The sequence below is a fragment of the Pseudomonas sp. FP1762 genome (assembly GCF_030687105.1).
In the GTDB taxonomy this organism is placed as follows: Bacteria; Pseudomonadota; Gammaproteobacteria; order Pseudomonadales; family Pseudomonadaceae; genus Aquipseudomonas; species Aquipseudomonas siliginis.
The window spans coordinates 1,831,720-1,888,544 of sequence record NZ_CP117458.1 but is presented as its reverse complement, the minus strand read 5'-3'; the positions used below and the strand labels follow the sequence as shown (position 1 = coordinate 1,888,544).

Here is a 56,825-nt window from a genome sequence, read left to right as displayed (position 1 = left end):
CTGCATCGCCTATCACCAGCATAGTCAGAGTTGATTTCACTGCCCGGCCACGACTGCGGATAATCCGCGCATTCGCTGCAAAACTTCCCCGGCAAGCCGCCGCGAAGTAGACAGCTCAACTGATCTGAACTGCCTTGGCAGCCCCGTCCCGACAGGACTTTATTGCATACCCGTCTTCCCTTTTAGCCACCCTCTCCGGTGGCTTTTTTTTGCCCTGGATTCTTGTTTCAGGGTTTTGCCACTGCGATGTGCAGAAGCCAGAAACGACAACGGCCGCCCAGAAGGTCAGCCGTTGTCCGACAAACAATGCGCAATATCAATTCAACCGGTAACGATTGCGCACCTCCTGCTTCACGCCCCAACCCTCGATAATGCCGCCCAGCGGTTCGACCACGGCAGAAAAGCCTTGCTCGAAATCGCCGATGTCGTCATAGGTTGCGTACATCACTTTGCTCAATTCCAGCGACCAGGCGCCGTCGTCGCGCGCACTGACCTGGGCATTGATGGATTCACCGCGAAATTTGCCTGCTGCCCTGCGCGCCCGCTCCTCGTCCGGGAAAATCGCGTAGAACTCGATGGGATGGAACCGGGAAAAATCGAAACCGCCTTCTTTCATGCGGCGCAGAACGTTGCTGCTGATGTCTTCTTGATAGGCTGTGCTCATGAATCGTCCCCCTCGATTGATGGATAGACTTTCCGTATTCCCGCCCCGGGCCTTTTGGCCTAAGTACTACGGCAACGTGGTTGCGCGCGGGAAACAAGCATGTAGCTGACAAGACCAGACCTTAGCGATCCATTCGCTGATCTCGCTTGCAGAGTAGCCCCAAGAGAGCGCCGCTGCCAAGGCCTGGTTTACGAGATGACAGGAAGTGTTCAGACAGGGGTGATGCTGAGGATTTCGATGCCGTTCTGGGTCTTGAGGTTTTTCACCCCGGCATCGGCGGTGCGCCCTTCCAGATCGTTGAGATCCAGCTGGGCGGCGACCGGAAGAAGCCGCTCTTTGACGAGCCGTGCGGCTTCATCATCGGACGGGCATTCCTCACGTTCGAAGACTTCATCGACAATTTCACCGTGATCATCCACGAAAGTGACTTTCCACTTTTGCATCAGTGCCTCCTCGATCAACCCGTAAATGGGCTTACCTCTATCTCGACTTTTTCCCGCGAGAGTTGGTTCAAAAGGATTACAGCCGACAACGGTGAAAATAACCATCCAATCGGTAAGGCGGACTTCTATGGTGAGGGGATTTATCCCCTCACCACAAAAGCTCCCTTGCAGAGCGACTTCAGCATGATCAGTCGTTGCTCGGCTTGTTGACCGCCTGCAGCACGTATTGCGGCAAGGCGAACGCGCCGATGTGGATTTCCGGGTTGTAGTAACGGGTGACGATGCCGCTGCCGATGAAGCGCTGTTGCAGGGTTTCACGGCTGAGCTTGCGGTAGGCCGGGTTGGTCGAGCCCCAGGCGAAGGTCATCGAACCGCCGATGTAGGTCGGCACGGCGGCCTGATAGAAATGCCAGTCCGGGAACAGGCTGCGCAGGCGACCGGCGGTGGTTTTGACTTCGTCGATTTGCATGAACGGCGTGCCGTTCTGAGTCACCAGGATGCCGCCTTCGTTCAGGCAGCGGTGGCACGCCTGGTAGAAATTCTCCGAGAACAGCACTTCGCCCGGGCCGATCGGGTCGGTGGAGTCGGAGATGATCACGTCGAATTTTTCAGTGGTGGTGGCGACGAAACGCATGCCGTCGTCGATCACCAGGTTCAGGCGCGGATCGTCGTAGGCTCCGGCGGAATGGTTCGGCAGGAATTCCTTGCACATGTCGACCACGGTGCCGTCGATTTCAACCATGGTGATGTGCTCGACGCCGGCGTGCTTGGTCACTTCGCGCAACATTCCGCCGTCACCGCCACCGATGATCAGCACGCGCTTGGCAGTGCCGTGGGCAAGGATCGGCACGTGGGTGAGCATTTCGTGGTAGATGAATTCGTCGGCTTCGGTAGTCTGGATCACGCCGTCCAGCGCCATGACGCGGCCCATGCGCGGGTTCTGGAAGATCACCAGATGCTGGTGTTCGGTGCGCACTTCGTGCAGCAGTTTTTCCATGCGAAAACGCTGGCCGTAGCCTTCGTAGAGGGTTTCCAGGTACTCGCTGGTCTTGGTAACGGTCATGGTCAAGTGCTCCGATAAATGCGCGGGCGCCATCGTGGGGACGATTGCCCGGGAAAGGCGCGCATTCTACGTTGCCGAAGATGACAGGTCGAACCTCAGCTTGTTTTTACCACCGCAAACCAATGTGGGAGCGAGCCTGCTCGCGAAAGCGGAGCGTCGGTTGCCGTTGATGGCGACTGACACAACGTCTTCGCGAACAGGCTCGCTCCCACAGGGATGACAGTGTGATCGAAAATCAGCTCAGATCCGGACGTTGCCCCGCGGTCCGGCAATCGCCCAGATGATCAGGCCCAGCACCGGCAGGAGGATGATCAGCAACACCCAGACGATTTTCATTCCGGTGGAGGCGCCGCTTTTCAGCACGTTGATGATGGCCCAGATGTCGAGGGCAAGGATGATCAGGCCAATCAGACCGTTGAACGTGGAACCCATGGTGTCGCTCCAGAATAGTGGCATGCACTTTTAGGATAGACGGTCGAGCGCAGGGTTCCCTTTTATTGCGTTCAGACGTGAACGGCGACCTTCAAGGCTTCCAGCGCTGGCGCGGCGGCGATGCCGGCCTCGGCGCACAACTCCAGCACGCGGGGCACGTCGTTGCCGTAGACCAGGACCATTTGCAATTCATCGTCGAGCAACTGGCTGAAGTTCATCAACGTGTAACCGCCGTTTTCCTTGTTCAGGCTGCTCATTTGCACCTGGATGCGGTTGAGTGCGGTCAGTGCTTCGGTCTTAGCCAGTTGTTTGGGCTTAAGGTTGAAATCCACGCCGGGGCCAAACGAAGCAACGATTTGTGCGAACAGATCGACATAGGTATCGGCCTGGAACAGCACAGTTTCCGGCAGACTGCCGACCACCACCCACTCGCCCAACGGGATCGGGAAGGTGTCGTCGTAGTTGATATCCTGGTTGGCGGCCAGAAAGGCACCGGCATCGGCGTAGGCCTGAGCGGCTTCGTCAGCCACTTTCAGGATCTCGTCCTCGCCCATGCAGCCGGAGCTGATTTTGCTGATGAGTTCGACGAGTGCGGCTTTCATGAGGGCGGATCCTGTGGCGGAGGTGAATTTTCAGGGCGCGAAGGATAGCGCATTCTACCCTTCGCCACAGTCCGTGGACTTTACGCCAGCAACTTTTCCAGCTGCGCGGTGGTATCGACCGCGCCCATGGTCCGCGCCGCATCCAGCGCGGTCACGCCGTTGGCGTCCTTGGCTTTCGGGTCAGCACCCTGGCCGATCAGGTAGTCGACGATTTCAACGCGGTTGAACATTGCCGCCATCATCAAAGCGGTGCGGCCGTCGAAGGAAGAACCCTCAATCTCGGCGCCCGCCTCGACCAGCGCCTTGACCACCGCCAGATCGCCCTTGAACGCAGCGCCGGCAATCGGGCTCTGGCTGTTGCCATTGCGCATTTCCGGATCGGCTTTGTGTTTAAGCAGAACCTTCACCGCATCAACATGGCCGTAGTAGCTGGCGAGCATCAACAGGGTGTCGCCCTTGCTGTTTTTCAGGTTCACCGGCAGCCCGGCGGTGACCAGGCGATCAAGCATCTCGGCATCACCGTCGCGCGCCTTGTTGAAAACCTGCTCGGTGAATTCGGCAGCTTCTTCAGGGGTCATCTGGCGGCTTTGGTCAGACATGTGGGACTCCATTTCGGTCTATCGGAAAGCCGACAGTTTCCCGAGCGCGACGGTGGCTGTCACTCGGTTTTTTCCGAGCGCCCCGATAGCCACACTCAATATCGATGTTTGCCCTGTTGAATTTCAGCGAGGATTTGCTCACTGACATGCACGTAAGTTTCGCTGCCGGGCAACCAGGCGAAGATCGGGTCATCGCCGGTAAGCCCGGGGTCAAAGCCTTCGGTTTTCAGGCGAGTCTTCTGGTATTTGAAGGTCCCGGTGGTTTCCATTTTCACTTTCACCCGCAAGAACAACGGCACGGCATAAGCCGGCATACGTTGCCGGACGAAACTCAGCAATTCAGCGAAATCCAGCGTCGCCAACGATTCGGCGGGAGTGATTGCGGCCATCCCCGCACGCCCGTTGGTGTTGGGGATTTCCACACCGTAGGCCACGGCTTCAGCGATCAATGGATGTTGCAGCAACAGGTTTTCGACTTCGGTGGTCGACACGTTTTCACCCTTCCAGCGATAGGTATCGCCGAGGCGATCAACAAATTGCGCATGGCCGAAACCGATATTGCGCAGCAGGTCGCCGGTGTTGAAAAAGCGATCGCCCTTGTTGAACACATCGTGGAGGACGACGCGGGCGGTTTTCTGCGGGTCGGTGTAACCGTCCAGCGGTGCCTTGTCGTCGATCCGCGCCAGCAGCAGGCCCTGCTCGCCCTTGCCGACCTTGCGCATGAAACCATCATCGCCGCGCAACGGCTCGCCACTGTCATGGTCGTAAGCGACCAGTTCCCAGGCCATCAGCGAAAACCCGACGGTGTTGTCGAAATTGAGGATGTTGGTGAAACCGATGTTGCCGTCGCTGGCCGCGTACAGCTCACAGATATGCTCCACCGCAAAACGTGATTTGAACTCGGCCCAAGCACCAGGACGCAGGCCATTGCCGATCATCTTGCGCACATCGTGACGGCTGTCATCGACGCTGACCGGTTGCTCGACCAGGTAGCGGCACAATTCGCCAACATAGCCGATGGTGGTCGCGCGATAGCGGCGCACATCATTCCAGAACTGGCTGGCGCTGAATTTGCGGCGGATGGCGAAACCCGAGGCGCCGTTGATCGCCGATCCCCAACACACGCACAGACCTGTGGCGTGATACAGCGGCAAGGTGCAGTAAACGACATCATCCGGGCGCATATCGAGGGCGATCATGCCGAAGCTCGCCGAACTGCGCATCCACCGTCCGTGCTTGAAAACCCCGGCCTTGGGCAGACCGGTGGTGCCGGAGGTGTAGATGTAGAAACACGGATCGTCGAAGAATACTTGCGCGCTGCTCGGCGGGTTATCGCTGCTGGCGTCAGCACTGGCGCTGATCAGATTGACGTAATCCTCGGGCGCGATGCCCGGGTGGCTGTATGTGTCCTGATCAGCGACAAACCAGGTGCGGGGCGCTGCGATCGCTACCTGATCACGCACGCCGGCATAGGCAGCGGTCAGTTCTTCGCCGACCACGATGGCCACAGGCGCAACCAGATTGATACTGTGAACAAGCGTGTCGCGCATCAATGAGGTGTTGAGCAGCGCACTGACCGCGCCGAGCTTGGCCAGCGCCAGGATTGTCACCAGTAATTCCGCACGGTTCTCGATGAACACCGCGACCACATCGCCTTTGCCGATACCTTGCTCGCTCAGATAATGCGCAATGCGATTGGCCCACTGGTTGACCTGTGTGTAGGTCAACGCCACGTCGCCCTGCAATAACGCCACACCATCGGGATTGCGCAGCGTCGCCTGCTCGAACGTCCAGCCCAGGCCACACGTTTGGGTCGGATCCGTAACGTTGGCCACTTTCATGCCTTTGACCACCCGGGGGATGGCCTTGGCGATCAGCGGCAGTTTGCGGAGCATCATGCCCCAGGTAATCGTGTCGCTTGGTGCGTGACGCATGAAAGCTCCCCGTTCGATCTTGACGTGCAGACCGCTGTTCTTGTTATCGGGTAATGACTGCGACCGACGCGTTTACATCGTGGGTCGAGAAAGAAAGTACGTCAGTGCTCGCGGGGCTGTACACGCGGTTTTTGCAATGATTTGTATCCCGCCGCGCCTACGGGGAAGAGCGGATTCTGGTACGGACGTTTGGTTCCGTTGTACGGAGAAAAATCACGCAAAATGCAGGATGCACGATGGCCATTCATGCAGATTGCACGACGCCTGCAAAATGCAATGTCTTCAACTTGTTGATTTCAAAGGGATTTTATTCGAAGCAATGCTGGCACAAACGCTGCAACTACCTCCGCATGCTTGCCATTCAAGTACATACGGAGCTGATGACATGAGCCTGATTCAAGAAAAATTTACATCGCTGTTCTCCAACTACGAAGTCAGCACTGCCCCGCGTCCTGACGGTGGCATCCTGCTCACACTGCGTAGCAGCGACGGCAAAGTCTTCAAACGCGCCCTCTCGTATCAGCAACTGCATGCCGGTGACCAACTGTCGTGGGCGATCAGCGCGATCCGCCGCGACCTGGCCGAACAAGCCAGCGAGCTGCCGCAAATTGCGATGCTGCAGAGCCAGCAGCGTTTTGCTCTGCCGACCTATCACTCGCTGTAATTGGCTTTAAACAAAAACAGGCCGTGGAGCATGCGCTTCACGGCCTGTTTTTATGTGCGCATGATTTTTGTAGGAGCTGCGGCACGCTGCGATCTTTTGATCTTGATTTCATGCGTAAATCGAAAGATTGCAGCCTCGTTTCACTCGACAGCTCCTACAGGGATGTGTGCAATGGTCAGAACGCTTCCGGTTCGATCCCGGTAAAGCTGTCCACCGTCACGTGTCCTGCCAACTCACCGCCTTCACGCGCCAGGCCACAGGTTTTCATGCCGGCTGACTGGGCAGCGTCGAGCTCTTCGACGATATCCGAGAGGAACAGGATTTCATCGGCTTCAACACCCACCGCCTGTTGAATGTTGCGGTAGGACTGCGCCTCACGCTTCGGCCCTGATGTGGTGTCGAAATAGCCGCTGAACAGCGGTGTCAGATCCCCCGCCTCCGAGCAACCGAAAATCAGTTTCTGCGCCTGGATCGAGCCGGATGAGTAAACAAACAGTTGATAACCGGCCGCATGCCAACGTTGCAGCGCTTCAACAGCATCCGGATAAACATGCCCTTTCAGCTGCCCGGCCTGATAGCCCTGCGCCCAGACCATGCCTTGCAACGCCTTGAGCGGCGTGGCTTTGCGGTCTTCAGCGATCCAGCTCAAGAGGATTTCAACAACCCGCTCGACATCGGCCTGCGGCTCGTTGCTGTCTCGGCGCACGGCGTCGAGCTGTTCGGCGACATCAGCACGCGAAGCGTTCTGGCGCACAAAGTCGGGCAAATGTTCGGCGGCGTAGGGAAACAGCACGTCGAAGACGAAACTCACCGCGCTGGTGGTGCCTTCGATGTCGGTGAGGATGGCTTTGATCGACACGGTTTCAGTCCTCCAGACGCGGGAAACGACCGGCGATGTCTTCGCCGGTGAAATTGGCAACCCAGCCTTCCGGGTTGTTGAACAGACGAATCGCTACGAAATGCGGATGCTCGCCCATGTCGAACCAGTGCTTGGTGCCGGCGGGAACCGAGATCAGATCATTTTTCTCGCAAAGCACGGCATAGACGTAATCGTCGATATGCAGGGTAAACAAGCCACGACCGGCGACGAAAAATCGCACTTCGTCTTCGCCATGGCGGTGCTCTTCGAGGAACTTGGCGCGCAGCTCGGCTTTTTGCGGATGATCACTGTTGAGGCTGATCACATCGACCGTAATGTAACCGCGCTCGGTCATCAGTTTGTCGATCTGCTCTTTATAAGCGCTGATGACCTCTTCCTGACTGGCGCCGGGCTGAATCTTCGCGGCGGCCTGCCAGCGGTCGAAACGCACGCCCTGCTCGGCCAGCGTCGAGGCGATGTCTTCGAAATGGGTCAGCACCTTGTTGGGAATCTCAGGGCTGGAAACGTGATAAACGGACAGGCTGCTCATGGGCAATTCCTCGGTAGCGGCGGCGCCGTCCGGCTCTTGAAGACCGGTCGGGCGCCGCATGGCATCAGGCAAACGGGCTGTTTCAGATGAACTCAGCCTTGGCGGTTCATGACGCTGCGGGTTTTCAACTCGCATTCAAACAGGAATTCAAAAGCCTCGATCTGCCGCAGCGCGTCGCTCATCTGCGCGCCCCAGGTATAGAGACCATGGCCGCGGATCAGATAACCGACGCAATCGGGATGGGCGTCGAGCCAAGGCTGCACCTTGGCGGCGAGGCGCGCAATGTCCTGATCGTTGTCGAAAATCGGCACACGCACCCGTGATTCGTGGGTGGAAATGCCGCTGAAGGCTTTCTGCAATTCGTAGTCTTCAAATTCGATGAAATCTTCCGGGGTCAGGCGCGACAGCACCGTGGCATTCACCGAATGGGTGTGCAGCACCGCGCCGATTTCCGCGCGCCAACTGTAGAGCTGGGTGTGCAGCAAGGTTTCGGCGGAGGGTTTCTTGCCCGGCTCCAGGCTATTGCCGGACAGATCGGTAGCGAGCACGTCATCCACACCCAACTGGCCCTTGTGCTTGCCCGATACGGTCAACAGCGCTTCGCTCGGCGACAGGCGTGTCGAATAGTTGCTGCTGGTAGCTGGCGACCAGCCACGGCCATATAGAAAACGCCCGGCGTCAACGATCTGCTGGGCGAGCTGTTCACGACTAAGGCTCATGGCCTGTCCTCTTGCATACATGTGGCAATGATAACGGCAGCGGCAAGCGCTGCGAGACTGGCAATACTAAAGGTCAATGTTGCGCCGAGGGCATTCCAGCTGTAGCCGGAATACAGCGCGCCGAGCGCCCCGCCGGTGCCGGCCAGTGCCGCATACAGCGCCTGGCCCTGGCCTTGCTGGCGGGCGCCGAAACTACGTTGCACGAAAGCGATGGCAGCCGCATGAAAGCTGCCGAATGTCGCTGCATGCAACACCTGGGCGAACAACAACACCCAGAGAAACTCCGCAAACGAACCGAGCAGCACCCAACGCAACGCCGCCAGAAGGAAGCTCGCCAGCAGCACCCGGCGCAGGGAAAAGCGCGCCAGAATGCGGCTCATGGCCATGAACATCAGCACTTCCGCCACCACGCCCACGGCCCAGAGCATACCGATGACGCCACGGCTGTAACCGAGGCGTTCAAGGTGCAAAGTCAGAAAGGTGTAATACGGCCCGTGGCTGACCTGCATCAGCGCGACGCAAGCATAAAACGCCAGCACGCCGGGATGACGCAATTGCTTGAGGAAGCCCTCACCCGTCGGCCGATTGCCTTGCGCCGGCTGTGCATTCGGCACCCACAGGCTGCTGAGAACGATACCGGCCATGATCAGCACCAACGCCGCTGGGTAGATGTCCAGACTCAGCCATTCGAACAGCCGTCCCAGCACCACCACAGTGATGATGAAGCCGATCGAGCCCCACAGGCGAATCTGGCTGTAACGCGAGGTCTGCCCCTGCAGATGCGCGAGGGTGATGACTTCGAACTGCGGCAGCACCGCGTGCCAGAAGAACGCATGCAGGGCCATGACCATCGCCAGCCAGGCGTAGGTCTGGCTGACGAAAATCAGCGAAAAGGTCAGCAACGTGCACACCGCACCGAAGCGCACGATGGCCAGACGCCTGCCGGTGTAATCGCCGAGCCAGCCCCAGATGTTCGGCGCTACACAGCGCATCAGCATCGGAATCGCCACCAGCTCGCCGATGCGTGCGGCGCTGAAGCCGAGGTGATCGAAGTACAGCGCCAGAAACGGCGCTGTCGATCCGAGCAAGGCGAAATAGAACAGATAGAAACTGGACAACCGCCAGTAAGGAAGCGCCGCCACGCCGGTTATGCCGCGACGGCTTTGAGCGCGGCCATCAGAGCTGGCCCAGCACCGGCGTGCTCACGCGCACATCGGCGTTCTGCCCACGGTGGCGCAGCAGGTGATCCATCAGCACGATGGCCATCATCGCTTCGGCGATCGGCGTCGCGCGGATGCCGACACAAGGATCGTGACGCCCCTTGGTGATCACATCGACCGGGTTGCCATTCACGTCGATCGAATGCCCCGGGGTGGTGATGCTCGAGGTCGGTTTCAATGCCAGATGCGCAACGATTGGCTGGCCGGACGAGATGCCACCGAGGATGCCGCCGGCGTTGTTGCTGAGGAAACCCTCCGGCGTCAGTTCATCGCGGTGTTCGGTACCACGCTGGGCGACACAGGTGAACCCGGCGCCGATCTCCACGCCTTTGACCGCGTTGATGCTCATCAGCGCGTGGGCCAGTTCGGCGTCGAGGCGGTCGAAAATCGGTTCGCCAAGGCCCGGCATCACGCCTTCGGCGACCACGGTGATCTTCGCTCCGACCGAGTCCTGATCGCGGCGCAACTGGTCCATGTACGCTTCCAGCTCCGGGACCTTGTCCGGGTCAGGACTGAAAAAGGCGTTTTCTTCGACCGAATCCCAGGTCTTGAACGGAATTTCGATCGGGCCGAGCTGGCTCATGTAACCGCGAATGACGATGCCCTGACTGGCCAGATACTTCTTGGCGATCGCACCGGCCGCCACGCGCATGGCGGTTTCCCGCGCGGAACTGCGGCCACCGCCGCGATAATCGCGTTCGCCGTATTTATGGTGATAGGTGTAGTCGGCGTGAGCCGGGCGGAACAGGTCCTTGATCGCCGAGTAGTCCTTGGACTTCTGGTCGGTATTGCGAATCAGCAGGCCGATCGAGCAACCGGTGGTGCGACCCTCGAACACGCCGGAGAGGATTTCGACTTCATCGGCTTCCTGGCGCTGGGTGGTGTGGCGGCTGGTGCCAGGCTTGCGGCGATCGAGGTCGCGCTGCAGATCTTCCAGGGAAATCTCCAGGCCCGGCGGGCAGCCGTCGACAATGGCGACCAACGCCGGACCATGGCTTTCGCCAGCGGTGGTGACAGTGAACAACTTGCCGTAGGTATTGCCGGACATGCAGGACGCTCCGTGAAATCAAACCCGAATTCTTGATGCGCGCCAGTATACGCAGGCTAACCGAGTAGTTCATCCTCGAACCTTAGTGGTGCTGGCGAGTCCAACCGGCACCTTGACCAATGATGGCGTGATGATGCTGCGAGTTCTGATCTTGAGTCTTACCCTCTTTACCGGCTTTGCCCAAGCGACAGTCCTACAGCGCCCGGTCACTCTGGACACCGGCAGCGGCGAACTTTTCGGTTCGCTGTTACTGCCCAAGTCCGACAGCCCGGTGCCGATTGTTCTGATGATTTCTGGCTCGGGTCCTACAGATCGCGACGGAAATAACCCCGACGGCGGACGCAATGACAGCCTCAAGCGCTTGGCCTGGGTGCTGGCCAAACACAACATCGCCAGCGTGCGCTACGACAAGCGTGGCGTTGCGGCAAGCCTGGCGGCCGCTCCCGATGAACGTGATTTGTCTGTAGAAGGCTATGCGGCGGACGCCGTGGCGTGGGGGCAGAAGCTCAAGGCCGATCCGCGTTTCGGCAAACTGATTCTGCTCGGCCACAGCGAAGGCGCGCTGATTGCCAGCCTCGCCGCGCCGAAGCTGGACGCAGCGGCGGTGATCTCGCTGTCCGGCAGCGCGCGCCCGGTCGATCAGGTAATCCGCGAACAGTTGGCGCGCAGCCTGCCGCCGCCACTGATGCTGCGCAGCAACGAACTGCTCGACAGCCTCAAGGCCGGCCATACCGATGACAACGTGCCGCAGCCGTTGCAGGTGATCTTTCGCCCGAGCGTGCAGCCGTACCTGATTTCGCTGTTCCGTCAGGACCCGGCGCAGGCCTTTGCCCAGTTGAAAATGCCGGCGCTGATTGTCCAGGGCAGCAACGACATTCAGGTCGGCACCGAGGACGCGAAGCTGCTCAAGGCGGCGAAACCGGAAGCGCAACTGACGGTGATCGACGGTATGAATCACGTGCTGCGCATCGTCCACAACGACATGAAGCGGCAATTGGCCTCCTACAAGGACCCGAATTTGCCCCTGGCCGCCGAACTGGGCGCCGCCGTCATCGAATTTATTGACGGAATTCGTGCAAGTTAACTGCGTTTTACCCTCCAGCCTCACAGAAAACGGCCGATAAGCCTTTGTCGCCAGCGCAACGTCTGGCGGCAAGCAGGGCTTGGACAGGATCTCGCCGTTATGACTGAAACCCAGACTTCACCCGACACCAGCGCTGAAAAAGACGCATCGCCAGCGGTCGAACTGCCGTGGGCGGACGTTCAGGCCGAGCACCACAAGATGCTCCGCCTGGCGCCGCTGCAGACCGACCGCAATACCGGCGGCCGGCCGTTGCGCTTTGTCGAATTCGGTTACGCCGAGCGCAACAGCAAAGAGCGCAGCCTGATGCGCATGGCGATCAAGCTGCCCAACCAGCGCGTGCGCAAAGAGCAGAATCATCTTGATGTGTGGGTAGACCACGCGAGCAAACGGGTGAGCTTCGGTCCCGATAGCGGCTTGCAGATTGAACCGCTGAATCGCGGTATCGGCCGCTTCATGGCTGCGCAAGGCATCAATTGGGCGAAAAAGCGCTGGCCCGGCTACACCGTCGACGGCATGGACCTGAACAACAAGGACGCGCTCAACGAAGACACTCGCTTGCGTCGCGACCATTTCCTGCGCGTGCACGGTTTCGATGTGGCTTACGCCGACGCCCAGCATTTGAAAGGCAGCATCAAGGCCGTGCAGGTCGGTGATCTGCTCGGTGACTGGAACAGCGAAAAGCTGCAGATCGTCGAAATTCTTGAAGCCGCGCAGATGCTGCAGCAGGCCGAACAGAACCTGGCCGAGCAGGAAGTGAAACTGAAGAAGCAGGAAGAAAAAGTCAGCAAGTTCAAGCGTGAAGACGCCGGGCTGCGTTTCACCATTACGTGTCTGGTGGCATTTGCGGTGTTTCAGGCGGGGTTGTTGATCTGGATTGCTACGCACCGCTGAGGGCTTGAGCGCGTACTGATCGTTCCCATGCTCTGCGTGGGAATGCAGCCCGGGACGCTCCGCATCCCAAAAGCGGACGCAGAGCGTCCATTGATGCATTCCCACGCGGAGCGTGGGAACGATCTGTCACAACCTTAGACGCGGGACGCGAACAGGGCCTGATGCGCGCGGCACTGCTCCGCTGTCAGCATGAACACACCATGCCCACCACGCTGGAACTCCAGCCAGGCGAAATCGACTTCCGGGTACAACGCCTCGACGTGCACTTGGCTGTTGCCCACCTCGACAATCAGCAAACCCTTCTCGGTCAGGTGATCCGCCGCTTCGGCGAGCATGCGCCGGACCAGATTCAGACCATCATCACCGCAGGCCAGACCGAGTTCCGGCTCGTGCTGATATTCGTCCGGCATGTCGGCGAAATCTTCCGCATCGACGTAGGGCGGGTTCGACACGATCAGGTCGAAACGCTGACCCGGCAAGCCATCGAAGCCATCACCCTGCACGGTATAGACGCGCTCATCGACGCCATGGCGCTCGATGTTCTGGTTGGCCACTTCCAGCGCTTCGAACGACAGGTCCGCGAGCACTACCTCGGCATTCTGAAACTCGTAAGCACAGGCAATGCCGATGCAGCCGGAACCCGTGCACAGGTCGAGAATCCGCGCCGGTTCGTTGCCGATCCATGGCGCAAAGCGGTTTTCGATCAGTTCACCAATCGGCGAACGCGGGATCAACACGCGCTGGTCGACGATGAACGACATGCCGCAGAACCACGCCTCGCCGAGCAGATAGGCGGTCGGAACGCGATCTTCGATGCGGCGCTTGAGCAGGCGCTGCAGATTGACCAGTTCGTCGTCTTCCAGCGCGCAATCAAGATAGCTGTCGGCGATTTCCCAAGGCAGGTGCAAAGCGCCCAGCACCAGCTGACGCGCCTCGTCCCAGGCGTTGTCGGTGCCATGACCGAAAAACAGATCCTCCCCATGGAAGCGGCTGACGGCCCAACGGATGTGGTCGCGCAGGGTACGAAGTCGGGAAGTGATCACGGCGTAGAACTCCAGAAAAAACGACTGGCGATTCTAGCAGCCAAAACGCGCGACGACGACGCAGGAAAAACCGCGTGGCAACGGTAGGAGATTTCTTTTTTTTGCATCAGGCATTGAACGGAACGTGTAACTTGACAAGGCTGCAGGCCAAGAACGACGGCGCCTACGATGGTAGCGATTCACAGAACCGCTCAGCCAGAGGACAATGTCGCAAAAGCCCCACCCCGAGGAGCCCCAGAATGTCCGTTCCAAAAACGATGTTTCAACTCAGCGGCCGCGGTTACGCAGCGGCCACCCTGAGCCATGCCACCGTGGTCATCATCGATGCCCAGAAGGAATACCTCAGTGGCCCGCTGGCCCTGAGCGGCATGGACGCGGCCGTCGCGAACATCAAACAAGTGGTTGCCGCAGCCCGTGCCGCCGGTCGGCCGATCGTGCACGTGCGTCATCTCGGCACCGTGGGTGGCCTGTTCGACCCGCAGGGCGAACGTGGCGAGTTCATCCCTGGTCTGGAACCACAGGGTGATGAAACCATTATCGGCAAACTGCTGCCGAGCGCGTTCCATGGCACCGAACTGCTCGAGCGCCTGCAGAACCTCGGCTCGCTGGACCTGATCGTTTGCGGTTTCATGAGTCACTCCAGCGTCAGCACCACCGTGCGCGCGGCGAAGAATCTCGGTTTCCGCTGCACCCTGGTCGAAGACGCCTGCGCGACACGCGATCTGCCGTTCAAGAGCGGCGTACTCAGCGCCGAACGCGTGCAGGAAGCGGAAATGGCGATCATGGCCGACAACTTCGCCACGCTGGCCAAGACTCAGGACCTGATCTGATCCTGCCCTCGCGAGCGGTGCGTTGGCGCCGCTCATCCGCTATATCCGCTGATTTGCCGCAAATGCCATAGCCTCAGGAACAACCCGGTCAACTCCCGGTCGAAGGGCCGATACCATTGAGGAAGGTCGGAATGAAGTTATCCGATGGATTTGACGCACGCCGTTTGCGGCCCAAAGGCCAAAGCAACTGGCGTTTTCGATTTGGCGCGGCGATCTCGGCCATTCTGGCGACGTTCGGCGTGCTGCTGGCGATGGCTGGGGCAGCCAGCCTGCTCGGCCGTCCGCCGGCGCTGGGTGACCTGAACGCGTCACCGCTGGGCTCGGCAATCATGCTCGCCATCGGCTTGCTGTTTCTGTATTTCGGCGTTGCCCTGTGGCGCCGCTGCCGCCGTCGCGCACGGCAATCGCGGGAACTGAACATGGCCCCGCATCTGATGAAAAAACACGACTGACCCAACGGCCTGGCTTTTTGCCGGGCCGTTTTCTGTCGACTTGGGTAAACTGGCCGCCCTTCGCGGAGGCTGACATGCAAGACGACGATTTTTCTCTGTTCAAAAGTGCGATCCAGGGCGTCAAGCCGATCAAGCACGACCGCGCCGACACCGGCAAACCCAAGGCTGACCGCGCGCAGATCGCCAAGCTGCGTCAGTCCGCCACCGTGCGCAGCGACACCACTATCATTGATGGCTTGTCCGACCAGTTCGTGATCGACGTCGGCCCGGAAGACGAACTGATGTGGTCCCGCGACGGCGTGCAGGAAAGCCAGATGCGCAAGCTCAAGGTCGGGCAGATCCCGTTCGAAGGCAGCCTCGACCTGCACGGCATGAGTGTCGAGAAGGCCCGCGAAACCCTTTGGGCGTTTCTCGCTGAGGCGACCAAATTCGAAATCCGCTGCGTGCGCGTGACTCACGGCAAGGCCGTGCGCCTCGATGGCAAGCGGCCAATGATCAAAAGCCATGTCAACACCTGGCTGCGCCAGCACGCCCAAGTCCTCGGCTTTTGCTCCTGCCAGGCCCGTCACGGCGGCGCCGGCGCGGTTTATGTGATGCTGAAACGGACGATGATGGAAGGCCGCGACGAATAAAGCCATCACACCGAACTTGCAGGGTTGTGTCCGCCACCGTACCCTTGCCCTTTGCGAAAATCCCCACAGGTAGTTTCATGTCCCTGGAACAGAATTACACCGCGATTCTCGGCCAACTGGGCGAGGACGTGTCCCGCGAGGGCCTGCTCGACACGCCAAAGCGTGCCGCCAAAGCCATGCAGTACCTCTGCCGCGGTTATGCACAGACGCTCGAAGAGGTCACCAACGGTGCCCTGTTCAGCTCCGACAACAGCGAAATGGTGCTGGTCAAGGACATCGAGCTGTATTCGTTGTGCGAACACCACTTGCTGCCGTTCATCGGCAAGGCGCATGTCGCCTATATCCCGAGCGGCAAAGTGCTGGGCCTGTCGAAGGTCGCGCGGATCGTCGATATGTACGCCCGTCGTCTGCAGATTCAGGAAAACCTCAGCCGCCAGATCGCCGATGCGGTGCAGCAAGTCACCGGCGCACTGGGCGTGGCCGTGGTGATCGAAGCCAAGCACATGTGCATGATGATGCGCGGCGTCGAAAAGCAGAATTCGTCGATGATCACTTCGGTGATGCTCGGTGAATTCCGTGAAAACGCGGCAACCCGTAGCGAATTCCTCAGCCTCATCAAGTAATTCGCAACAGAAAAGAACCGGCGTTGATCGCCGGTTTTTTTTCGCCCGTGAAAAATCGGGTAAGCTGCGCGCCTTTCTTCATTTGCACCGTGAGGCTTTCAACGTGTTCGTCAAAGCGCTTCGTGTCGGCCTCGGCCAACTGGTTATCTTCATCGATTTCATCACCCGCCCGGGCAAGACCAAACGCCCCGCTGCCGCTCAGGCACAAGTCGACGCTGCCGCGAAAGATCTGACCCTGTATCAATTTCACGCCTGCCCTTTCTGCGTGAAAACCCGCCGCGCCCTGCATCGCCTGAATGTGCCGGTGGCGCTGAAAGACGCGAAGAACAACGAGCAGGATCGCCAGACTCTGCTGGAACAGGGTGGCCGAATCAAAGTGCCTTGCCTGCGTATCGAAGAGAACGGACAAACCACCTGGATGTATGAATCCAAGGTGATTATTGATTATCTGGATAAGCGGTTTGCGGCGGTCTGACATTGATGTGCTGTGGCTGATGGCGCCATCGCTGGCAAGCCAGCTCCCACATTGATCTCAGGTTGTAGACAAGAATTGTGGGAGCTGGCTTGCCAGCGATGAGGCCCGTCAAATCATCACAAAACTCAGACAATGATAAACCGGCCCTCCAGCCGGTTTATTGCTTATCAGGCCGCCCTCTCCATCTGCGCCCGCCGCACCACCGCCGCCAATCTCTTCAACCCTTCATCCAGCCTCGCCGGATCGATGTGGCTGAAATTCAGGCGCAAATGCCCATGATGCTTGTCCGGCTCGGGAAAGAACGGCTCACCGGGCATGAACGCCACATCATTGGCCAACGCCTCATTGAGCAAAGTGCGCGTATCCAGCGGTTGCTTCAGCGTCAGCCAGAAGAACAGTCCGCCTTGCGGCATGTCCCAGTCAGCCAGATCGGCAAAATGGCTTTCCAGCCCCAATTGAAACGCATCTCGCCGCAGCCGATAGAAATCCCGCAACTCACTTAAATGCTGTTGATACTTTTCCGAGCCGATCCATTGCAGCGCCTGCCACTGACCGATGCGATTGGTGTGCAGATCCGCCGATTGCTTGAGCTTGAGCAGGTGCGGGAACAGATCCGCACTGGCGATCAAGTAGCCAACACGTAAACCCGGGAGCAAGGTTTTCGATACGGTACCGGTGTAGATCCAGCTGGCTTTTTTCAGGCGCGCCGCAATCGGCTTCGCGCTGCCACCATCGAAAGTCAGTTCGCGGTATGGCTCGTCTTCGATCAGGGTGACGCCAAATTCATCGAGCAATGCCGCGACCGCTGCGCGCTTGGCCTCGCTGTAGCGCACGGCGGAAGGATTCTGGAACGTCGGGATCAGGTAGATAAACGCCGGGCGATGCTGTTCTAAACGATTACGCAATTGCGCGAGGTTGGGGCCGTCCGCTTCCTGCGGCACGGTCAGGCAGTCGGCGCCAAACAGCTGGAAGATTTGCAGCGCGGCCAGATAAGTCGGCGCCTCCAGCAAAATCTCCGTGCCCTTGTCGATATACAGTTTTGCCGCCAGATCCAGAGTTTGCTGGGAACCACTGACCACCAGCACCTGACTCGCATCGCACTCGAGGCCCAGCGCCCTCGCCTGTGCCGCCAGCGCCTCGCGCAAGGCCGGCTCGCCTTCGCTCATGCCGTACTGCCCCAGCGACAGCGGCATCTCGTCCCACTCCACCTTCGGCAACATCGCCTCAGCGGGCAAGCCGCCGGCGAACGACATGACCTCCGGACGCTGGGCGGCGGCGAGGATTTCTCGGATCAAAGAACTTTTAAGGCGCGAGACACGTTCGGAAAAAGCCATGGAGGTCACCGTAGCAAGGCATGCAGGAAATGAGTCAAACTTGTTGACTGAAATTACGACAGCTTGAGCGAGTACGTCAACATGCTTGACCTTAAGAACCCCTCCACTCAGCAACAGGCCATGGAAGCGTTTTTCTTCGGCTATCAGGCGTTCACTGCCAAGGCGGATGAAATGCTCGAGCGCCGCGGCCTCTCGCGAGTGCATCAACGCATCGTGTTTTTCATCGCGCGCTATCCGAACCTCAGCGTGAAAGAGTTGCTGGCCCTGCTGGGCGTGAGCAAACAGGCGCTAAACATGCCTCTGCGCCAGTTGCAGGAAATGCACCTGGTCGACAGCGTCGCTTCGCAGACGGACAAGCGTAAGCGCCTGCTTGAGTTGACGGCGGAAGGCGCGAAGTTCGAGCAAGCGCTGCGCCGTGAGCAGGTGAAATTGCTCGAGCGGGTGTTTGCCGAGGCTGGGGAAGCGGCGGTGAATGGGTGGTTGGCGGTGAATCTGGCGCTTGGGGGAAGTCAGACGCATCTCGAGTGATAGGACCGCCCTCTTCGCGAGCAGGCTCGCTCCCACATTGGAACGCATTCTCCTCTGGGAGCGAGCCTGCTCGCGAAGCCATCCTGATAGCCATATATCCCTATCGGCAAAAAAATCGCCGACAAAACAAAAAACAATATTTGCTTTATTTGTACACAAAAGCATAATCCACTGCGTGCGAGTTCCTGACTATACGGTCAACAAATTCGCGTATGCCTCAAAGGGCCGCTGCCACCCCTCATGGGTCCGGCCCTGGAAATAACAATAAAACTCTTGAGGAGTACTCGCTGTGGAAAGCCGCAAATCCGAAGCACCGCCGCTCGAGCTCACGCCGCCATTACGCAATGGCCTGCTGGAGCGTCTGTTCAAACTCAGCTTGCATGGCACCACGGTGAAGACCGAGCTGATTGCCGGTCTGACAACCTTCATCACCATGGCTTACATCATCTTCGTCAACCCGAACATCATGGCCGATGCCGGCATCGATCACGGTGCGGCCTTCGTCGCCACCTGCATCGCCGCCGCGCTCGGTTGCCTGTTGATGGGGCTCTATGCCAATTGGCCGGTGGGTCTTGCACCGGGCATGGGCCTCAACGCCTTCTTCACCTACACCGTGGTCGGCACCATGGGCTACAACTGGGAAACCGCCCTCGGCGCGGTGTTCGTCTCGGGCGTGCTGTTCATGTTCCTGACCTTTTCGCGGATCCGCGAGTGGCTGCTCAACAGTATCCCGGTCAGCCTGCGGTTCGCGATGGGCGCCGGTGTCGGTCTGTTTCTGGGCCTGATCGGTCTGAAGACGGCCGGTATCGTCGTCGACAGCCCGGCGACGCTGATCAAGCTGGGTTCGCTGCGTGAACCTGGCCCGCTGCTCGCCGCGATCTGCTTCCTGATGATCGCGATCCTCAGTTACCACCGCGTGTTCGGTGCGATCCTGATCAGCATCATCACCGTCACCCTCGCCGGCTGGGGCCTGGGTCTGGTGCACTACGAGGGCATCATGTCCGCGCCGCCGAGCCTGGCACCGACCTGGATGGCAATGAATGTCGCCGGCGTGTTCAACGTCAGCATGATCAGCGTGGTGCTCGCCTTCCTCTTCGTGCACATGTTCGACACCGCCGGTACGCTGATGGGCGTGGCCCAGCGCGCCAACCTTGTCGCCGCTGACGGTCGCATCGAGAATCTTTCCCGAGCCATGAAGGCTGACAGCGCATCCAGCGTATTCGGCGCCGTGGTGGGGGTTCCACCCGTGACAAGTTACGTGGAAAGTGCCGCCGGCGTAGCCGCTGGTGGTCGGACTGGTCTTACCGCCGTCACCGTGGGTGTGCTATTTATAGCGGCCATGTTTTTCGCACCGCTGGCTGGCATGATTCCCGCTTATGCCACGGCAGGTGCACTGATCTACGTGGCGATGTTGATGATGGGCGGTATGGCCCACATCGAATGGGACGAAGCGACCGACGCCATTCCGGCGATCGTCACGGCGATCATGATGCCGCTGACCTTTTCGGTCGCCGACGGTATCGCCCTGGGCTTCATCACTTACGTCGCGTTGAAGGCCGGCACCGGCAAGTACAAGGAAATTTCCGTCAGCCTGTGGGTGCTCTGCGCGATCTTCATCGCCAAGTTCATCTTCCTGTAAACGCTGCGCGGTTCAGGCTTCAAACCAGCCTCACCCTCACCGGTGGGGCTTTTGCACATCTCGATAACAACAAAGGAGCAATACGATGAGTCTGGAAACCTGGCTGCTGTTCAGTGGCGCTGCGCTGGTGGTGATCCTGATCCCGGGACCGCTGTCATTGCTGATGATCAGCAACAGTCTGAATTACGGTTTGCGCCGGTCGTACCCCGCGTTCCTGGGTGGCGTGATCGCCTCGATCTGCCTGCTCAGCGCGTCGGCACTTGGCCTCGGCGCATTGCTAATGGCTTCGGAGCAGTTGTTCAGCGCACTGAAAATAGTCGGTGCGCTGTACCTGTTCTACCTCGCCTGGCAGAGCTGGCAGCAGTCGCGGCAGCCATCGACGGGCGCCGAAGTACCTGAGGCTGCACCGGTGCCGCGCTTTCGCACATTGTTCGGACGCGCCTTTGTACTGGGTGCGAGCAATCCGAAGGACATCCTGTTTTTCGCCGCGTTTCTGCCGCAGTTCCTCCGCGCTGAGCAACCTTTTCTGCCGCAATTGCTGATCATGATCGCGACCTGGGTAGTGCTCGATCTGTGCTGCAAGCTGGCCTATGGCCTGGGCGCCCATGGCGCCGCACGTTATCTGCGCAGCGGCAAGGGCCAGAGTTGGTTCAATCGGGTCAGTGCCGGACTATTTGGTGGTGCTGGCGCCGCGTCGTTGCTTGGCAGCCACTGAAAAGCGCCACTATTGATCATCCTGCCGGAACGGACTCGGGCGGGATGATGTGTTGTTTTGAATCAATTCAACTCGAACAACATTCAATCTTTGATATGCAATAGATAGCAACAACCCCCCGATATACAGCTCTGGAAAAGCCAACGTAATATTCTTCGCCTTAACGACAATTGCCGGAACAAGGAAGTTCTAATGGCCACACTGATAAGCGAAGCAACAGCACAAACCGACCCTTCAATACATGCGGACCTGCAACCTGTTTCCGATACCGTAATAATCATGGATCTGGGCTATGAAGCCAACGAATACAAGCCCTCAACCATTGAACAGAGCCGAACTAACGAAAAATCGAGTCAGTTGCAAATGGTGGACGAAGTGTTCGGCCCCTTGGAAATTGGCGAGATTTCAATTACCCGTACCGCACTCGACGGATTAGGCGCGACCATTGACGGTCAGCCGTTGAATGGCGAGAACAGTTTCTTTCGCCGCCCCAAGCGCTCTTTTATCAATAGCCTGCAGTTCGACGCCAATAAAGTTGAACACTACCTGAAAACTTCAACGGGCAGCGATAGCTACTTGTTGCCCACGCTCCTGTTTGAAATGGCCAGCCAGCGCCCGCTCACCGCTCCCCGGCTCTTGAGGGAAAGTGCTGCAGATACTGTATCCGGCAATTACCGCGACAAACTTGTCAAACTTCTGAGTGCCGCACAGTCGCTTGATCTGCAACACGTGCACGTGCCCAAACATCATCCCCGCTGGGCCGCATTGACCAAAAGTTACGCGACGCTGGGCTCCAGCGTGGGCATCCAGGGCTTCGGCATCTTCATGGGAATTCGCGGCGTTGTCGATGCGATCAAAGCCGAAAACACTGCTGAAATAGCGATAAACAGCGCAGGCATTATATCGGAGCTGGGCTCCATCGCGGCCGATGTCGCGGTGAGCAAGATAGCCACGCAGATGCTCACAGCCGGGCAAAGTGCTTATCGGGACTTCGCCAAAACCCGCTTTGCACTCAGATTGGGTCGATCGGGAGGGTTGGTCGGCGGCATGCTGACGCTGCCCTTCGACATCTTTACCGCCGTGAGGTCGATGAACGCCGCTCAGAATGCCACCGGCAAAGAAGCGATGGATCATTACGTCAGCGCTGGCCTGAGCATTACCAGTGCAGCCATGACTGTCATCCTCGGGTCCGCCGCGATGGCCGGGTTCTCGTTTGCCGGCCCTGTCGGACTTGCAGCCGGCGCGATCCTCGCCATTGGCTCACAGGTCTACGGCGCAGTACGTATCGTTGACGATATAGATGACTACATTGAATTGACTGTCGATGAACGGTGGCGGAGCGGTTGGTTTTCGTTCTGCATGATGGAGGTCGATCAAAGCGTTCAAAACCGCTATATCAAGGCAAAGACGCTGTTGCAGCACTCTCTGCAACTGAAAAAGTCCGCCAGAACGCTGCTCGACGGCCCCTTGAAAGAGACCACCGAAGCCATCGTCAACGGCAAGTTCGATGTGCGCCTGAAACCAACCCGGGTCTGGAAACGAAACTGGTGGACCAAACAGGATGCGTGGGAATCGGTCAATGTCCCTGAAGTGGTAGGCACCGATGACATCATTGATGCACGCGCAGGGGTTACAAAAGATACACCCGGCGCGGAGTTGGGGGTCGCCGCAGAGGGCAAGAACGTTCTCTGGTTCATCAGCGAGGGCAACGACTCGATCAAAGGGGTAGAAAAAAAACCCAACACCTTCCATTACAAGTCAGGAAAAAAACAACTTTCGGGCGGCGAAGAAAATGACCAGTTCCTGTTTGAGAACGCAGCGGACTTCCTTGAAAGGGGTCGCCATGTCGCAGATCATTCGACGCTGAGCGGCGGCGCAGGAAATGACACACTGTTACTCGGCGGCAGCTACTCCTCCCGTAATACCAACAGAACTGGCTATGACGTAGATCTGCTGTCTGGAACATTGCAGATCATCACGAGCGATGTCGATGCCGACAATAACCGGATATCTATCCTGCACAGTTTGCTGGACAGCATCGAAAACGTTGAGACAGTCCATCGCGCGGCAAGCGTGGTAACGGGCTCCGCGCAAAACAACATCATCAAATCCCGGGGCAGCGACAGCATTGAAGCTGGCGCTGGGGACGACCAGATATTTCTCTCTCACGAAAGAGCAAAAGCGTCGGGAGGCGCCGGCACCGATCAATATTACATTGCGCATGTGGCTGGCCGTTTTTCCATTGTCGATGATGGTGAACAGACCAGCTACATCGTCATGAACTGGCGCAAGGAGTTGATTGAATCCTTTGATATCGAGGGTAACGACCTGGTCATCCGCTCAGGTTTCGAAACGTCTGACCACCTCAAAAACGTGTTGACCATTCATGACGTTTATACGAACACCGAACACACTAGAAAGTTGAGCAACAAAAACCTGGTTTTCGTAACCAGCGATGATTTCCATTTCAGACTTGATCTGCCAGACACAATCCCGGACGGCCACACCGTAGAAATAACCGAAATTTTCCTCAAACGAGGAAAACCGGTAAACCCGATCATTATTTATGCAGCGGAATGCTGGATCCGCCACCGCAAACCCGCTGCCTATTACGTCCCGAGAACCGGCAAGACAACCACTTTTTACGCAGTTTTACGTTCTGATGTCATTACCCGGATATATCTGGATTTCCGCAGCGATGAGCTGACAAAAGCGGAGGCGCATTTTTTCTCGGACAAACCCAAGTCATATCACCTGACTGTTGGTTGCCATCTCGTCTATCACTTCGGCGCGAAAAGCATCAAGCTCAATTATTACTCCGCTGCGCGTAACGAAGACGATCACGACAATATTACGAAGATCCTGCGCACCATGGCTGTTCGTCCGTTCAGCCGTTACGTATTGATTTTCAAGGACGGTGTCGTTGCAGATGCCGAGCTTACAGCGCAAACCGAAATCGCACCTGCCTTTACGGATTTCACGGTATCGCGGGATTGGGTGACCCAGATGAAACTGCCGCTCGAGGTTCGCTCTCAGCGTTACTTTCACAATCTGGCTGAAAAAGCAGCTGAACCGATGGGCCGTACAAGAGTTTGCGCAACGCCGATTCGACTGGCCGTGCAAACCGACATGGACAACTACGAAGGAGAAGGTTCGAGTTATCTCATCCACGTACTCCCGGACATGACCATCAAACTCTCGACTCCCGGCGCACTTGCCGATGCCAAAGTTCGCCTGCCCTATTCATCCACTTGGGAACTTGATGCAACGCAGCTCGGCAAGGTCGAAATAAGGCTGGAAGAAAACCGACTCTCCATCGGCACAACCACTTTTTATCTGCCGGTCTATGGAAGCGAAGATCTGATAGATCAAATCCGCGTTATTACCACCGGTGGAGTTGTGCACACGGTCGATCTGGTCTTTGATCGCATTTATCTGGATGGGCTTGATGCACGTTTTTTCGAAGAGCCCGACGCCTCAAAAGCGCTCCCGCCATATCTTGCCGCATTGGCCAACGACGAAGTCAAAGTCTGGAACGTTATCTGCGTCAACGACGAAACCGCGCGCGTGGGCTACAACCTGGCCGCCCATGGCTGGGTATTGCGTGCCGACAAATCCCGCATCGAAAAGTCTGCTTTAAGAGTAGTGAATCGCTGCAGTCACCAGACCAACATTTTCCGCCCTGTTTCGCTGATGAAAGTGCCTCCCGCGTAATTCGCGGTAACCCGTCAACAAACACCCTTTTTTTATCAGCGTACTGTCTACGCGGCACCCGCACGCGTCTGCGCGCTCTTTTTCCGAGTATTTCCCATGGCCAAATCACCCAAAAAAATCCCGACCATAAAATCGCCCGATTCGCCCGATGCCACACATCCCGGATCACCGCCCCTCGTCAAAAATGTGGGTCTGGACATGCCTGACGCCCTGCTCCTGGGCATCGATTCGCCGGCGATCAGCCAAGCGCCAGCCACCTCTGCCGCAGCCAACGCAGTGCCCACGGTCAGCCTTCATGCGTTGCCAGATGCAGCGCATGATTTCAGCGCCACTCGGAACGCAATCGCCTGGCCGCAAGAGCGTTTCCACGAATTGGTGCCGGTGACGCAGAACGATGGCTTGTTCACTGGACCGGATCAGCGCACCTACGCTCAAATCGCCAATGAAGGCCAGTTTGTCGTCGAGCAGGACGGGCAAGGCAACTACCATGTGCCACTGACCTTCGCGCCCGGCGTGCCCGGCCTGCCTCTGACGCGAACCGAGGGTCAGGCGATCTGGCAAATCCAGCGGCCCGAGAGGCCCTCCAACCGGCCTGCGTCCGCCACGCCACACTTGCCCTCATACATCTCGCCGGCCGACGCCATGACGTTGACCAAGCCGGAAATGGCGACAGAAGGCCTTCGTTACAACAGACTCAGGCAGACCTTCGTAACCACGGTAGACGGCACCGTCATGGTGCGCAAAAACCAGGACGGTGAATATCAACAAGCGTTTGCCTCAACGACCAATGCACCCGACGTTTTCTTCGAGCAAATCCCCGGCACCGTGTTCTGGCGGCGGAAAACGCCCGGGACGAAGCCATCAGGTACCAAGCCCGAAGCCAGCCAGTCCGACAACGCAGTCCCCGGCCCGAGCAAGCGTCCACGACTTGCCGAGGCCACAGAAACGCTAACCGCGCCGAAAGCCACGACTCCGCCTGAGGAGCTGACCCCATATTTCTGGCTGCCCTGGGGGCACCTGAACAAACCTGTGCACATCGAATCGGTACAGCTTGGCTGGCTGCATTATCCAATCGTCCCTGTCGGCTCGAACACGACACCCAAAGTGTATTTCGTATGTCATCCCGAGTTTGTCCCGACAGATTTCAATACTTTCGAAAGCATGCTGATAAACATGCCCGAGCGACAGCCGGTAGCGACTTTTCGCATCGGCAGTGATCCGGGTGAGGTCCATCCGGGCAAACGCTTTTTTGAAGAGCCGATATCAACGTCCGTCGCTCGCGCATTCCCCGATTTCTCTGAAGCAACAGCAAGGGCCGTCGCCCGCAGGTTGTTCGAACTCGCCGATCACTCCGAGACGATTACCGGCACCGGATTGATCAATGTCCAGGCCGTTCTGCATCAGTGGAAACAACTGCCGTTTTCCACAGCTCCAGATTTTGCCGACCCGCTGAACATGCTCGCCGTTGCGCCGGACATCGACCTGGGAAGCAAACGGCTTATTCCGATGCCTTCCCAGACCGACAGCGAATTGCAACGCCTGAGCTTCGATCCGCAGCATTTTCCCTCTGCCTGGAATCATTACAAGACCTATCCCTCGGATCTGAATCTGCGGCGATTGCTCGGCGCGTTGCTGGTCGGCTGTGGTTACGAGCTGTTTCCACTGACTTATGAGCACAGAATGCCGACGCTGGTCTTCAAACGAGCCGGTCACGATCAGATCTTCTTTTTGAAACTGGGTGCGATCAGTCAGGCCGGCCTGACTCATGTGCCTGGCAACGAACTGGCGGAACCGGGCTTGCCCGCCAGAATCGGTCAGGACGCCTTCAAGGCACTGACCGATGCAGCCGCGCAGAACAAAGTGGTATGGCTGATCGGGGGCGTATTGAAGGTCGCGTCCACGCCAGATTCGGTATTCATTATCCGCGAGCGCTGAGCCGCTACCCGCCTGCACCGGCAGATGAGCTGTAAACAGGCATAAAAAAAGCCCGCAGTGTGAGCGGGCGAAAGACCAAAGAAGCTATATGCGCAGTCGCTTCCCGGTGGGGGCAGCTGCTTGGGGGTCAGCTGCCCCGATACGTGGAATAGCTGTAAGGCGAAATCAGCAGGGGCACGTGATAGTGCTCCTGCTCGGCGGAGATGCCGAAACGCAGCACCACCACGTCCAGGAAGGCCGGCTCGGGCAGTTGCACGCCCCGGGCGCGGTAGTAATCGCCGGCATGGAACTGCACCTGATAAACCCCGGTGCGGTAATCATCGCCCTGCAGCAGCGGCGCATCGACCCGGCCATCACTGTTGGTTGTCGCACTGGCGACCAATTCCAGGTGCGACCCTTCAACGCGGTACAGCTCGACCTTGATCGAGCTGCCCGGGCAACCGTGTGCAGCGTCCAAAACGTGTGTTGTCAAACGTCCCATTGATTCTGCGCGCCTGGCCGCAACAAGCGGTCAGACCTCGCGCCTCCCGAAGTCAGTTGAAAAGGAGACCGCACCGTTTCGGAGCACGAAACGCTGCGGCGAGCGACTGATTAAGACACTTTTCAAAAAAATTGTACACAATAAAAACGACATTTTTCGCCTCACCCCCGCCATCCGGGCCTTTATCGCCAATCTGTTGCCAAAGCGCCTGATCATTGAACCTTCTATTCATTAGCTGACTGGTCAGGCAGGTTTCTTGCAGGCCGGAACCATTAACAGCAAAAGATGACAGCCGGTGAAAAATGCGAAAATTCAGGCTTACAAAATGTAAATAAAGTTGTATACAATCAGCCCATCGCTGTGACGCCAGCCTGCCAGGCCGCCACACCAATCTGTCAACGTACAAGAAGGAAGACTGCAGTGAGCGCTGACTACCCACGCGACCTGATCGGTTACGGCAGTAACCCTCCTCACCCACACTGGCCGGGTAATGCCCGGATCGCCCTGTCCTTCGTGCTCAATTACGAAGAAGGTGGCGAGCGCAATGTTCTGCACGGCGACAAGGAATCCGAAGCCTTCTTGTCTGAAATGGTCGCCGCTCAGCCGCTGCAAGGCGCGCGCAACATGAGCATGGAATCGCTTTACGAGTATGGCAGCCGTGCCGGCGTCTGGCGCATTTTGAAGCTGTTCAAGGAATTCGATATTCCGCTGACCATCTTCGCCGTGGCCATGGCCGCCCAGCGTCACCCGGACGTGATCCGTGCGATGGTCGAGGCCGGCCACGAAATCTGTAGCCACGGCTACCGCTGGATCGACTACCAGTACATGGACGAAGCGCAGGAACGCGAGCACATGCTCGAAGCGATCCGCATCCTCACCGAACTGACCGGCGAACGTCCGCTGGGCTGGTACACCGGCCGTACCGGGCCGAATACCCGTCGGCTGGTCATGGAAGAAGGCGGTTTCCTCTACGACTGCGACACCTACGACGACGACCTGCCCTACTGGGAACCGAACAACCCGACCGGCAAGCCGCATCTGGTGATCCCCTACACCCTCGACACCAACGACATGCGCTTCACGCAAGTGCAGGGTTTCAACAAGGGTGACGATTTCTTCGAATACCTCAAAGACGCGTTCGACGTGCTCTACGCCGAAGGCGCTGAAGCACCGAAGATGCTCTCGATCGGTCTGCACTGCCGCCTGATCGGCCGTCCTGGTCGCCTCGCTTCGCTCAAACGCTTTATCGAATACGCCAAAAGTCATGAACAGGTGTGGTTCAGCCGTCGCGTCGACATCGCGCGTCACTGGCAAGAAACCCACCCGTACCAAGGGACTGCAAAATGAGCCGCTTTCAAACCCTGCAACCGTCGACCCTGAGCCGCGACGCTTTCGTCAAAGCCTTCGCCGACATCTACGAACATTCGCCATGGGTGGCCGAAAAGGCCTACGACCTCGGTGCGGACGCTTCGATCGACGAGATCGAAACCCTGCACCAGCGCATGAGCGATATCCTGTTGAGCGCCGATCATGCCAGCCAGCTGGCCCTGATCAACGCTCACCCGGACCTGGCCGGCAAAGCTGCCGTCCAGGGCCAACTGACCGAAGCCAGCACCAATGAACAGGCTGGCGCCGGTATTCACCAATGCACGGCCGAAGAGTTCCAGCGCTTCACCGAGCTGAACGACGCCTACAAAGCCAAGTTCAAGTTTCCCTTCATCATGGCGGTAAAAGGCAGCAACCGGCATCAGATCCTCGCGGCGTTCGAAACGCGCATCAACAATTCGGTGGAAGCCGAGTTCAAATGCGCGCTGGCGGAGATCAACAAGATTGCCCTGTTCCGTTTACTGACTCTTTAGCAAGCCTGGCCCGAGCGTGAATGAACGCGCAAACGCCCAGGGCCCTGCGAGCATCCCCAGCCAACTTATCAAAGGCAGACAAGAAGAATGAAAGCTTACGCCGTACCTTTCGAAAAATACGTCAACCTGGCCGACGCCCGTCTGGGCACCAAAATCATCTCGGTCACCGATGACTGGTTCGCAGACGCCAATCGTCTGTTCCAACCGACCCCGGCCGTATGGAAGGAGGGCGTGTTCGATGACAACGGCAAGTGGATGGACGGCTGGGAGTCGCGCCGCAAGCGCTTCGAAGGTTACGACAGCGCGGTGATCCGTCTGGGCGTACCGGGCTCGATCAAAGGCGTGGACATCGACACTTCATTCTTCACCGGCAACTACCCGCCATCGGCCTCGCTGGAAGCGTGCTTCCTGGCCTCGGGCGAGCCGGATGAAAACACCCAGTGGACCGAAGTGCTGTCGGCCGTCGAGTTGCAGGGCAACAGCCACCACTACCATGAAATCAGCAACGACAAAGCGTTCAGCCACCTGCGCTTCAACATCTACCCGGACGGCGGTGTTGCCCGTCTGCGCGTGTACGGCATTCCGTTCCGCGACTGGTCCGCTGTGGGCGACAACGAGCAGGTCGATCTGGCCGCAGCCCTTAACGGTGGCCGCGCCCTCGCCTGCTCCGACGAACACTTCGGCCGCATGAGCAACATCCTCAACCCGGGCCGTGGCATCAACATGGGCGACGGCTGGGAAACCGCACGTCGTCGCACGCCGGGCAATGACTGGGTGATCGTCGCGCTGGGTCATCCGGGCGAGATCGAAAAAATCGTCGTCGACACCCTGCACTTCAAAGGCAACTACCCGGACACCTGCTCGATCCAGGGCGCGTTCGTCAAGGGCGGCACCGACAGCCAGATCGAAACCCAGTCGCTGTTCTGGCGCGAACTGCTACCAAGCCAGAAGCTGGAAATGCACGCCGAACACACCTTCGTCGAGCAGATCAAGGCACTCGGCCCGATCACCCACATCCGCCTGAACGTGTTCCCGGATGGTGGCGTGAGTCGCCTGCGTGTATTGGGCAAGGTCGCTAAATAACACTGCAATGATCGTTCCCACGCTCTGCGTGGGAATGCATCACTGGACGCTCTGCGTCCGCTTTGGATGTGACGCGGAGCGTCACGGGCTGCATTCCCACGCAGAGCGTGGGAACGATCACTCAACGAAAAGAAGAACAGCATGCGCACACTGACGATTGAACCGCTGACCAAAGAAGCCTTCGCCCCTTTCGGTGACGTGATCGAAACCGACGGCAGCGATCACTTCATGATCAACAACGGTTCGACCATGCGCTTCCACAAACTGGCGACGGTCGAAACCGCTACGCCTGAGGACAACGCGATCATCAGCATTTTCCGCGCCGACGCGCAGGACATGCCGCTGACCGTTTGCATGCTGGAACGCCATCCGCTGGGCAGCCAGGCTTTCATACCGCTGCTCGGCAACCCCTTTCTGATCGTGGTCGCGCCAGTTGGCGATGAACCTGTATCAGGCTTGGTCCGCGCCTTCGTCACCAACGGCAGGCAGGGCATCAATTACCATCGCGGCGTTTGGCACCACCCGGTGCTGACGATCGAAAAGCGGGATGACTTCCTGGTGGTTGATCGCAGTGGCACAGGCAATAACTGCGATGAGCATTTTTTCAAAGAGGATGAGCGGTTGATCCTCGCCCCCCACCAATAAGAGAAGGTCTGATCACTCGACAACAAGAGTGACAGGCGAGAGGTAAAGACTGTGGAAGCACATCTGTTGGAATGGCTGAACCTGAGCGTGCGCTGGGTTCACATGATCACTGGCGTGGCCTGGATCGGCGCGTCGTTCTACTTCGTCTGGCTGGAGAACAACCTCAACCGCGTCAACCCGAAAACCGGTCTGGCCGGTGATCTGTGGGCGATCCACGGCGGCGGCATCTACCACCTGGAAAAATACAAACTGGCCCCACCGTCCATGCCGGACAACCTGCACTGGTTCAAGTGGGAAGCCTACTTCACCTGGATGTCGGGGATCGCGCTGCTGTGCGTGGTGTTCTACTCCAATCCGGTGCTCTACCTCGTGGCACCGGGCAGTGGCCTCAGCGGTCCTGAAGGCGTGGCCATCGGTATCGGCTCGCTGATCGTCGGCTGGTTTGTCTACGACTTCCTCTGCGATTCGGCCCTGGGCAAGAAACCCGCCCTGCTCGGCTTCATCCTGTTCGTGCTGATCATTGCCGCCGCCTATGGCTTCAGCAAAGTGTTCAGCGGTCGGGGTGCGTACCTGCACGTCGGCGCGATCATCGGCACCATCATGGTCGGCAACGTGTTCCGCATCATCATGCCGGCGCAACGGGCACTGGTCGCGGCGATTGCCGAGAACCGCACGCCGGATCCGGCCCTGCCGGCCAAAGGCTTGCTGCGTTCGCGACACAACAACTACTTCACCCTGCCAGTGCTGTTCATCATGATCAGCAACCACTTCCCGAGCACTTACGGCAGCCAGTACAACTGGTTGATCCTCGCCGGAATCGCAGTGTTGGCGGTGTTGGTGCGTCACTACTTCAACACCCGTCACGACAGCCACAAGTTTGCCTGGACCCTGCCGGTGGCAGCGGTGGGCATGATCTGCCTGGCCTACGTCACTGGTCCGACGCCGATGTCGACTGCACCTGAAGTGGCCAAGGCGCCAGCGAAAATCGAGTACCAACCGCTGCCGGAAACGGCACTGGGCGGTGGCGCGAAGCCGGCCGAAGCGGCGCAACCTGCGGCACCCGCAGCTCCTGCGGCGGCACCCGCGCAAGCCTCGAATGCCGGCCCCGGTTTCGACAAAGTGCACAACGTGATTCAAGAGCGTTGCACGGTGTGCCATTCGTCCAAGCCGACCAGCCCGTTGTTCAGCGCAGCCCCGGCCGGTGTGATGTTCGACACCCCCGAGCAGATCCGCCAGAACGCCGCGCGCATTCAGGCGCAAGCCATCACCACGCAGATCATGCCACTGGGCAACATCACCCAGATGACCCAGCAGGAACGTGACCTGATCGGTGCCTGGATTGCCCAGGGAGCACAAACCAATTAATCGTTAAAAGCATCGCGAGCAGGCTCACGCCTACAGAGATCCTGTGGGAGCGAGCCTGCTCGCGAATAGCCGCCGAAACGCGGTCCTCCTGATGCAAAGAAACAGCTGCAAGCAACCCGGCAGCTGTTAATCACAAGAATAAAAAAGATCCGAGGTGTTGCATGTCCGAGCTGTCCAAAGCGCGCATCCCCGACGCACCCGCCATTCAGCGTTTGCCCCTTTTGCAACTGATCCTGGTCGGTCTGCAACATGTTCTGCTGATGTACGGCGGTGCCATCGCGGTGCCGCTGATCATTGGACAGGCCGCTGGCCTGAGTCGTGAAGAAATCGCCTTCCTGATCAACGCCGACCTGCTGGTCGCCGGCATCGCCACCATCGTGCAGTCGCTCGGCATCGGCCCGATGGGCATTCGCATGCCGGTGATGATGGGCGCCAGTTTCGCTGCGGTCGGCAGCATGGTGGCCATGGCCGGCATGCCCGGCATCGGTCTGCAAGGGATCTTCGGTGCGACGATAGCTGCCGGTTTCTTCGGCATGCTGATCGCGCCGTTCATGTCCAAGGTCGTGCGCTTCTTCCCGCCGCTGGTGACCGGCACGGTCATCACCTCGATCGGTTTATCGCTGTTCCCCGTGGCCGTGAACTGGGCCGGTGGCGGGGTCGACGCCGCGCAATTCGGTTCGCCGATTTATCTGGCCATCGCTGCGCTGGTGCTGGCCACCATCCTGTTGGTTCACCGCTTCATGCGCGGATTCTGGGTGAACATTTCGGTGTTGATCGGCATGTGCCTGGGCTACGTACTGTGCGGCGTGATCGGCATGGTCGACCTCAGCGGCATGGCCAGCGCACCGTGGATTCAGTTCGTCACCCCACTGCATTTCGGCATGCCGAAATTCGAGCTGGCACCGATTCTGTCGATGTGTCTGGTGGTGGTGATCATCTTCGTCGAGTCCACCGGGATGTTTCTCGCGCTGGGCAAGATCACCGGCCAGGAAGTCTGCCCGCGCATGCTCCGTCGTGGCTTGTTGTGCGATGCCGGCGCGTCGTTCTTCGCCGGTTTCTTCAACACCTTCACCCACTCCTCGTTCGCGCAGAACATCGGCCTGGTGCAGATGACCGGTGTGCGCTGCCGTTCGGTGACCATCGTTGCCGGTGGCCTGCTGATCGTCCTCAGCCTGTTGCCGAAAGCGGCGTTTCTGGTGGCATCGATTCCACCGGCGGTGTTGGGCGGCGCGGCGATTGCGATGTTCGGCATGGTCGCGGCCACTGGCATCAAGATCCTGCAAGAGGCCGACATCGGTGACCGCCGCAATCAGTTGCTGGTCGCGGTAAGCATCGGCATGGGCCTGATCCCGGTGGTGCGTCCGGAATTCTTCGCCCACTTGCCCATGTGGATGAGCCCGATCACCCACAGCGGCATCGCCATGGCCACCCTCAGCGCGCTGACGCTGAACCTGCTGTTCAACATCCTCGGCGGCAAGGAGCGTGCGGCGATCAATGATTGCCATGCTCACTGATTGAAACCACCACGCTCCCACAGGGACTACGCAACTGCTTGTGCCTCAAACAATAAAAACAACAGGGAGCAACAGATGACCCGCACGCAAAGCAACGTTCTGTTGAGTGGCGGCCTGCTGGCCGCGAGTCAGGCCATGGCCGGCGATCTGCTGCTGTGGCAGAGCAACAGCCTCAGCTATCTGTACGGCAAGAATTTCGCGATCAACCCGTCGTATCAGCAGACGGTCACCTTCGAGCACGCCGACAAGTGGAAGTACGGCGACAACTTTCTGTTCGTCGACAAGATCTTCTACAACGGCAAGGAAGACCCGAACAAAGGGCCGCATACTTTCTACGGCGAGTTCACCCCGCGTCTGTCCTTCGGCAAGATCCTCGACCGCAAGATCGAGTTCGGCCCGATCAAGGATGTGCTGTTGGCGATGACCTACGAGTACGGCGAAGGCGAAACCGAGGCCTATCTGATCGGTCCCGGCTTCGACCTGAAAGTGCACGGCTTCAACTACGTCACCCTGAACATTTTCCGCCGCCAGACCGAAGGCCCGCGGCCCGGCGATGGTGTCTGGCAGATCACCCCCGCATGGTCCTACAGCTTTCCGTTGGGCAATTCCGATGTGCTGATCGACGGCTACCTCGACTGGGTCGTCGACAACGACGAAAACTCGCGCGGTACCTACCACGCCAACCTGCACATCAATCCGCAGATCAAATACGACCTCGGCAAAGCCATGGGCTGGAGCCAGAAACAGCTGTACGTCGGCACCGAGTACAGCTACTGGAAGAACAAATACGGCATCGAAAACAGCCACGCGTTCGATACCAACCAGAACACCGCCAGCCTGCTGCTGAAGGTGCACTTCTGAGATGGCCCGCAACCGTGCGCCATGCTTGCCGTCGGTGCTCTGTTGCGGGGCACTTGAGCGTTGGCCGAGGAGTCAGTATTCTCCGCGGCCTTCCGAATTCGCTCTAAAAAAAAGCCTGAATTCAATTTCTGACCGAAAAGCCAACTTATCCCGGCTGCGGTCAGTCCTGAGGCACCCCGAAAACACGCTCGTCGACTGTTTTTCAGCAGCCGAACGGGCGTTTTTTGGTTTTTCAAAAGCCTTGGCGCAGCTTTTGCTACCAGCATTCAAAGCTGACCGATCGGATGAAATTTGCGGTACGAAAAAAGGCGCCACATCAGAGCGCCGATCTTAAAAAAATAACGTGGAACACCTACTTTGGGAGCAACCGAATGAAACGTATGTGCACCAGCCTGATGCTGGCCGGATCGATGTTCGCCGGCGGCCAGGCGATGGCCGAAGGCCTGCTGCAGTGGCAGAACAACAGCCTGACCTACCTGTATGGCAAGGACTTCCAGGTCAACCCGCGCATTCAGCAGACCGTGACCTTCGAGCACGCCGATGCCTGGAAGTATGGGGACAACTTCCTGTTCATCGACAAGATCTTCTACAACGGCAAGGATGATGGCGGCGTCGGCTCCAACACCTACTACGGCGAGCTCAGCCCGCGCCTGTCGTTCGGCAAGATCCTCGATCAGAAACTGGCCTTTGGTCCGGTGACTGACGTGTTGCTGGCCATGACCTACGAGTTCGGTGAAGGCGATACCGAGTCGTACCTGATCGGTCCGGGCTTCGACCTGGCGATTCCAGGCTTCGATTACTTCCAGCTGAACTTCTACCAGCGTCACACCCAGGGCGCACGCGCCGGTGACAATGTCTGGCAGATCACCCCGGTGTGGTCCTACACCATCCCGGTGGGCAAATCGAACATCCTCATCGACGGCTTCATGGACTGGGTGGTCGACAACGACTCCAATTCCAAGGGCGACTACCACGCCAACCTGCACTTCAACCCGCAGGTCAAATACGACCTGGGCAAGGCGCTGAATTTCGGCGAGAAGCAGTTGTATGTCGGTGTCGAGTACGACTACTGGTCGGACAAGTACGGGATCAAGGACAGCCAGTACTTCAAGACCGATCAGAGCACCACAAGCTTCCTGGTCAAGTTCCACTTCTGACCCTGAAAGCTTCGCGAGCAGGCTCGCTCCCATATTCAGACCGAGTTCCAATGTGGGAGCGAGCCTGCTCGCGAAGGCCTCACCGCAGATTTCAGGCAGGAGCCACCGCTTCAGATATCCGCAAAAACCGGCACAGCTCCTCGCGCTTGGCCAACGCATCCCGCCGCCCCAACTCGATCAACTCGCTGCAATACCCAGCCTCGAACAGCAGATAACTGAGCACCCCCGCCCCGCTCGTCTTCGTCGCCCCCGGCCCACGCAGAAACAGGCGCAACGCCGCCGGTAACTCCTGGCGATGCCGCGCGGCGATTTCGTCGATCGGCTGACTTGGCGCAATCACCAGCACTTCCACCGGCGCCACACCCAGCGCACGAGTAGGTGTGCCGGCCGGGAGCAAATGACTGAACTGATTCAGACGCTGCAGCAACTCGATATCGCTCTCCAGACTGTCGATGAACGTGCTGTTGAGCATGTGCCCGCCAATCTGCGCCAGCGTCGGTTGCTGGCCGCTGTAGGCGCGCTCCAGCGGCTGCTGCGGATCGACGCCGCGCGGGTTGCCGCTGACGCCCACCACCAGCACGCGACTGGCACCCAAATGCAGCGCCGGGCTGATCGGCGCCGACTGGCGCACTGCGCCGTCACCGAAATATTCCTCGCCGATTTTCACCGGCGCGAACAACAGCGGAATCGCCGAACTGGCCAAGAGATGATCAACCGACAATTGCGTCGGCACGCCAATGCGGCGGTGCCGCAGCCAGGCGTCGATGGTGCCGCCGCCCTGATAGAACGTCACCGCTTGCCCCGATTCGTAGCCAAACGCGGTCACCGCTACCGCGTGCAATTGCTTGCGCGCGATGGATTCGGCGATGCCGGGCAGGTGCAGTTTTTCCTCGAGCAGCTCGCGCAGCGGCGAACTGTTGAGCAACGCCGCCGGCATCTGCCGACCGAGGCCGAGCAGGCTGTGGCTGACAAAACGGCTGGCCTGATGGATCACGCCCGGCCAGTCGCTGCGCAACACGCGGTGGCTGCGAAAGCCCTGCCAGAACTGGGTCAGGCGTTCGATGGCAGCGCGAAAATCCATGGCACCACTGGCCAGGCTGACCGCATTGATCGCCCCGGCCGAGGTGCCGACGATCACCGGAAACGGATTGTCCGCACCGACCGGCAGCAACTCGGCAATCGCCGCCAGCACCCCGACCTGATAAGCCGCCCGGGCCCCGCCGCCGGAAAGAATCAAACCTGTGACCGGTTCAGCAGGACTCATCGCAACACTCCACGGTGCTTGTCAGATCGGCTAATCAACGACGCTTGGGATAAAGTTTCGGCTCACCCGGCGGGCGACTCTTGAAGCGCCGATGCGCCCATAGATATTGCTCGGGGCAGGCACGCAAAGCACTCTCGACCCACTGATTGATGCGGATGCAATCGGCCTCCTCGCTTTCGCCGGGGAAGTCTTCCAGCGGCGGATGAATCACCAGGCGATAACCACTACCGTCGGCCAGACGTTCCTGAGTGAACGGCACCACCAGCGCTTTGCCCAGCCGTGCAAACTTGGTCGTCGCAGTGACGGTGGCGGCCTGAATGCCGAACAGCGGCACGAAGATGCTCTGCTTGGCGCCGTAATCCTGATCCGGCGCATACCAGATCGCCCGTCCCGAGCGCAGCAGTTTGAGCATGCCGCGCACGTCATCGCGCTCCACCGCCAGCGAATCGAGATTGTGCCGCTCGCGGCCACGGCGCTGGACGAAGTCGAACAAGGGGTTTTTGTGTTCGCGGTACATGCCGTCGATGGTGTGCTGCTGGCCGAGCAGCGCCGCACCGATTTCCAGTGTGGTGAAATGCGCGGCCATGAGAATCACGCCTTTGCCTTCGCGCTGGGCTTTCTGCAGATGTTCAAGGCCTTCGACGTGGGCCAGTTTCGCCAGACGCTCGCGCGACCACCACCAGCTCATCGCCATCTCGAAGAAGGCGATGCCGGTGGAGGCGAAGTTTTCCTTGAGCAGGCGTTTGCGCTCAGCGGCGGATTTTTCCGGGAAGCACAACTCAAGATTGCGCCGGGCGATGGTTCGCCGGTCGCTGGCGACGCGATACATCAACGCGCCCAAAACTCGACCGATGGTCAGCAGCGCCGGATACGGCAACTGCACGATCAGCCACAAAAGCCCCAGGCCGCACCAGAGCGGCCAGAAGCGCGGAGCAAGATATGCTTTTCGAAAACGCGGGCGATCCATTAAAGCTTCCGTAAATACAGTGGCCGCGCATTCTACATCGTTCGACCCGGCTTGCGGCTCGCGGGCGTTCTCGTTATAAGTCTCGGCACTTTTAGTGACAAGCCGTTGTATGCCGACATGAGCCAAACCGACCCGTTAGACCAAGATCCCGTATTCCAGCTCAAGGGCAGCATGCTGGCCATCACTGTGCTGGAACTGGCCCGTAACGACCTCGAAAGCCTCGATCGGCAATTGGCCGCCAAAGTCGCCCAGGCGCCGAATTTTTTCAGCAATGCACCGCTGGTTCTGGCGCTGGACAAACTACCGCCGAATCAGGGCGCGGTTGACCTGCCGGGGCTGATGCGCGTCTGCCGTCAGCACGGTCTGCGTACCCTGGCCATTCGTGCCAGCCGCATCGAAGACATCGCCGCCGCCATCGCCATCGACATCCCCGTGCTACCGCCCTCCGGCGCCCGCGAGCGTCCGCTGGAGACGCCGGAAGCCGAAGTCAAAAAGAAGCCGGAAAAGCCGCCTGAGCCGACCGTCAAACCGACCCGCGTAATCACCACGCCAGTACGTGGTGGCCAGCAGATATATGCCCAGGGTGGCGATCTGGTCGTGGTCTCATCGGTCAGTCCGGGGGCGGAACTTCTCGCCGATGGCAACATCCATGTATACGGCCCGATGCGCGGCCGTGCGCTGGCCGGCGTCAAAGGTGACACCAAGGCACGGATTTTCTGTCAGCAATTGAGCGCTGAACTGATCTCCATCGCCGGTCATTACAAGGTCTCCGAGGATTTGCGTCGTGATCCGATGTGGGGCTCGGGCGTCCAGGTCAGCCTGTCAGGCGACGTGTTGAACATCATTCGGCTTTAACGGATACTGCCGCATTTTCCAAGCATCTCTAAAACGTAGCGAAAACGGCTCAAACGAAGTAGGAAAAAGGCCCAAAGCCAAATTCCAGCCAAGGCTGTCCGACTGCAGTAGTTTTCAAGAGATGTTTTTCAGGGGCTGAACAGTCCTTCTTCCTTAGGGGTGAAACACCTTGGCCAAGATTCTCGTGGTTACATCCGGCAAGGGTGGTGTGGGTAAGACCACCACCAGCGCCGCTATCGGTACCGGTCTCGCTCTGCGCGGCCACAAAACAGTGATCGTCGACTTCGACGTGGGCTTGCGTAACCTCGACCTGATCATGGGTTGCGAGCGCCGCGTGGTGTATGACTTCGTCAACGTGGTAAACGGCGAAGCCAACCTGCAACAGGCACTGATCAAAGACAAGCGCCTGGAAAACCTGTACGTACTGGCGGCCAGCCAGACCCGCGACAAAGACGCGCTGACCGTCGAAGGCGTGGAAAAAGTCCTGATGGAGCTCAAGGAACAATTCGAGTTCGTCGTCTGCGATTCCCCGGCGGGCATCGAGAAAGGTGCGCACCTGGCCATGTATTTCGCCGATGAAGCGATCGTCGTGACCAACCCGGAAGTCTCCTCGGTACGTGACTCGGACCGCATGCTCGGCCTGCTGGCGAGCAAATCGCGCCGCGCCGAACGTGGCGAAGAGCCGATCAAGGAACACCTGCTGATCACCCGCTACCACCCGGAGCGTGTCGAGAAGGGCGAGATGCTTGGCGTTGAAGACGTCAAGGAGATCCTCTCGGTGACCCTGCTCGGCGTCATCCCGGAATCCCAGGCGGTACTCAAGGCTTCCAACCAGGGCGTGCCAGTGATTCTCGACGACCAGAGCGATGCCGGTCAGGCTTACAGCGATACCGTCGACCGCCTGCTGGGCAAAGAAAAAACCCACCGATTCCTCGAAGTCGAGAAGAAGGGATTCTTCGAGCGCCTGTTTGGAGGTAGGTAATGAACCTTTTTGACTTCTTTCGTGCCAACAAAAAGCCAAGTACCGCCTCGGTAGCGAAAGAGCGTCTACAGATCATCGTGGCGCATGAGCGCGGCCAGCGCAGCACGCCGGATTACCTGCCAGCCTTGCAGAAGGAACTGGTCGACGTGATCCGCAAGTACGTCAACATCGGCAACGACGACGTACATGTTGCACTGGAAAGCCAGGGCAGTTGCTCGATTCTGGAACTCAACATCACCCTGCCCGATCGCTGAGTCGATTTGGCAGTCGCTACGGCGGCTCGGGCTGTTGATGCTCGTGTAGGAGCTGCCGAAGGCTGCGATCTTTTGATCTTCAAAGTCAAAAGATCGCAGCCTTCGGCAGCTCCTACAGAGTTATCAGCAGTCCCGAGCCGCCGTTGGCATTTGTTACGAGGCTGTTTTAATGCCGCTGTCCAACATCCGCATCATCCACGAGGACGCCGCCGTACTGGTGGTCGACAAACCGACCCTGCTGCTCTCGGTGCCCGGTCGCGCTGACGACAACAAGGATTGTCTGATCACCCGCCTGCAGGATAACGGCTACCCGGAAGCGCGCATCGTTCATCGCCTGGACTGGGAAACCTCCGGGATCATCCTGCTGGCCCGTGACGCCGACACTCATCGCGAACTGTCGCGGCAGTTTCACGATCGCGAAACCGAAAAGGCCTACACCGCTTTGGCCTGGGGTCAGCCGGAGCTGGACAGCGGCAGCATCGATCTGCCCCTGCGCTACGACCCACCGACCAAGCCACGGCATGTCGTCGATCACGAATTCGGCAAACACGCGCTGACCTTCTGGAAGGTGCTGGAACGTTGCGGCGACTGGTGCCGTGTCGAACTGACACCGATTACCGGCCGCTCGCATCAACTGCGCGTGCACATGTTGTCGATCGGCCATCCGCTGCTCGGTGACGGACTCTACGCCCACGAGCAAGCGCTGGCGGCCTGGCCGCGTCTGTGCCTGCACGCGAGCATGCTCAGCTTCACTCATCCGCAGACCGGCGAGCGCCTGCGCTTCGAGTGCCCGGCTCCGTTCTGAACTGCGTGAATACTTTAAAAGCCCTTCGCAATGAAGGGCTTTTTTTGTCCTGCCAGAATTCCACCGGCAATAGATTGACGTAAAGAACTGTCATAAAATTGTAATCAAATATAAAATCATGGCACTTCGATATCAGGCAGGAGGCCTTTCCCGTGTTCTGCAGCAAAACACTTCAATCCGAATACCCGATCGTCTACGCATTCGGTAACACGACCCTGCACTTGAGCGAAGCACCCAGCATCCAGGCACGCCAGGCCCTGGAGCAGCTCATTAAAAAACGCCGCGCGCACAAACTGACCCGAGCCAGCGCACCGTTATCGTCCTGTGAAACACCACTATTTGCCAAGGTCCAGCCATTGGACACGTTCAAGGCAAAGGTGCGGGTGAGCCTGAACAAACCGCAACGCAACGGGCGCTTCGACTGGCCTCTCGAAGAGCTGATGAATTCCCTCGAAGCTCAGCGCCGGGGCGTGGAGATGCCTCCACTGAAGGGCTATGGCTATACCCGCAGCAGACTCGGCCTGACCGAGGAGTTCTTCCTGCTGACTCACCTGCTCGAAGGCCATATTGATGGGGCCGAGTGCATCAGACGCAATCCCGAAAACATCGAAGCCTTTATCCTCGACGCGTTTCAACTGCTCAGCTCGCTCGCCAGCAAGAACATCACTCACATGGATTTCTGGGTGGGCAACATCATGGTGCCCGAGCAAACGCAAAGGCCGCTCAAAGCCATCGACTTTGAAAACTGCTTCGCAGGCCCGACCGCGCACGCAAGTGAAACACTCGGTTTTCAACTCGGCTTCTTCTATCGTCGGGATATCTACAAATTCATCACCGAAGCCGCCTACGATCGCCTGGTAGATCAATACCTCAGTGCACTGCCTGGCTTATCGAGAGACAGGTTCGAGGCTGTCTATCAGTTGAGCAAACATGAATACGTCGGTCGCAAGCAACGCCGTGAAGTGTTCCTCTCTGGCAGATTGATCACCGGTTGACGCCCTCCCTGGCAACACTTTGAAGCAAGTGTCCGGCCTGCAAATCAGCGGAGCAATACGGTAAACTCGCGCCCCCCGCCGTATGGAGCCGCTTATGCGCGAAGCCTTCCCCCCCCTGGAAAAAGTACCGCACCAGCTGCTCTACCTGATCTATGGCGACAAAGACGTTTATCGGCGCGAGGCTAAATTCAGCATCCTCACCGCCCTGGCACAACTGCAGCCAGGTGAATCGTTGTGCATCCGAGTGCTGACCGATCGTCCGCAGGACTATGCCGGCTGGCCGGTTGATACCGTCCCTTTGAGCGAGCAGACCCTGATCCAGTGGCAGGGCGAGAACGGCTACCACCACCGCCGCAAAGCGTGCGCCATTGCACTGGGCCTGACGCTTGCCGAAAAAACCCTGTTTGTCGACACCGATACGCTGTTTCTCGGTTCGCCGCACCGGCTGTTCAGCATGATCACGCCCGGCCGTTACGTGATGGACCGCTTCGAATATGACTGGAGTTACGTCTGTAACCGGGCGGACTACGAAAAACTCGCGCGCTGCCTGCAAGTCCACGGGATCTCGTCGACGAACAGCTTCAAGCTCTACAACAGCGGCTTGTGCGGCGTCACCGATGGCGATGCAGCGCTGCTGGAGAAATCGGTCCGGCTGATCGATGAGTGGACGCAGGGTTCGTTCGACATCCATACGATCGAACAGATTGCACTGTCTTTTGCCATGCGCGACCAGCCGATCCAGGAAGCGAAGAAATTCATCTATCACTACTTCGCCGACAAGAACTTCTTCCACGCCATGCAGAAACATTTTTTCGCCCGTTACGGCGAGGCCTTCCACCCCGAACTGCCAGAGCTGTGCAACGAGGTTCCGCGCAGCAAACCCGTTCCCTCAACCTGGGAGCGCCTGCGCATCAAGTGGAAGCTGCGCAAAAAGCGCGGCGGCATGAAGAAAGTCGGCCGGGCGTTGCTGTTCGGCAGTGCTGCACCTGCCCACCCGTATTACGAGATCTGCCGTCACGAATGGTGGGAATCGGCGTCGCGGGAAATCCTGCGTTGGGACAGCGTCACGCAAAAGGCCTTCTTCGGCAGCGGCAAGGGCTGGCCGAAGCACCTGCCGAAACCCGCCAGAAAGGATGATCAACAAGCCATCATTGCCTACCTGCGCAAGCGCATCGATCAGCACTCCTGAGCGTGCTTGCGCAAACCACTTGCCCAATGGCGCCGAGTGATGCGTTAAACTGCCGCCGATTGCTGTCTGGAGTTTCTTATGCGCGCAGAGTTGAACCAGGGCCTGATCGACTTTCTCAAGGCCTCCCCTACCCCGTTCCACGCCACCGCCAGCCTCGTTCAGCGTCTGGAGGCCGCCGGTTATGTGCGCCTCGACGAGCGCGAGCCATGGTCCACCGAGGCCAACGGCCGCTATTACGTTACCCGTAACGACTCCTCGATCGTCGCGATCAAAATGGGCCGCAACTCGCCACTGCACGACGGTATCCGTCTGGTCGGCGCTCACACCGACAGCCCGTGTCTGCGGGTCAAGCCGCAACCGGAACTGCAACGTCAGGGCTTCTGGCAACTGGGCGTCGAAGTCTACGGCGGCGCGCTGCTGGCGCCATGGTTCGACCGCGATCTGTCGCTGGCCGGCCGCGTGACCTTCCGCCGTGACGGCAAGGTCGAGAGTCAGTTGATCGACTTCAAGGCACCCATCGCGATCATTCCCAACCTGGCCATTCACCTCAACCGTGAAGCCAACCAGGGCTGGGCGATCAACGCGCAGACCGAACTACCGCCTATCCTGGCGCAATTCGCCGGTGACGAGCGCGTCGATTTCCGCGCCGTGCTCACCGATCAACTGGCTCGCGAACACGGCCTGAATGCCGACGTGGTGCTGGATTACGAGCTGAGTTTCTACGACACGCAAAGCGCTGCGGTGATCGGCCTGAACGGCGATTTCATTGCCGGTGCGCGTCTGGACAACCTGCTGTCGTGCTACGCCGGCCTGCAAGCGTTGCTCACCGCCGAAACCGACGAGACCTGCGTGCTGGTCTGTAACGACCACGAAGAAGTCGGCTCGTGCTCGGCGTGCGGTGCCGACGGCCCGATGCTCGAACAGACTCTGCGCCGCCTGCTGCCAGAAGGCGACGAGTTCGTCCGCACGATTCAGAAATCCCTGCTGGTCTCCGCCGACAACGCCCACGGCGTGCATCCCAACTATGCAGACAAGCACGACGCCAATCACGGCCCGAAACTCAACGCCGGCCCGGTGATCAAGGTCAACAGCAACCAGCGCTACGCCACCAATAGCGAAACTGCCGGTTTCTTCCGCCATCTGTGCATGGCCGAAGAAGTCCCGGTGCAAAGCTTCGTGGTGCGCAGCGACATGGGCTGCGGCTCGACGATTGGCCCGATCACCGCCAGCCATCTGGGCGTGCGCACCGTCGACATCGGCCTGCCGACCTTCGCCATGCATTCGATTCGCGAACTGTGCGGCAGCCATGACCTGGCGCATCTGGTCAAAGTGCTGAGCGCGTTTTATGCCAGTCGCGAATTGCCATAAAGGCTGAAAAGCTTCGCGAGCAGGCTCGCTCCCACAATTGAACTGCATTTCATTGTGGGAGCCAGTCACTCCCCTTGGAATGCAAATCAACCTGTGGGAGCGAGCTTGCTCGCGAAATCGCCTGTGCAGACAGCAGAATCCTCCCGGCCTGATGCATTCCTGAGCCACATCACACCCCGCCTCGAAAACCCGCCTAGACTGCAAACATCCCCCACAGACAAGGCAGTCTTCATGATCTCGATGTCCTCCTTCCACGCCATGCTCATTCCCATCCTCAGCGGAATGATCCTGCTGGCCATCGGCTTCAACTTCCGCGACAAGAACGCCGGGGTGTTCGCCATGTGGATCGGCATGCTGATGATCCTCGCCACGGTGGTCTACAAGATCCTCGCCAAACTCAACGAATGACCGCGCCCGGCTCGCATTGAGCCAAAGGGCCTCGTACACTCCAGCGCATCCGCCTATCGCGAGGTTGTCTTCTGGTGTTCGCTCGTCTTTTTGCTTTGCCCGGTCTGCTGCTTGTCTGCCTGATGACGCTGCTGCCGCTGGCGCCCGCCCAAGCGGTCGGTCTGCCCGGCCTGCTCAACACTTCCAAACCGCAGCCTGAAGCCGTGGAACCCCTCGGCCAGTCACTGGACGAAGTGATCAAGTCGCTGGAAAACGACAAGCAACGCGCGCAGTTGCTCAGCGATCTGAAGAAGCTGCGCGACGCTACGAAGAAAGCTCAAGCCACCCCGGAAGAAGGCGTGCTGGGCCTGATCGGCGGCACCCTCGCCAGCTTCGAAAAACAGTTTTCCGGCGCCGACAGCCCGCTCACCCGCTGGTCCAACGAATTCGATCTGGCCAAGGACGAACTGACCAGCAAGCTGCTGCCGGCCAATGAATGGCTGCCGATCATCTTCGGTTTCGCAGTGATCCTGATGGTCTGGAGCCTGCTCGCCGCCGCGCTGATCTGGCTCAGCCACCGCGTGCGTCTGCGCTTCGGCCTCACCGAAGAACTGCCGCAACACCCCAAGGCCCTCGACATGCTGCGCTTTGCCCTGCGCAAGCTCGGGCCGTGGCTGATCGCATTGGTGATGACGGTGTACATGAGCTACGTGCTGCCGTCTTCGCTGGGCAAAAGCCTGGCGATGGTGCTGGCCTATGCCTTGGTGGTCGGCACCTGTTTCTCGGCGATCTGCGTGATCGCCTTCTCCCTGCTCGACGGCCCGCATCGCCATCGCGCGCTGTACATCCTGCGTCATCAGGCGTTTCGGCCGCTGTGGCTGATCGGCAGCTTCGCCGCGTTCGGTGAAGCGCTGAGCGATCCGCGTCTGGTCGAGAGCCTGGGCGTACATCTGGCGCACACCGCCGCGACCACGGCCAATGTGCTTGCGGCGCTGTCGACCGGCCTGTTCATTCTGCGATTCCGCCGACCGATCGCGCACCTGATCCGCAACCAACCGCTGTCACGCCGCCTGACCCGCCGCGCCCTCAGCGATACCATCGAAATCCTCGGCACTTTCTGGTACGTGCCGGCACTGGTGCTGGTCGGCATCTCTCTGTTCGCCACGTTTGTCTCCGCCGGCGACACCAGCACCGCGCTGCGCCAGTCGCTGATCTGCACGGTGCTGCTGGTGTTGTGCATGGTGATCAACGGCCTCGTGCGCCGCCATTCGCTGAAACCGCAACGCGGGCCGAAACGCCATGCGCTGTATTCGGAGCGACTGAAAAACTTCTTCTACACCCTGACGCATTTGCTGGTGTGGCTGATCTTCATCGAACTGGGCCTGCGCGTCTGGGGCCATTCGCTGATCGCGTTCGCCGAAGGCGATGGCCATGACATCAGCGTCAAACTGTTCAGCCTGATCGGCACGCTGATTTTCTCCTGGCTGATCTGGATCCTCGCCGACACCGCCGTACACCACGCCCTCACCCGCTCGCGCAAAGGCCTGGCGAATGCACGGGCGCAGACGATGATGCCGCTGATCCGCAACGTGCTGTTCGTGGCGATTTTCATCATCGCGCTGATCGTCGCGTTGGCGAACATGGGCATGAACGTCACACCGCTGCTGGCCGGTGCCGGCGTGATCGGTCTGGCCATCGGCTTCGGCGCGCAGTCGCTCGTCGCTGACCTGATCACCGGCCTGTTCATCATCATCGAAGACTCGCTGGCCATCGACGACTACGTCGACGTTGGCGGCCACCTCGGCACCGTCGAAGGCCTGACCATCCGCACCGTACGCCTGCGCGATATCGACGGCATCGTCCACACCATCCCGTTCAGCGAAATCAAAAGCATCAAGAACTACTCGCGGGAATTCGGCTACGCGATCTTCCGCGTCGCCGTGCCATACAACATGGAAATCGACGACGCGATCAAACTGATGCGCGACGTCGGCCAGAAGATGCGCAGCGATCCGTTGCAGCGCCGCAATATTTGGTCGCCGCTGGAGATTCAGGGTGTGGAAAGTTTCGAGTCCGGCAGCGCGATTTTGCGCGCACGGTTCAAGACTGCGCCGATCAAGCAGTGGGAAGTTTCCCGGGCGTTCAATTTGTCGCTGAAAAGGCAACTGGATGAGGCGGGGCTGGATCTGGCGACGCCAAGGATGAGTGTGCAGGTGATTACGCCTGGGGTGGAAATCAAAAAGGAAAGCTGAACAGAGATGGCCCCCTATTGGCAGGTAATACCAATAGGGGGCTAGTTTTATCTGGCTTTGAAACCAGGTTTTCCTTCGGCGGCCCGCCACCTTTTGACTTCCGCCACAATATTTTCCGGACCGCTTTTCCCCGATTCTGGGTAGTAGATCAAATCGGAACCCGCTGGATGTTCGCTCAGTCGTTCAAACTCCATTACAGCTGAGGTTTGCCCCTTCTCAGTCGCGTAATCCGATTGGTATATCTTTTGTACGAAATGCAAGAATTGCTCTTCGGACATTTCATTGATCATTAATTTTTTCATTACTCGCCTCCCTTATGAACTGCCAAATGCTGTTTCGGAGTTAGCAACCGCAGGTTGTCAATATCGTACAACTGCCCACCATCCGATAACGATGAGACGTGGTGCAACTCAAACTTCACTCGTTTACCAACCCGATCGCCCGCTTTCACATACGGTGATCGGCCTTTGCTCATTGCACTGAGACTACCTGGATCAAACGACATCGCCAGTTCCGCATCAGCGCTCACCGCTTTCCAGAAAGTCTCCCTGAATGCCCTGAAATCCTTGAAATTCTTGCCTCGCAATTGATCTGCAATTTTTGAGGGAATTGCCGCCCCCTCACCTTGCGTGGCCGCCTCCAGCCATCCACCCGCAACCGGCGCTCCATGACCACTCGCCACCCCTGGATCATTGCGTCGATCCCGGAACATGACGTACTGCGGTGGCAGGCCCGATTCCGACGGGAAGACCAGAATGAAGTCGTCGAAACGAATGCCGCCCCGCCCTGGGTGAGCGTCGATCCGTCCTTCAATCGGCACGAGGTTGCCGCCGATATATCGAGGTGGGGACGGATTCTCGATGGGGAACAGCGTTGAACTGTCTGCCGGCGTTACTGCGGGAGTCCAGACCGCGGTTGTCGGCGGGATGTCAGTGAGCGTCGCGCTGTAAGTGTTGTTCCCCGCGTTGAAATCAGCTGCAACCACGCGAACGCCGGAAGGCCGTTTTGTCCCCGCTACCGGAACGACAAGCAGTTCGGCGAGAGAGCCCGTCAGCGGCCGGGCGCTCAAACGTACCGGCAGATTCAGTCGTGCTCTTTCGCTTGCCAGCCTGTCCAGATCAGGCAGTTGACCGGGCAGCAGATCTGCCAGTGGGAGGCTGAGCAGAAAGCGTTCAGGCAATTCCCCATTGCCCAACACCGGGGAGTAGACAAACGCACTCACCCCCACCATCAGCCCGGACGCCGCGCCGGCAGCCAGCCCCGATAAACCGGCCATCGCCGCGCGAATCGAAGCGGCAAAACCCGCCATCAGGTTGTCGGCAATCGCGACCGCACCCGCGGACGTCGCAAATACCAGTTGGGCGTGGCTGGTATTGCCCTGAAAGCGCAACAGGCTACTGTGCCCACCGGAGGTGTCCTGCCGGCGCTTTTCCTCAGCAACCCTGCTTGCTTCGGCCTCAGCCTCAAGCGCTGCCTGTTCCTCGGCACGCTTGCGCTCTAGTGCCTCAGCCGCCAGACGGGCCTGTTCCTCTTCGAGCCGCCTGATTTCATCGGCCGCGGCCTGCCGCGCCAGCTCCTCCGCCTGCCGCCGCGCCTGCTCCTGAGCGACGCGGGCCTGTTCCTGTGCAACCTGCCTGGCGTATTCCGCCGCCAACCGCGCCTGCTCCTGAGCGATCCGCTCGGCTTCCTGCGCTTGCACCACGGCAATCATGCCCTTGACCGTGGCCGACTGGCTGTTCAACACGCCAATGCCTTCAACCAGTAACTTGGCGTTGAACAGAGCGCTATAAGCCTGCCGTACGCTGACGCTGGCGCTTCGCCGATTGACTTGCGGTAAGCGGCCTCCGTTGAAAAAGGTTTCAACCTGGGCGTGGCCGAAACGTTCGATGGCCACGTCCTTGGCCACCAAAAGCGCACCAAACTTCCTGGCGATCAGGGAATCCCTGAATTGCATCTCCCGCGCCAGCGCATCCAAAGGCGGCAAGACACTTTGATCACCTGCTGCCCGCGCTTCTGCCAGTTCATTTTCAATGACCTGAGCAATATTCCTGGAAGTATCTTTATAGATACTTTCCATATCGAGTATTTCACCCAACGGCGCAAAGTTAATGCCTGGTCCCGAGCCGTCCCCTGCACCTAAATAATGTAAATATTCATCTTGTTTATCCGGACGCACAACAATCGGCGGAAGCGTTATTCCATTACGCTGCATTTATAAATCCTCCATGGACAATAGTTTTGTCGCACTGACCCGTTACCCTCAAACAGCCAATAACGTGACCGGCACCTGGAGAAATTTATGGAAATAGATGTTGTGCGGTGCGGTACATGGTTATCGCCCGCGTTTTATCTGTCACGCCGGACGAAACTGATAAAGCGGTAGGAGTTTTCGCTGATAACTTATGCTCAAACGTAAATCTGTCGGAGCGCATAGCGCTTTCCGGACCCGATCGCACTTGCGTGCAAAGCCTTTGTCACAGGCAAGGAAGCCAACAACAATAATCAAGGAGAAGCCCATGCAACTGACGCGCATTGCCCAGACCCTTTTGCTCACCCTGGTCGCCAGCCACGCCAGCGCCGAGACGATGGACAGCGCCCGCACACGCATCGCCGAGCAGGCGCAGAAGCTCGAACCGGAGCTGCTGGAAACCCGCCGCGACCTTCACGCTCATCCGGAGCTCGGCAACACCGAAAAACGCACCGCTGAACTGGTCGCCAAACAGCTGCAAGCCATGGGTCTGGAAGTGAAAACCGGCGTCGCCCGCACCGGCGTGGTCGCCATTCTCAAAGGCGCCCTGCCCGGCCCGACCGTGGCCCTGCGCGCCGACATGGACGCGCTGCCGGTCAAGGAAGTCTCCGACTTGCCGTTCGCTTCGAAAGCCAAAGGCACGTATCTGGACAAGGAAGTCGACGTCATGCACGCCTGCGGCCACGACGCCCACACCGCAATCCTGCTCAGCGCAGCGAAAATTCTGACGGGCATGCGCGACACCTTGCCCGGCACCGTGGTGTTCTACTTCCAGCCCGCCGAAGAAGGCCCGAGCGACTTCATTCCCGACGGCAAAAACACCTGGGGCGCGAAGATGATGGTCGAGGAAGGCGTAATGAAATCGCCGAAACCAGACGCGGTGTTCGGGCTGCACGTCTGGGCCGGCGTCCCCGCCGGCCAGATCGCCTACCGCCCCGGCCCGACCCTGGCCAGCTCCGACGACCTGCGCATCAAGATCCACGGCAAACAAACCCACGCCGGCCGCCCCTGGGATGGCATCGACCCAATCACCGTCGGCGCGCAAACCATCGTCGGCCTGCAAACCGTGGTCAGCCGCCGCACCGACATTTCCTCTTACCCGTCGGTGGTCAGCATCGGCACCATCAACGGCGGCACCCGCTACAACATCATCCCCGAATCACTCGACATGACCGGCACCATCCGCTCCTACGACTACGGCATCCGCCAGAAACTGCACAGCGACGTACGCCAGACCATCGAGAAAATCGCCGAAAGCGGCGGCGCCAAAGCCGACGTCACCATCATCGAAAAATACGACCCGACGATTAACAACCCTGCACTAACCGAGAAAATGCTGCCGACATTGAAGTGGGCGGCCAAGGATGATGTGGTGCAGGGACCGCTAGTGGGTGGGGCGGAAGATTTCTCGTTCTTCGCCAAAGAGGCGCCGGGATTGTTTGTGTTTCTCGGGGTTACGCCGCGGGATCAGGACATGAGCAAGGCCGCGCCGAATCACAATCCGGGGTTCTTTGTGGATGAGTCGGCGCTGGTGGTTGGGGTGAGAACATTGGCGTCGTTGGCGACGGATTATCTGTATGGGAATGCGGCGGTGGGCAAGTAGGAAGGGGTGACTGTGGGGGCGCCTTCGCGAGCAGGCTCGCTTCCCACAGAAAAGCGAAAGCAAAAACAAAAGATCGCAGCCTTCGGCAGCTCCTACACACGATGAGCGTTAGCTCGAGCACCGCTTTTGATCTTGATCTCGGAGCCCGTCGGCAGGCTGAGTGGAGGGATTGATCCGGGCGTGGGAGCGCAGCGACCGTACGACGCAGTCGTACACAGCGAGTGTAGGTGCAGCGAAGCAAACCGGAGCCGCTGCGCCAGGATCGATCCCGCAGCGAAGGAACCCCGAGCCCCAGCGAGCGGGCCGAACGTCAGGGCGCAGCCTTTTGGTTACTTTTTGGCGTTTGAAAAAGTGACCCGCCGTAAGGGCGGAACCATAAGAAGCCGTTACCGCAGCAACGGATATTCACCCAACCCCCCAAAACCTGGTTGGCCCAAAGGCCGCCAAGGTCAAAAAAGATCAAACCACATCAACCCCTACGTGAATCGCATCATGCCGCCAAAACTCCAGATCACAATCAATCAGCCGCCCATGCTGATCATAATTGACCCGAGCAATCCTCAATCCCGGACTCCCCACCGACACCCGCAAAGCCGCCGCCGCATCGACAGATAAAGACGTAGGCACAATCTCAAACCGCACCCGCCCATAGTGCAAATCGAAATGCCGCGCATACAACTCAGTGATCGACTGATTCAAATCAAACTCAAGAATCCCCGGAAAAAACTGTGGATTCAGATAGTGCTCCACATACAACACCAGTCGGCCATCAATCCGCCGCGAGCGGCAAATCTGGATCACGCTCGACAACGCCGGCAGCTGCAACCACGCACACACCGCCGCCGAAGCCGGCTGCAACCGCGCCGAAATCACCTCGGTCGACGGCTCACGCCCCTGCGCACTGACCATGGCGTGAAAATGACTGCGCTGCATCAGGTTGTACGCCAGACGCGGCGGCGACACGAACCAGCCGCGCCGCTCCTCACGATAAATCTGCCCTTGCGCCTCCAATTGCAACAGCGCTTCACGCACAGTGATCCGCGTCGTCCCGAACAACTCGCTGAGCTTGCGTTCAGCGGGCAACTTGCTCCCGGCCGTCAGCAAACCATGATCGATCTGCTCCTGCAGCACCTGGCCAATCGCTGTCACCGCTTTCGTTGCCTCATCGCGCATCAACGTTACCTATCTGGACTAGACCAGCACTGTTTCAGGGCAAATCCGGGCGCTGCTCAGAGCGCTTTCGTCTGTTGCAAGCCTAGGCAGTGCAGATGACCGACAGATGACAAAACTACCAACGGTCGTTTTCACGGCTTGCAATACATCGGCCAAGTGCCTTGCTTATCGGGCCTGCGTCATGGTCTACGCTTGTTTGGCAACGGCCAATCCCGGGCGGAGAAAAGATCAGCCATAAGGCCATCGACATCAAAATGTCATCCAGCCCGCCTAAATTGGCTCAGGTATTGCTGACCTAGACCAACCCAACCGCAATCGCAGCGTTGAACACGACCAAGGAGCTTCGGAATGAAACAGCTTTTCCTGGCAACACTGTTAGGCTCGACCATTGCAATGTGCAGCGCCGCCATGGCGGCCGACACCGATCTGAAAACCCTCGAAGCCGCTGCGAAAGCGGAAGGCGCCGTCAATAGCGTCGGCATGCCCGACAACTGGGCCAACTGGAAAGGCACCTGGGATGATCTGGCTGCGAATTACGGCTTGAAACACATCGACACCGATATGAGTTCGGCTCAGGAAATCGCCAAGTTCGCCGCTGAAAAAGACAACGCCACCGCCGATATCGGCGACGTCGGTGCTGCCTTCGGCCCGATCGCGGTCAAGCAAGGCGTGGTGCAACCGTACAAGCCAAGCACTTGGGATCAGATTCCGGACTGGGCCAAGGACAAGGACGGCAACTGGGCACTGGCCTACACCGGCACCATCGCCTTCATCGTCAACAAGAAGCTGCTGAACGGCTCCGACGTGCCGACCAAATGGGCTGACCTGAAAACCGGTAAATACAAAGTCTCCATCGGCGACGTGAGCACTGCTGCCCAGGCCGCCAACGGTGTCCTCGCTGCCGCACTGGCCAATGGCGGTGACGAGAAAAACATCAAGCCTGCACTGCTGTTGTTCGCCGACCTCGCCAAACAGGGTCGTCTGTCGATGGCCAACCCGACCATCGCCACCATGGAAAAAGGCGAGATTGAAGTCGGCGTGGTCTGGGACTTCAATGGCCTGAGCTACAAAGCCAAGATGGCCAACCCGGATGATTACGTAGTGCTGATTCCATCCGACGGCTCGGTGATTTCCGGCTACACCACGATCATCAACAAGTACGCGAAAAACCCCAATGCCGCCAAGCTGACGCGCGAATACATCTTCAGCGACGCCGGCCAGACCAACCTCGCCCGCGGCAACGCCCGGCCGATCCGCGCCGAACACCTGCAACTGCCGGAAGACGTGAAAGCCAAGCTGCTGCCGAACGAGCAATACAAAAACGTTACGCCAGTCAAGGACGCCGACGCGTGGGAAAAGACCTCCAAAGCCCTGCCGCAGCAGTGGAACGAAGAAGTCATCGTAGAAATGAAGTAATCCTTCATCTGTAGGAGCTGCCGAAGGCTGCGATCTTTTGATCTTGCCCTTTAAAAGCAACATCGAAAGATCGCAGCGTCCGGCAGCTCCGACACAGATTGGTTCCAGATTTGTTTTCGGAGTTCTTGCCCCTATGAAGCACACCGTCATCCTTGTCGTGCTCGACGGCCTTAACTACGAGGTTGCGTGTCACGCCATGGGGCATCTGCAGGCTTATGTTGGCGCAGGACGCGCGGCGCTCTATCAACTGGAGTGCGAATTGCCCGCCCTGTCCCGACCGCTTTACGAATGTATCCTCACCGGCGTGCCACCGATCGGCAGCGGCATCGTCCACAACAATGTCTCGCGCTTGTCCAACCAGCGCAGCATCTATCACTACGCCCGCGATGCCGGGCTGAAAACCGCCGCTGCGGCGTATCACTGGGTCAGCGAGTTGTATAACCGCTCACCGTTCGTGGCCGCGCGCGACCGCCACACCGACGATCCGACATTGCCGATCCAGCACGGGCATTTCTACTGGAACGACCATTATCCGGATTCGCACCTGTTCGCCGACGCGGAGAACCTGCGCCTGCGTCATGCGCCGGATTTCCTCCTGATCCACCCGATGAACATCGACGACGCCGGGCACAAGCACGGCCTCGACAGCTCGCAATACCGCAACAGCGCGCGCTCGGCTGACGTCATCCTCGCCGACTATCTGCAGAGCTGGCTCGACGCTGGTTACCAGGTGCTGGTGACCGCCGACCACGGCATGAACAACGATCGTTCGCACAACGGCCTGCTGGCGGAAGAACGTCAGGTGCCGCTGTTCGTCCTCGGCGAGGCGTTCAGCCTCAACCCTGATGTCACACCGAAGCAGACCGAGCTCTGCGGCACGGTTTGCGAGCTGCTCGGCGTGCCCCACGACAAACCTGTGTGCCGGGAGCTGCTCAAGTGAATGCCATGAATCGCGGCAAATGGCTCGCGGCGCTGTGTCTGGTGCCCTTCGCGCTGTTCTTTATCGTTTTCGAAATCGCCCCGCTGGTCTGGGTGATGATCAACAGCCTGGAATCGGAAGAGTCCGGCTGGGGCCTGGCCAATTTCAGCAAGATCTTCGGTTCGAAGTTCTATCGGCAGGCAATCCAGTACAGCCTGGAGATCAGTTTCTGGTCGAGCGTATTCGGCATCATCATCGCCGTGCTTGGTGCGTATTCACTACGCCGCGTCGATTCGAAGCTGCGCAACTTCGTGAATGCCTTCGCCAACATGACCAGCAATTTTGCCGGCGTGCCGCTGGCGTTCGCGTTCATCATCCTGCTCGGTTTCAACGGCAGCATCACCATCATGCTCAAGCAGTCGGGGATCATTCAGGACTTCAACCTGTATTCGAAAACCGGCCTGATCATCCTCTACACCTATTTCCAGATTCCCCTCGGCGTGCTGCTGCTCTATCCGGCTTTCGACGCTCTGCGTGAAGACTGGCGCGAGTCCGCCGCACTGCTCGGCGCCAACGGCTGGCAGTTCTGGCGGCACATCGGCCTGCCGGTGTTGACCCCGGCGTTGCTCGGCACGTTCGTGATCCTGCTGGCCAACGCCCTCGGCGCCTACGCCACGGTTTATGCGCTGACCACCGGCAACTTCAACGTTCTGCCGATCCGTATTGCGGCGATGGTCTCCGGCGACATTTCCCTTGACCCGAACCTGGCCAGCGCGCTGGCGGTGGTGCTCGTGGCGCTGATGACCATTGTCACCGTCGTGCATCAATTGCTGTTGAAGAGGAGCTACCATGTCTCGCGCTGAATCCGGCCCGGCCGGCCTCTACCACCGCGTCGTGGTCTATCTGCTGTTCGCCATCCTGTTGTTGCCGCTGCTGGGCACGCTGGTCTATTCGATCGCCAGCAGTTGGTCGGCAACGATTCTGCCCAGCGGCTTCACCTTCAAGTGGTACATCCAGCTGTGGAGCGATCCGCGCTTTCTCCACGCATTCGGGCAGTCGCTGATCGTCTGCGTCGGCGCGCTGGTGTTATCGGTGGTGTTGATCCTGCCGCTGCTGTTTGTCGTGCATTACTACTTTCCGAAACTCGATGCGCTGATGAACATCCTCATCCTGCTGCCCTTCGCGGTACCGCCGGTGGTGTCCTCGGTGGGGCTGTTGCAGCTCTACGGTTCCGGGCCGATGGCGATGGTCGGCACACCGTGGATTCTGATCGGCTGCTACTTCACCGTGGCGCTGCCGTTCATGTACCGCGCGATCACCAACAACCTGCAAGCGATCAACCTGCGCGACCTGATGGACGCCGCTCAACTGCTTGGCGCCAGCACTTTTCAAGCGGCGTATCTGGTGGTGCTGCCGAACTTGCGCAAAGGCCTGATGGTGGCGCTGCTGCTGTCTTTCTCGTTCCTCTTCGGAGAGTTCGTGTTCGCCAACATCCTCGTCGGCACGCGCTACGAAACCTTGCAGGTGTACCTGAACAACATGCGCAACAGCAGCGGCCACTTCACCAGTGCGCTGGTCATTTCGTATTTCTTTTTCGTGCTGGTCCTGACCTGGATCGCCAACATCTTGAACAAGGACAAAAGCGAATGAGCTACGTCAGCGTCCAACACCTGCAGAAAAGTTATGCCGGCACCACGGTGTTCAGCGACATCGATTGCGAAATCAACAAAGGCGAGTTCGTCACCCTGCTCGGCCCGTCCGGGTGCGGCAAGTCGACTTTGCTGCGTTGCATCGCCGGCCTGACCCCGGTGGATGGCGGCAAGATCCTCCTCGACGGTGTCGACCTCGTGCCGTTGAGCCCACAGAAACGTGGCATCGGTATGGTCTTTCAAAGCTACGCGCTATTCCCCAACATGACCGTCGAACAGAACGTCGCCTTCGGCCTGCGCATGCAAAAGGTCAACGCCGATGACAGCCACAAGCGCGTCTCTGAAGTGTTGAAACTGGTTGAACTGCACGACTTCGCCAGCCGCTATCCGCATCAACTGTCAGGTGGGCAGTGCCAGCGTGTCGCCCTCGCCCGGTCGCTGGTGACCCGCCCGCGCTTGTTGCTGCTGGATGAGCCGCTGTCGGCGCTCGACGCACGGATTCGCAAACACCTGCGCGAACAGATTCGTCAGATCCAGCGCGAACTCGGCCTGACCACGATCTTCGTCACCCACGATCAGGAAGAAGCGCTGACCATGTCGGACCGGATTTTCCTGATGAACCAGGGAAAGATCGTCCAGAGCGGCGACGCCGAAACCCTCTACACCGCTCCGGTCGATGTATTCGCCGCCGGCTTCATCGGCAACTACAACCTGCTCGACGCAGATGCCGCCTCGAAGCTGTTGCAACGGCCGGTCAACCATCGCATCGCCATCCGCCCGGAAGCCATCGAACTGAGCCTTGACGGCGAACTCGACGCGCAGATCCGCAGCCACAGCCTGCT

Annotated in this window: 56 protein-coding genes (1 of these 56 running past the window's edge); 36 read left to right on the top strand and 20 right to left on the bottom strand. The window is 58.9% G+C overall.

Features of this window, described 5'->3' with window-relative positions:
• Positions 1–316 precede the first annotated feature (316 nt).
• The 7 genes from PSH90_RS08375 to PSH90_RS08345 all read right to left on the bottom strand — a co-directional run bounded on the left by PSH90_RS08375 (position 317) and on the right by PSH90_RS08345 (position 5,737).
• On the bottom strand, positions 317–664 hold the full coding sequence (locus tag PSH90_RS08375; protein ID WP_003223226.1) for a ribonuclease E inhibitor RraB: 348 nt from the start codon (positions 662–664) through the stop codon (positions 317–319).
• A gap of 209 nt (positions 665–873) precedes the next feature.
• Positions 874–1,107 (bottom strand): hypothetical protein, encoded by a 234-nt coding sequence (locus PSH90_RS08370; RefSeq protein ID WP_076566825.1) that lies wholly within the window; start codon positions 1,105–1,107, stop codon positions 874–876.
• Positions 1,108–1,294: 187 nt separating this feature from the next.
• Positions 1,295–2,170 carry a polyamine aminopropyltransferase gene (gene speE / locus PSH90_RS08365; protein ID WP_016773785.1) on the bottom strand — a complete coding sequence of 292 codons (876 nt, stop codon included), beginning with the start codon at positions 2,168–2,170 and terminating at the stop codon, positions 1,295–1,297.
• 240 nt (positions 2,171–2,410) lie between these two features.
• Entirely contained in the window at positions 2,411–2,602 is a 192-nt protein-coding gene (locus PSH90_RS08360) for a PLDc N-terminal domain-containing protein (RefSeq protein ID WP_016773784.1), read from the bottom strand.
• Positions 2,603–2,673: 71 nt separating this feature from the next.
• Positions 2,674–3,204: a hypothetical protein gene (locus PSH90_RS08355; RefSeq protein ID WP_076566822.1), complete on the bottom strand. Its 531-nt coding sequence runs from the start codon at positions 3,202–3,204 to the stop codon at positions 2,674–2,676.
• A gap of 80 nt (positions 3,205–3,284) precedes the next feature.
• Positions 3,285–3,803 (bottom strand): ankyrin repeat domain-containing protein, encoded by a 519-nt coding sequence (locus tag PSH90_RS08350; protein WP_076566820.1) that lies wholly within the window; start codon positions 3,801–3,803, stop codon positions 3,285–3,287.
• Between the two features lie 95 nt (positions 3,804–3,898).
• A complete protein-coding gene (locus PSH90_RS08345) occupies positions 3,899–5,737 on the bottom strand; it encodes a long-chain-acyl-CoA synthetase (protein WP_305382506.1) in 1,839 nt (612 codons plus the stop codon).
• 385 nt (positions 5,738–6,122) lie between these two features.
• Here PSH90_RS08345 and PSH90_RS08340 point away from each other — a divergent pair, with 385 nt between their 5' ends.
• Positions 6,123–6,401 (top strand): DUF3509 domain-containing protein, encoded by a 279-nt coding sequence (locus PSH90_RS08340; protein ID WP_016773780.1) that lies wholly within the window; start codon positions 6,123–6,125, stop codon positions 6,399–6,401.
• Between the two features lie 175 nt (positions 6,402–6,576).
• Here the strand turns inward: PSH90_RS08340 and mtnC are convergent, their stop codons facing one another.
• From mtnC to aroC, 5 genes are all read right to left on the bottom strand, one after another.
• Positions 6,577–7,260 carry an acireductone synthase gene (mtnC, locus tag PSH90_RS08335; protein ID WP_056784055.1) on the bottom strand — a complete coding sequence of 228 codons (684 nt, stop codon included), beginning with the start codon at positions 7,258–7,260 and terminating at the stop codon, positions 6,577–6,579.
• Between the two features lie 4 nt (positions 7,261–7,264).
• Positions 7,265–7,810, bottom strand: a complete 546-nt coding sequence (locus tag PSH90_RS08330) for an acireductone dioxygenase (RefSeq protein WP_038861971.1) — start codon at positions 7,808–7,810, stop codon at positions 7,265–7,267.
• Positions 7,811–7,902: 92 nt separating this feature from the next.
• Entirely contained in the window at positions 7,903–8,529 is a 627-nt protein-coding gene (locus PSH90_RS08325; RefSeq protein ID WP_024012225.1) for a methylthioribulose 1-phosphate dehydratase, read from the bottom strand.
• Complete coding sequence (locus PSH90_RS08320) at positions 8,526–9,671, bottom strand: MFS transporter (RefSeq protein ID WP_024012224.1); 1,146 nt, start codon at positions 9,669–9,671, stop codon at positions 8,526–8,528. The genes PSH90_RS08325 and PSH90_RS08320 overlap by 4 nt, the downstream gene beginning before the upstream one ends.
• 34 nt (positions 9,672–9,705) lie before the next feature.
• A complete protein-coding gene (aroC, locus tag PSH90_RS08315; protein WP_056784052.1) occupies positions 9,706–10,797 on the bottom strand; it encodes a chorismate synthase in 1,092 nt (363 codons plus the stop codon).
• Between the two features lie 130 nt (positions 10,798–10,927).
• Here aroC and PSH90_RS08310 point away from each other — a divergent pair, with 130 nt between their 5' ends.
• Together PSH90_RS08310 and PSH90_RS08305 are read left to right on the top strand one after the other, a co-directional pair.
• A complete protein-coding gene (locus PSH90_RS08310) occupies positions 10,928–11,881 on the top strand; it encodes an alpha/beta hydrolase (protein ID WP_056786766.1) in 954 nt (317 codons plus the stop codon).
• A gap of 99 nt (positions 11,882–11,980) precedes the next feature.
• A complete protein-coding gene (locus tag PSH90_RS08305; RefSeq protein WP_056784049.1) occupies positions 11,981–12,772 on the top strand; it encodes a hypothetical protein in 792 nt (263 codons plus the stop codon).
• A 134-nt stretch (positions 12,773–12,906) separates the two neighbouring features.
• Here PSH90_RS08305 and prmB read toward each other — a convergent pair whose 3' ends face one another.
• Complete coding sequence (prmB, locus tag PSH90_RS08300) at positions 12,907–13,815, bottom strand: 50S ribosomal protein L3 N(5)-glutamine methyltransferase (RefSeq protein WP_056784046.1); 909 nt, start codon at positions 13,813–13,815, stop codon at positions 12,907–12,909.
• Between the two features lie 239 nt (positions 13,816–14,054).
• Between prmB and PSH90_RS08295 the strand changes: the two genes are divergently transcribed.
• The 5 genes from PSH90_RS08295 to PSH90_RS08275 all read left to right on the top strand — a co-directional run bounded on the left by PSH90_RS08295 (position 14,055) and on the right by PSH90_RS08275 (position 16,827).
• Positions 14,055–14,645 (top strand): cysteine hydrolase family protein, encoded by a 591-nt coding sequence (locus PSH90_RS08295; RefSeq protein ID WP_056784043.1) that lies wholly within the window; start codon positions 14,055–14,057, stop codon positions 14,643–14,645.
• A gap of 131 nt (positions 14,646–14,776) precedes the next feature.
• Positions 14,777–15,097 carry a hypothetical protein gene (locus PSH90_RS08290; protein ID WP_056784040.1) on the top strand — a complete coding sequence of 107 codons (321 nt, stop codon included), beginning with the start codon at positions 14,777–14,779 and terminating at the stop codon, positions 15,095–15,097.
• A gap of 74 nt (positions 15,098–15,171) precedes the next feature.
• Positions 15,172–15,729, top strand: a complete 558-nt coding sequence (locus PSH90_RS08285; protein ID WP_016773770.1) for a Smr/MutS family protein — start codon at positions 15,172–15,174, stop codon at positions 15,727–15,729.
• Between the two features lie 77 nt (positions 15,730–15,806).
• Positions 15,807–16,352 carry a GTP cyclohydrolase I FolE gene (folE, locus tag PSH90_RS08280; protein WP_011062625.1) on the top strand — a complete coding sequence of 182 codons (546 nt, stop codon included), beginning with the start codon at positions 15,807–15,809 and terminating at the stop codon, positions 16,350–16,352.
• 103 nt (positions 16,353–16,455) lie between these two features.
• Positions 16,456–16,827, top strand: coding sequence for a glutathione S-transferase N-terminal domain-containing protein (locus tag PSH90_RS08275; RefSeq protein ID WP_041479340.1), 372 nt, complete (start codon positions 16,456–16,458; stop codon positions 16,825–16,827).
• 167 nt (positions 16,828–16,994) lie between these two features.
• On the opposite strand, the gene PSH90_RS08270 is transcribed toward PSH90_RS08275, so the two are convergent.
• A complete protein-coding gene (locus PSH90_RS08270) occupies positions 16,995–18,161 on the bottom strand; it encodes a PLP-dependent aminotransferase family protein (protein ID WP_236169479.1) in 1,167 nt (388 codons plus the stop codon).
• Between the two features lie 81 nt (positions 18,162–18,242).
• On the opposite strand from PSH90_RS08270, the gene PSH90_RS08265 reads away from it, so the two are divergent.
• The 5 genes from PSH90_RS08265 (at position 18,243) to PSH90_RS08245 (ending at position 26,692) form a co-directional block, all read left to right on the top strand.
• Positions 18,243–18,689, top strand: a complete 447-nt coding sequence (locus PSH90_RS08265; protein ID WP_076567817.1) for a MarR family winged helix-turn-helix transcriptional regulator — start codon at positions 18,243–18,245, stop codon at positions 18,687–18,689.
• A gap of 289 nt (positions 18,690–18,978) precedes the next feature.
• Positions 18,979–20,328, top strand: a complete 1,350-nt coding sequence (locus PSH90_RS08260; RefSeq protein ID WP_024012217.1) for an NCS2 family permease — start codon at positions 18,979–18,981, stop codon at positions 20,326–20,328.
• Between the two features lie 85 nt (positions 20,329–20,413).
• Positions 20,414–21,043 (top strand): LysE family translocator, encoded by a 630-nt coding sequence (locus tag PSH90_RS08255; RefSeq protein ID WP_041479336.1) that lies wholly within the window; start codon positions 20,414–20,416, stop codon positions 21,041–21,043.
• Positions 21,044–21,235: 192 nt separating this feature from the next.
• A complete protein-coding gene (locus PSH90_RS08250; RefSeq protein WP_305382504.1) occupies positions 21,236–24,757 on the top strand; it encodes a calcium-binding protein in 3,522 nt (1,173 codons plus the stop codon).
• Positions 24,758–24,853: 96 nt separating this feature from the next.
• Positions 24,854–26,692 (top strand): hypothetical protein, encoded by a 1,839-nt coding sequence (locus PSH90_RS08245; protein WP_305382503.1) that lies wholly within the window; start codon positions 24,854–24,856, stop codon positions 26,690–26,692.
• Between the two features lie 127 nt (positions 26,693–26,819).
• On the opposite strand, the gene uraH is transcribed toward PSH90_RS08245, so the two are convergent.
• The gene (uraH, locus tag PSH90_RS08240; RefSeq protein WP_041479332.1) at positions 26,820–27,173 is read right to left on the bottom strand and encodes a hydroxyisourate hydrolase; all 354 of its coding nucleotides are present in this window, start codon (positions 27,171–27,173) and stop codon (positions 26,820–26,822) included.
• A gap of 420 nt (positions 27,174–27,593) precedes the next feature.
• Between uraH and puuE the strand changes: the two genes are divergently transcribed.
• The 8 genes from puuE to PSH90_RS08200 all read left to right on the top strand — a co-directional run bounded on the left by puuE (position 27,594) and on the right by PSH90_RS08200 (position 35,657).
• Positions 27,594–28,520: an allantoinase PuuE gene (gene puuE / locus PSH90_RS08235; RefSeq protein WP_056784025.1), complete on the top strand. Its 927-nt coding sequence runs from the start codon at positions 27,594–27,596 to the stop codon at positions 28,518–28,520.
• Complete coding sequence (uraD, locus tag PSH90_RS08230) at positions 28,517–29,032, top strand: 2-oxo-4-hydroxy-4-carboxy-5-ureidoimidazoline decarboxylase (RefSeq protein ID WP_016773760.1); 516 nt, start codon at positions 28,517–28,519, stop codon at positions 29,030–29,032. Before puuE ends, uraD begins: the two co-directional genes overlap by 4 nt.
• A gap of 87 nt (positions 29,033–29,119) precedes the next feature.
• Positions 29,120–30,115 (top strand): allantoicase, encoded by a 996-nt coding sequence (alc, locus tag PSH90_RS08225; protein ID WP_071171520.1) that lies wholly within the window; start codon positions 29,120–29,122, stop codon positions 30,113–30,115.
• Between the two features lie 141 nt (positions 30,116–30,256).
• Positions 30,257–30,760, top strand: a complete 504-nt coding sequence (locus PSH90_RS08220; protein ID WP_016773758.1) for an ureidoglycolate lyase — start codon at positions 30,257–30,259, stop codon at positions 30,758–30,760.
• 51 nt (positions 30,761–30,811) lie between these two features.
• Entirely contained in the window at positions 30,812–32,125 is a 1,314-nt protein-coding gene (locus PSH90_RS08215) for a urate hydroxylase PuuD (RefSeq protein WP_016773757.1), read from the top strand.
• A 161-nt stretch (positions 32,126–32,286) separates the two neighbouring features.
• Positions 32,287–33,639 carry a nucleobase:cation symporter-2 family protein gene (locus PSH90_RS08210; RefSeq protein WP_042608508.1) on the top strand — a complete coding sequence of 451 codons (1,353 nt, stop codon included), beginning with the start codon at positions 32,287–32,289 and terminating at the stop codon, positions 33,637–33,639.
• A 75-nt stretch (positions 33,640–33,714) separates the two neighbouring features.
• Positions 33,715–34,500, top strand: coding sequence for an outer membrane protein OmpK (locus PSH90_RS08205; protein WP_305382501.1), 786 nt, complete (start codon positions 33,715–33,717; stop codon positions 34,498–34,500).
• A 371-nt stretch (positions 34,501–34,871) separates the two neighbouring features.
• Complete coding sequence (locus PSH90_RS08200) at positions 34,872–35,657, top strand: outer membrane protein OmpK (RefSeq protein ID WP_095180785.1); 786 nt, start codon at positions 34,872–34,874, stop codon at positions 35,655–35,657.
• 91 nt (positions 35,658–35,748) lie between these two features.
• Here the strand turns inward: PSH90_RS08200 and PSH90_RS08195 are convergent, their stop codons facing one another.
• Entirely contained in the window at positions 35,749–36,921 is a 1,173-nt protein-coding gene (locus PSH90_RS08195) for a patatin-like phospholipase family protein (protein WP_305382500.1), read from the bottom strand.
• Positions 36,922–36,955: 34 nt separating this feature from the next.
• Positions 36,956–37,888 carry a lipid A biosynthesis lauroyl acyltransferase gene (locus PSH90_RS08190; RefSeq protein ID WP_041479319.1) on the bottom strand — a complete coding sequence of 311 codons (933 nt, stop codon included), beginning with the start codon at positions 37,886–37,888 and terminating at the stop codon, positions 36,956–36,958.
• A gap of 117 nt (positions 37,889–38,005) precedes the next feature.
• Between PSH90_RS08190 and minC the strand changes: the two genes are divergently transcribed.
• The 9 genes from minC (at position 38,006) to PSH90_RS08145 (ending at position 46,975) form a co-directional block, all read left to right on the top strand.
• Entirely contained in the window at positions 38,006–38,743 is a 738-nt protein-coding gene (minC, locus tag PSH90_RS08185; RefSeq protein ID WP_041479318.1) for a septum site-determining protein MinC, read from the top strand.
• A gap of 169 nt (positions 38,744–38,912) precedes the next feature.
• Positions 38,913–39,725 carry a septum site-determining protein MinD gene (minD, locus tag PSH90_RS08180; RefSeq protein ID WP_252879699.1) on the top strand — a complete coding sequence of 271 codons (813 nt, stop codon included), beginning with the start codon at positions 38,913–38,915 and terminating at the stop codon, positions 39,723–39,725.
• The gene (gene minE / locus PSH90_RS08175) at positions 39,725–39,979 is read left to right on the top strand and encodes a cell division topological specificity factor MinE (RefSeq protein ID WP_003223146.1); all 255 of its coding nucleotides are present in this window, start codon (positions 39,725–39,727) and stop codon (positions 39,977–39,979) included. The genes minD and minE overlap by 1 nt, the downstream gene beginning before the upstream one ends.
• Positions 39,980–40,148: 169 nt before the next feature.
• A complete protein-coding gene (locus tag PSH90_RS08170) occupies positions 40,149–40,784 on the top strand; it encodes an RluA family pseudouridine synthase (RefSeq protein ID WP_150741344.1) in 636 nt (211 codons plus the stop codon).
• Between the two features lie 152 nt (positions 40,785–40,936).
• Positions 40,937–41,779, top strand: coding sequence for a hypothetical protein (locus PSH90_RS08165; protein ID WP_150741343.1), 843 nt, complete (start codon positions 40,937–40,939; stop codon positions 41,777–41,779).
• 94 nt (positions 41,780–41,873) lie between these two features.
• Positions 41,874–42,968, top strand: coding sequence for a hypothetical protein (locus PSH90_RS08160; protein ID WP_150741342.1), 1,095 nt, complete (start codon positions 41,874–41,876; stop codon positions 42,966–42,968).
• Between the two features lie 78 nt (positions 42,969–43,046).
• Entirely contained in the window at positions 43,047–44,336 is a 1,290-nt protein-coding gene (locus PSH90_RS08155) for a M18 family aminopeptidase (RefSeq protein WP_016773748.1), read from the top strand.
• 231 nt (positions 44,337–44,567) lie between these two features.
• Positions 44,568–44,744: a hypothetical protein gene (locus PSH90_RS08150; RefSeq protein ID WP_016773747.1), complete on the top strand. Its 177-nt coding sequence runs from the start codon at positions 44,568–44,570 to the stop codon at positions 44,742–44,744.
• Positions 44,745–44,818: 74 nt separating this feature from the next.
• A complete protein-coding gene (locus tag PSH90_RS08145; protein ID WP_041479310.1) occupies positions 44,819–46,975 on the top strand; it encodes a mechanosensitive ion channel family protein in 2,157 nt (718 codons plus the stop codon).
• Between the two features lie 47 nt (positions 46,976–47,022).
• Here the strand turns inward: PSH90_RS08145 and PSH90_RS08140 are convergent, their stop codons facing one another.
• Together PSH90_RS08140 and PSH90_RS08135 are read right to left on the bottom strand one after the other, a co-directional pair.
• Positions 47,023–47,277, bottom strand: a complete 255-nt coding sequence (locus PSH90_RS08140) for a bacteriocin immunity protein (protein WP_076566779.1) — start codon at positions 47,275–47,277, stop codon at positions 47,023–47,025.
• On the bottom strand, positions 47,277–49,187 hold the full coding sequence (locus PSH90_RS08135) for an S-type pyocin domain-containing protein (protein WP_305382498.1): 1,911 nt from the start codon (positions 49,185–49,187) through the stop codon (positions 47,277–47,279). The genes PSH90_RS08140 and PSH90_RS08135 overlap by 1 nt, the downstream gene beginning before the upstream one ends.
• A gap of 304 nt (positions 49,188–49,491) precedes the next feature.
• Between PSH90_RS08135 and PSH90_RS08130 the strand changes: the two genes are divergently transcribed.
• Positions 49,492–50,826 (top strand): amidohydrolase, encoded by a 1,335-nt coding sequence (locus tag PSH90_RS08130; RefSeq protein WP_305382497.1) that lies wholly within the window; start codon positions 49,492–49,494, stop codon positions 50,824–50,826.
• A gap of 459 nt (positions 50,827–51,285) precedes the next feature.
• Here the strand turns inward: PSH90_RS08130 and phnR are convergent, their stop codons facing one another.
• Positions 51,286–51,999, bottom strand: a complete 714-nt coding sequence (gene phnR, locus PSH90_RS08125) for a phosphonate utilization transcriptional regulator PhnR (RefSeq protein WP_150741339.1) — start codon at positions 51,997–51,999, stop codon at positions 51,286–51,288.
• A gap of 348 nt (positions 52,000–52,347) precedes the next feature.
• Between phnR and PSH90_RS08120 the strand changes: the two genes are divergently transcribed.
• The 5 genes from PSH90_RS08120 to PSH90_RS08100 all read left to right on the top strand — a co-directional run.
• Positions 52,348–53,415 carry an ABC transporter substrate-binding protein gene (locus tag PSH90_RS08120; protein ID WP_041479304.1) on the top strand — a complete coding sequence of 356 codons (1,068 nt, stop codon included), beginning with the start codon at positions 52,348–52,350 and terminating at the stop codon, positions 53,413–53,415.
• A gap of 133 nt (positions 53,416–53,548) precedes the next feature.
• Positions 53,549–54,355 (top strand): alkaline phosphatase family protein, encoded by an 807-nt coding sequence (locus PSH90_RS08115; protein ID WP_305382496.1) that lies wholly within the window; start codon positions 53,549–53,551, stop codon positions 54,353–54,355.
• Between the two features lie 5 nt (positions 54,356–54,360).
• A complete protein-coding gene (locus PSH90_RS08110) occupies positions 54,361–55,197 on the top strand; it encodes an ABC transporter permease subunit (RefSeq protein WP_305382494.1) in 837 nt (278 codons plus the stop codon).
• Positions 55,184–55,984: an ABC transporter permease gene (locus PSH90_RS08105; RefSeq protein ID WP_305382492.1), complete on the top strand. Its 801-nt coding sequence runs from the start codon at positions 55,184–55,186 to the stop codon at positions 55,982–55,984. Before PSH90_RS08110 ends, PSH90_RS08105 begins: the two co-directional genes overlap by 14 nt.
• Positions 55,981–56,825: the 5' portion of an ABC transporter ATP-binding protein gene (locus tag PSH90_RS08100; protein ID WP_073472631.1), read on the top strand. It continues 145 nt past the right edge of the window; the window shows 845 of its 990 coding nt (coding positions 1–845); it begins with the start codon at positions 55,981–55,983; its stop codon lies beyond the right edge, outside the window. The genes PSH90_RS08105 and PSH90_RS08100 overlap by 4 nt, the downstream gene beginning before the upstream one ends.

What these genes read in the sequence shown, in the direction of transcription:
- PSH90_RS08375 (WP_003223226.1), bottom strand. Translation starts at nt 664, where the DNA reads ATGAGCACAGCCTATCAAGAAGACATCAGCAGCAACGTTCTGCGCCGC.
- PSH90_RS08370 (WP_076566825.1), bottom strand. Translation starts at nt 1,107, where the DNA reads ATGCAAAAGTGGAAAGTCACTTTCGTGGATGATCACGGTGAAATTGTC.
- speE (WP_016773785.1), bottom strand. Translation starts at nt 2,170, where the DNA reads ATGACCGTTACCAAGACCAGCGAGTACCTGGAAACCCTCTACGAAGGC.
- PSH90_RS08360 (WP_016773784.1), bottom strand. Translation starts at nt 2,602, where the DNA reads ATGGGTTCCACGTTCAACGGTCTGATTGGCCTGATCATCCTTGCCCTC.
- PSH90_RS08355 (WP_076566822.1), bottom strand. Translation starts at nt 3,204, where the DNA reads ATGAAAGCCGCACTCGTCGAACTCATCAGCAAAATCAGCTCCGGCTGC.
- PSH90_RS08350 (WP_076566820.1), bottom strand. Translation starts at nt 3,803, where the DNA reads ATGTCTGACCAAAGCCGCCAGATGACCCCTGAAGAAGCTGCCGAATTC.
- PSH90_RS08345 (WP_305382506.1), bottom strand. Translation starts at nt 5,737, where the DNA reads ATGCGTCACGCACCAAGCGACACGATTACCTGGGGCATGATGCTCCGC.
- PSH90_RS08340 (WP_016773780.1), top strand. Translation starts at nt 6,123, where the DNA reads ATGAGCCTGATTCAAGAAAAATTTACATCGCTGTTCTCCAACTACGAA.
- PSH90_RS08330 (WP_038861971.1), bottom strand. Translation starts at nt 7,810, where the DNA reads ATGAGCAGCCTGTCCGTTTATCACGTTTCCAGCCCTGAGATTCCCAAC.
- PSH90_RS08325 (WP_024012225.1), bottom strand. Translation starts at nt 8,529, where the DNA reads ATGAGCCTTAGTCGTGAACAGCTCGCCCAGCAGATCGTTGACGCCGGG.
- aroC (WP_056784052.1), bottom strand. Translation starts at nt 10,797, where the DNA reads ATGTCCGGCAATACCTACGGCAAGTTGTTCACTGTCACCACCGCTGGC.
- PSH90_RS08310 (WP_056786766.1), top strand. Translation starts at nt 10,928, where the DNA reads ATGATGCTGCGAGTTCTGATCTTGAGTCTTACCCTCTTTACCGGCTTT.
- PSH90_RS08305 (WP_056784049.1), top strand. Translation starts at nt 11,981, where the DNA reads ATGACTGAAACCCAGACTTCACCCGACACCAGCGCTGAAAAAGACGCA.
- PSH90_RS08295 (WP_056784043.1), top strand. Translation starts at nt 14,055, where the DNA reads ATGTCCGTTCCAAAAACGATGTTTCAACTCAGCGGCCGCGGTTACGCA.
- PSH90_RS08290 (WP_056784040.1), top strand. Translation starts at nt 14,777, where the DNA reads ATGAAGTTATCCGATGGATTTGACGCACGCCGTTTGCGGCCCAAAGGC.
- PSH90_RS08285 (WP_016773770.1), top strand. Translation starts at nt 15,172, where the DNA reads ATGCAAGACGACGATTTTTCTCTGTTCAAAAGTGCGATCCAGGGCGTC.
- folE (WP_011062625.1), top strand. Translation starts at nt 15,807, where the DNA reads ATGTCCCTGGAACAGAATTACACCGCGATTCTCGGCCAACTGGGCGAG.
- PSH90_RS08270 (WP_236169479.1), bottom strand. Translation starts at nt 18,161, where the DNA reads ATGGCTTTTTCCGAACGTGTCTCGCGCCTTAAAAGTTCTTTGATCCGA.
- PSH90_RS08265 (WP_076567817.1), top strand. Translation starts at nt 18,243, where the DNA reads ATGCTTGACCTTAAGAACCCCTCCACTCAGCAACAGGCCATGGAAGCG.
- PSH90_RS08255 (WP_041479336.1), top strand. Translation starts at nt 20,414, where the DNA reads ATGAGTCTGGAAACCTGGCTGCTGTTCAGTGGCGCTGCGCTGGTGGTG.
- PSH90_RS08250 (WP_305382504.1), top strand. Translation starts at nt 21,236, where the DNA reads ATGGCCACACTGATAAGCGAAGCAACAGCACAAACCGACCCTTCAATA.
- PSH90_RS08245 (WP_305382503.1), top strand. Translation starts at nt 24,854, where the DNA reads ATGGCCAAATCACCCAAAAAAATCCCGACCATAAAATCGCCCGATTCG.
- uraH (WP_041479332.1), bottom strand. Translation starts at nt 27,173, where the DNA reads ATGGGACGTTTGACAACACACGTTTTGGACGCTGCACACGGTTGCCCG.
- uraD (WP_016773760.1), top strand. Translation starts at nt 28,517, where the DNA reads ATGAGCCGCTTTCAAACCCTGCAACCGTCGACCCTGAGCCGCGACGCT.
- alc (WP_071171520.1), top strand. Translation starts at nt 29,120, where the DNA reads ATGAAAGCTTACGCCGTACCTTTCGAAAAATACGTCAACCTGGCCGAC.
- PSH90_RS08220 (WP_016773758.1), top strand. Translation starts at nt 30,257, where the DNA reads ATGCGCACACTGACGATTGAACCGCTGACCAAAGAAGCCTTCGCCCCT.
- PSH90_RS08210 (WP_042608508.1), top strand. Translation starts at nt 32,287, where the DNA reads ATGTCCGAGCTGTCCAAAGCGCGCATCCCCGACGCACCCGCCATTCAG.
- PSH90_RS08205 (WP_305382501.1), top strand. Translation starts at nt 33,715, where the DNA reads ATGACCCGCACGCAAAGCAACGTTCTGTTGAGTGGCGGCCTGCTGGCC.
- PSH90_RS08200 (WP_095180785.1), top strand. Translation starts at nt 34,872, where the DNA reads ATGAAACGTATGTGCACCAGCCTGATGCTGGCCGGATCGATGTTCGCC.
- PSH90_RS08195 (WP_305382500.1), bottom strand. Translation starts at nt 36,921, where the DNA reads ATGAGTCCTGCTGAACCGGTCACAGGTTTGATTCTTTCCGGCGGCGGG.
- PSH90_RS08190 (WP_041479319.1), bottom strand. Translation starts at nt 37,888, where the DNA reads ATGGATCGCCCGCGTTTTCGAAAAGCATATCTTGCTCCGCGCTTCTGG.
- minC (WP_041479318.1), top strand. Translation starts at nt 38,006, where the DNA reads ATGAGCCAAACCGACCCGTTAGACCAAGATCCCGTATTCCAGCTCAAG.
- minE (WP_003223146.1), top strand. Translation starts at nt 39,725, where the DNA reads ATGAACCTTTTTGACTTCTTTCGTGCCAACAAAAAGCCAAGTACCGCC.
- PSH90_RS08170 (WP_150741344.1), top strand. Translation starts at nt 40,149, where the DNA reads ATGCCGCTGTCCAACATCCGCATCATCCACGAGGACGCCGCCGTACTG.
- PSH90_RS08160 (WP_150741342.1), top strand. Translation starts at nt 41,874, where the DNA reads ATGCGCGAAGCCTTCCCCCCCCTGGAAAAAGTACCGCACCAGCTGCTC.
- PSH90_RS08155 (WP_016773748.1), top strand. Translation starts at nt 43,047, where the DNA reads ATGCGCGCAGAGTTGAACCAGGGCCTGATCGACTTTCTCAAGGCCTCC.
- PSH90_RS08150 (WP_016773747.1), top strand. Translation starts at nt 44,568, where the DNA reads ATGATCTCGATGTCCTCCTTCCACGCCATGCTCATTCCCATCCTCAGC.
- PSH90_RS08140 (WP_076566779.1), bottom strand. Translation starts at nt 47,277, where the DNA reads ATGAAAAAATTAATGATCAATGAAATGTCCGAAGAGCAATTCTTGCAT.
- PSH90_RS08135 (WP_305382498.1), bottom strand. Translation starts at nt 49,187, where the DNA reads ATGCAGCGTAATGGAATAACGCTTCCGCCGATTGTTGTGCGTCCGGAT.
- PSH90_RS08130 (WP_305382497.1), top strand. Translation starts at nt 49,492, where the DNA reads ATGCAACTGACGCGCATTGCCCAGACCCTTTTGCTCACCCTGGTCGCC.
- phnR (WP_150741339.1), bottom strand. Translation starts at nt 51,999, where the DNA reads ATGCGCGATGAGGCAACGAAAGCGGTGACAGCGATTGGCCAGGTGCTG.
- PSH90_RS08120 (WP_041479304.1), top strand. Translation starts at nt 52,348, where the DNA reads ATGAAACAGCTTTTCCTGGCAACACTGTTAGGCTCGACCATTGCAATG.
- PSH90_RS08115 (WP_305382496.1), top strand. Translation starts at nt 53,549, where the DNA reads ATGAAGCACACCGTCATCCTTGTCGTGCTCGACGGCCTTAACTACGAG.
- PSH90_RS08110 (WP_305382494.1), top strand. Translation starts at nt 54,361, where the DNA reads ATGAATCGCGGCAAATGGCTCGCGGCGCTGTGTCTGGTGCCCTTCGCG.
- PSH90_RS08105 (WP_305382492.1), top strand. Translation starts at nt 55,184, where the DNA reads ATGTCTCGCGCTGAATCCGGCCCGGCCGGCCTCTACCACCGCGTCGTG.